A 57,671-nucleotide genomic window follows, 5' to 3' on the forward strand; every position below is an offset into this window, starting at 1 on the left:
AAAATTCCCCATGCTTCGTCCCCTTCCAGCTATTGCTCGTCATAATACGGTTTTACAGTCGCATCCGTGTACACGGAGCCCATTTCGAATACCGTCAAACGGTCGACAACCAGACTGCTGTCTCCGAAAATTTCCAGTCCCGTTGCCATTTCCAAAGTTGGGAATATTCTGCTGGTAATGCTTACGGAATCATTGCCATACACCTCCAGCAAGGAGCGATCCAAAAAGATCTTCAGTTTGACGGTGTCATTCTCCACCGATAACGGCGCTTGCTGCACGCCCAAACCGGTTTTGTCCAGGCTCGAGTTCAAGCGGTCAACCTTGAGCCGATTGTCAGCGGTATCATAATAGACTGAAGTGTATTCCACATCGTCAGGCGCTTGTCTTACCTTGATGCCGGCCGGATTTCCGCCGTTGTTGTGGAATTCCAGATAAATCTCCAGCAAGTCGCCTTTGATGTCTTTCAGTTTGGCATTGGTTTCATCCACTGTGACGTTGGACAGTTCCAGCAAGGTGTTCCTTCTGGCGTTCTTCACCTCTTCGATTGGAGACACCTGCAATTGTCCCAAATCATTTAAATATAGCGATACGGGCAGCCCTGTCGTATGTGCCCATCCCGCATAATATTCTTCCCATGAGCCCCGGGATCCTTGAGCAATCGTAAAGAGAATGGATCGTCCCGTCTTGGGATCAACAAACCCGCTCGGACCGGTGAAGAAGCCGTCTCCGTAATCGATCAGACGAGGCTCCTCGTGCTCGGGAACAAATCGTTTCGATGCTTCGTCGAATTGGCCTAGCCAATAATAGACTTCTACATCAGCACCGGATCCATGGGGACTGACGATGAAAATGTCTTTCTTGATTGACCCATCGGCCGATTGCACAGGGAGCAGGAGGGGCAGCTCCCAATGCTCGCCAAGAAACTTGAATTTATCGCGATTGCTTTCAAATACGTTTCCGTGATATTCCCAATTTTCCAGATCGGATGAGGAATATATAGAGGCCGTTCCCCCATTGTTGTTGTTCGTGCCGGTACCGACGAGCATGTACCAAACATCCTTTTCGTTGTCCTTCCATACGAACGGGTCCCTGAATTCGCCGAAATCGCCTTGTCCTTCTTTCTGAACGACGATCGGCTGCGGGTGGGATTTCCACTCCACTAAATACGGATCTTGAAGATCGACCGGTCGAACCAATCCTACTCTCTGATTCGGTTTTTCGCTGTCGTTGCCCGCGGTAATGAACAAGACCGGTTTCCCATCGCGGTCGAGCGTTGCGCTCCCCGTCCAGACCCCGTCTGGCGCCAGCTCACCGGCCTCCGGGGAAACTGCTTCTTTCACGTTTTCCCATCGGATCATGTCATCGCTGACCCAATGTCCCCAATGGATCTGATGCCAGAAGGGGCCGAATGGATTGTGCTGATAGAACAAATGATATTTGCCGTTGTAATAAACCGGGGCATGCGGCTCGTTCATCCAAAATCCCGGCGGAATGGCATGAAACTGAGGGCGATAACGGTCTCCGTCATAAATGGCGGGATCGATTCGGATCTCATCATAAGCGATATGCGGAACCGCATTTCCGCTTGTTTGGACATAATGTTCATAAGACTGCTTCACTTCTGCCTTGGTCAAGGCTTTGTCATATATTTTCAGTTCGTCCATCATGCCGTTAAACATGTTGGCGTCGAATACGCCGGCCACTTTGAAATTGTTACTGTGCTTGCCGATGGACAACTTATCGTCGCTTTTATTAATAGGCTTGCCTTTGTATTCTTCAAACACTTCTTCGTTGACTTTCTCGCCGTTCAAGTAAAGCGTCGCTTTGCCTTCCGTGGAATCAAACGTCGCGACGACATATGACCATTTGAACTTTGGCAGCGGATGTCCGTTGTCCCAAATTTCCACATTGCCAGCCAACAGCGAATCTCCCAGCCCCAATTGAAGCGACCACGTCCCATGCCGGTACATTCCAAAAACGAAGCCTTCTTTTTTCTCCTTGCTCCCTTGACTGACGAATGCGGAAAGAAGTTGTTGATCTCCCCATTCGAAAGCTCGCGGCGCCACCCATACGCCAATAGACAGTTGATCCTCAGGCGTATCGAACTTTTCCTTTTCAATAAAAGTGGAATATCCGTCGAAAAGCAATGAACCGCCGTTGATTCCGATCTTCTTCCATAACGGATCGGAATGTTTTTTGTACAGCAGTGGTTGATTTCTCTCATTAAACACGTAGTTGACGTGCTGCTTTTCTTCGCTGACAAGGTCAACAATATTCTCGCCGGTCTGTTCGTTAAAATTCCAGTATCCGGTCAATCCCTTTTCATCCGATTCGGACGTGCACGCTGCCATTCCAAGGACCAAGATGCTTAATGCCAAAAACAAGCCGTATTGCCCAAATCGTATTTTTTTCACCCACTGTCTATCCTCTCTACTTGGTTTAAATGGAGAGCCGCTTGTCGCTGGCTCTCCATTTAGATCAGCCAGATTTACTTCAACTGGTTTGTAGCTTCGATTGAATCCGCAGGAGCCGCATCAAGCTTTGTATTAAAGGAGTCGAAAGTCATAAAACCCCAATCGGACGACGCCTGATCGACGATTTCAATATACAAGTTCTTGCCGAGATGCTTAGAGAGATCCGCATGGTACTGAACCATGTTGGCTAGTCTCATGCCTTGATCGACATTCGGAAAGTTAACGTCTGCAAACTCGGAGTTGCCATACCGGGCGACCTCATTCTTGCTGTCCGCATCGATGATCGAGATGTACATCGTGGAAGAATCTTTGCCTCCGCCTAGCTTGAAGCTGATGTTTCCGGAGCCGCCAAGTTCGAAGGTTGTCGACGTGAGCTTGCCTTTGCCGCCTTCATTAAACAAACCGAAAAGGTATTTTCCATCTTTGTTATACGGAATTTTTTCGGCCCACCAGGTTTCGTCCACCGTTACGCCCGCATGTTCGAAAGCGTCTCCTTCGATAGTCCAGCCGCACAGGTTGCCTTCTTCAAATCCGCCGTTGGCGATCTCATTAGGAGAAGGAGCTGCTGCCTGAGCGCAGTCGTACGATCTTGCCTTGTCTTTCTTCTCGCCAGCCGCTTGCGGTTCCGCTACGCCGTCCACGTAATACGTACGGATATCGTCCAGATTGATAAATCCGAAGTCGCCGTCGTCGTCCCCATCGACCACCATCAAGTACATCTCTTTGCCCAAGTACTTGGACAGGTCCAACGTGTACTCCGCATAGTTGTTCGTAAAGCCTAGTCCGGCTTCATATTTGGATACGTCCGCAATTCCAGGATCGACAAACTCGGTGTTCGACTGCTTGGCAATCATTTCGTCGTTCTCGGCCAAATGGACGGCAACGAATGTTGTGTCGATGTCCCGAGCGGCGCCGATCTTCATCGAAATCTTTCCGTCGCCGCACATTGTGAAGGTTGAGGATTTTAATTTGCCCGTTTTCGTTTCTTTAATCGTCTCGTCGAACCCTAAACCATACAAGTGCCAATTTCCTTCATGCTTAAAAGGTATTTTCTCTTTCCAGAAGGTCGGGTTCGTCATTACGGTATCATCGATAAAGGCATCTCCTTCCACAATTGTCCAACCAGTCAAGTCACCCGTCTCAAATCCTCCATTAACGGGCTGCGCATTCTCGGGCGTGCAAGCCGATATGTCTGCAGGCGCAGTCGCTTCGGGATTGTTGGATGCGGTGCCGGCACTTTCAGCGTTCTCCTCATTGCTTTGACAAGCGGCCAACGAAACGGCTAATACAAGCACGCACAGAACAGATACAATTTTCTTCAAGAATACACACTTCCTTCGGTTGAATTTTTGCAAACAAGTTCACGAGATCGAAACACGGTCAAGCGATTGGGTAGAAGCCTGCCTACTTTCGCCGTATGCTGCCCCGTTCTTTATGGATTACTTAATCCCCGCGGTACTAAACCCTTCCACGATGTATTTCTGTGCCAGGGCATAGACAACGATTAGGGGAATCGTTGCTAAGGTGAGAGCGGCCATAATCTGTCCGGTTTCGATCATCGGCTGCTGCGCTAACGAATTTAATGCGGCTTGTATCGGATAAAGCGGCCAGTCGCCGTTTCCGCTCGGAGCAGGGAGTACCATAATCGGCCATATATAATCATTCCAGACGCCGATAAAATTCAAGGTGGCAATGGTGGCAATAATCGGCTTGGAAGTGGCCAGAATAATATGATAATAGACCTGCAATTTGCTGGCGCCATCCATAATCGCCGCTTCCTCCAGCTCTCTCGGAACGCTTACGAACGATTGCCGGAAGAGGAATATATTGAATACGCTGACCAGAGGCGGGATCAGTACCGCAAAGATCGTGCCAGTCAAGCCCAAGCGGTGTACAATCGTATATAGCGGAATGATCGTCGTTTCAATGGGTACAACAATGAGAAAGACAATCAGCCCGAGCAGAAAGCTTTTCCCGGGAAAATGGAATTTCGCAAGCGCGTACCCCGCCATGGAAGAAACGATGATGTTGCCGATCACGATGAATGCGGAATAGAAAGAGCTGTTCAACATAAAACGCCAAATCTTGTAATCAGTTAATAAAATCGCATAGTTTCGAAGGAAAACCGAGCCATCCGTCATATTGGGAATGAAACTCGATATTTTCCCCGTCTCGCTGTAGATCAGAACATCCGGTTTGGTCGAGGCCGCCAGCATCCACACCGTCGGAAACAGGAACAGAACGGCGAGAACGGACATAAACAGATAGATAAATAACAGCCTGAAGCCTTTGTTGTTCACGGTCATTCCTTTCATCCGTCTAATCCACCTCTCTCAGTACATACCGCTGTACCAGTGTCATGGAACCGATCAGTACGGTCACGAGCAGAGCAATGGCGCTGGCGTATCCGACCATTTTAAACACGTAGCCCTCGGTATAAATAAGGTAAGACAGAGTCACAGTGAACTCTTTGTAGCCGGTCAGAATCATCGGTTGTATCATCAGCCTGGACGCCGCGATGAAGGTTGTAATCAGGATAAACAGCGTAATCGGCTTCAAACCCGGCATGGTGATGTTCAGGAAGCTTTTCCACCGATTGGCTCCGTCCAATTGAGCCGCTTCGTACAAATCTCTGGAAATATTTTTGAGGCCCGCAAGAAAGATGATCATTTGCATACCTGCGCCCTGCCATGCCGAGAGGAGGATAATCAGGTTCATCGCTTGATCCGGGTCGGTAAAGAAGCCTTGCACCGGAATCCCCATTTTCACCAGCAAGCCGTTTATTAAGCCCTTCTCGTCCGGCCTCAACATGTATAACCACAGGAATGACGTGACCGCCAATGACATAACGACAGGACTGAAAAAAGCAACTTTAAAAAAATTCCCACCTTTACGCGGCTTATTGACCAACAACGCCAAACCGAGAGCAACAGCAATTTGCAAAGGCACGCAAAACAGCATGAAGTATAAAGTATTCTTCAGCGCATGGTAGAAATCGCCTTGGCCGCCCAAATCTTTAGTCAGCGACGAAAAGTTGTCCAGGCCGAGATAATGGATATTGTTCGGTTCGAGCAAATAATAATCGGTAAAGCCGTACCAAAGCGACAATACGATCGGTTGAATGACAAACAGGATAATCAGAACCAGCGCCGGAGCCATAAAGATATAGCCGGCCAAGGAATGGCCCCACTTAAATTTGAATTCGCCCGACTTTCGAATATCCCATAAGATGCATACAGCCAGGATCAGTATAAAAACCGCAATTAAACCGAGCGTGAATGTATTCATATCGAGCTCCTTTCCAGCTACCTCTTGTGTCTCTCCAACTTGACTTCCAGTTGTTTCGTAAGCTGGTCCAGCGTTTCGCCGACATCTTTGCCGTTGACGATCCGATCGATGGCCTGCTGGAAAGAAAATGTAAGCTCAGGGTACGCGAAAACATTCGGTCTCGGATGCCCGCCTGCGATCAACTGGTCCATAAACAATTTGTCTGGTCCCTCTTTGTACTTCGAAACCTCAGCATAGGCCGAAGTTTTTGCCGGAAGCAGTCCCGTGGCATTAGTAACCATGATCGTCGACTCTTTGTTCGTCATCCATTCCGCAAGCTTCGCCGCTTCTTCCGGATGCTTGGTCGATTCGCTTACTCCGAACGCCCAGCTGCCCGTCGGTACGTGGAGCTTACCGGATTCGCCGACTGGATATGGAAGCACGCCCCAGTGAGGAACCGTGTCGACATAGCTGTATTTCATCAGCGGAATCGTCCAGGCCGAGCTTAAGGACATTGGGTATATGCCCACTTCGAACGCATTGTCTTCAGGAACCGCGGCGGAAAGTCCTTCATTGATCATAGATTGAATGAAGGTGAAGCCTTTGGCCGTTTTTTCGCTATTGAAATATCCTTGGACTTCAATGCCGTCCTCGGAAATCAATTCTCCTCCGTTGGTCCAGATGAAAGGCGCAAGTCCGAATGTCACCCATTCGTCTTGCGAACCGAGGTGCAGGTCGATGGCCGGTTTATTGAATTTATTTTTCAAAGTGGTTGCGATTTGTTTGAACTCATCCTGCGTCCAAGGGTCCTCAACGGTGATTCCGAGGTCCTGATCGCACGACTCGAAGCTTTTGCAGAGACCTGCTTGGACAAACATGTCCTTGTTATAGAACACGGCAACCGTCGATTCCTGTATAGCCAAACTGTACAATTTCCCTTCGTACGTTCCTTGCTGCAAGGCTGTAGTAAGGAAGTCATTCCTGGATTCCTCAGACAGACGATCCGACAGATCGAGCAAGATGCCGGATTTAGCGTAAGCTCCCGTATTGGGACCGTCCAGGGTTAGCACATCGGGCAGCGAACTCGTCGTTAACGCTGCGTTGACTTTGTCCTCATATCCCGTTCCGCCGCCTCCACGAGCAATGTATTGAACTTCAACTTCGATTTTTCCGACATTGGCGTCGTTAAACGCCTTCGCTCTCGTTTTGTAAGCTTTTCCTTCCAACGTGTCTTCGGAGATGTGAACCCACATGGACAGTTTGACGGGTCCTTCGCTCTCTTGGGAGCCTTCGCTATTTTCGGAAGGCCCTCCGCTGCATGCAGCAAGCATCCATACCATACAAACAAGCACTGCCCCAATCCACCCTTTGTTCACCATAATCCCTCCCGTAAAAAATATCGTTCAATAATTGAAACGTTTCCAACTCATCACACTACATTCTCTCGTATGAATATATTCTCATAATAGAAACGTTTCCAATTTGCCGCATAACATTCTCGTAAATGAAACGTTTCCGACTCCCCCGCATAACATTCTCGTAAATGAAACGTTTCCAATTCAGTCCGCGATAACACGTACATCCATGAAACGCTTCGATCTTAAAGCAATTAACGATCCTGTGACGATGATTTCTGTTTGTGAAGCGTTTCCAAAATCATTATGGAAAGGCTGACAACTCATGTTGTTTCGCCTTGCCAGTACTCGACAGCAATTATAAAATCTTCATGTTCGACCGACTCGCCTTCAATCTTTTTGAGAAGAAGCCGGACAGCCTTTCTAGCCATTTGTTCAACTGGCTGACGAATGGTTGATAATACGGGATGGAAGTACTCATGGTCCTGAATACCGTCGTAACCGATGACCTTTACATCTTCCGGGACGCGAAGTCCGCTTCTTTTCGCAATCTCGATATATTTGGCTGCAAGCATATCGGTGATGGCAAAAACGCCATTCACTTCCGGATACTTCTTCAGGAACCGCTTTATAAAAGCGATATCATCTGCGATCGGATCGGGCTCTTCGTATACGACGTACCGAATTCCCATCGCTTCTGCTTCATGAATAAATCCTTTTTTTCGATTCCTTGTTTCCGAATTGATGGAAGTCGCGCCTCCAATAAACGCAACGTTATTGGCGCCTGCTTTGACAAGCTCTTTTAACGCGATTCTACCGCCCTCAAAATTGTCGGAAGTTACGCAAGTAATTTGTTTGGAAAAGTGACGATCGATGCTGACGATCGGAATATCTGTATTCACATATTCCTCAATGTCGTTGTAAGTGATGCCAATTATTCCCGCAACTTTGTTTTGTTTCAGCATTTCCAAATAATACAGCTCTTTTTCCGGTTTGCCTCCACTATTGCATAGCAGCAGCTGATACCCGTTTCGGTCAAGCTCATCTTCAATATGATATGCAAGCTCCGAAAAGAATTGGTTGAAGATGCTGGGCAGCAACAATGAAACGAGATAGGAACGCTGCATTTTGAAATTTCTTGCGACTTGATTCGGCACATAATTTAGTTCTCGAATCGCTTCGATTACTTTGTTTCTTGTTACGGGTTTGACTGAGCCTATGTTATTGATAACTCTGGATACTGTTCCAACCCCCACCCCTGCCAAGTTTGCAACATCCTTAATGCTATGCAACTAAATACCCCCAGTTAAAACGTTTTCATCCTTCAGACTCATCATAGCAATGTTTTGGAAACGTTTCAACTATTTTTTCGTTGCTTTTACGCATTGATAATTCGTTCAAACTGATCTGACGCTTTCGTCCACGGAAGAATATGAATCTTTTCGGGGAACCGAAGCGGATTCCCGCATACAGCCATTTTGTAACCGGAATCCAACTCATACATTCGAAAACACCAAGTATCCATTTCCGTTCCAGCATTAAGTTTTATATCCTTGCCCTCGAGAAAAAAAGAAAACGAATGGAGAGCAATAGAAAGTCCTTTACCTACAGCCTTAATATAACTCTCTTTTAGCGTCCAAAAATCGTAAAAACATGACAATCTCTGATTCACAGGCTGTTTATACATATGCTCAATTTCCAACCTGGAGAAAAATCGATTTGCGATTGCGAGATCGAATGGTCTTATTCTTTCAATATCAATACCTACCGGAGAAATGTCGAAGCAAGCAACGACCCAATCACTGGAATGAGAGATATTGAAATGATAATTTGGATAACCTAACAAAGCAGGTTTGGAGTACTCGTTCCGAACAATCTTCACTTGATGATGAGAAATATTCCAATGATCAAAGGCAACTATTCGTACAAGCACTTCGCCAAATAATGATCGTATGAAATCATCTTTGAACCGGTATCTTTGCAGTTTATTTCGCAATTCTTCACTTACATGCCGACTTAAATATTGGCAAAGAAGAAAATCGGCATTTTCAATATTTATCGCATAGATTTCCAAGTAATCGCCCCCCTCCTCGCTTATACCCGTGAGTCACCTATCTTGCCCATCGATGATCGTCAATCTGGTGACAAATCAACTCAACCACTTGCCCCACATCGGTATGTATGAAAAAGTGGTTTCCTTGAAATTCGTTTACATGGCATTTCCTTTTCGTATAATGTTTCCATTCTTCCGCTTCATGTCGCGAATATCGATCTTGAGCTCCATATAACACGGTAATATCGCAATCCAGTTTTTCTCGCATGGCGGATTCATAGGTTTCCACCAGCCGGTAATCCGCTCGAAGAATGGGCAGGAACATCATCGACAAATCCTTATTCTCAAATATGTCGGGGGATGTCCCGCCTAATTGCAAGATATGCTCTTGAAATTCCTTATCCGGCATCAAATGAACGTTTTTGTTGTCCCTGAGATGCGGCGCTTTGCATCCGGATAAAAAAACATGAGCGGGAGACCGATTCGTTACTGAGAAGATCCGGAGGGAAGCCTCGTAGGCAAACAAGGCTCCCATGCTATGTCCGAATATGGCAAATGGCGTTTCGTCCAGATGTTCGGCAATCTGCCGAACCAAATCATCCGTCCCATCACCCGTCAAGCTTTTATAAAATGGATCAGCCAACCGAATTCCGCGGCCGGCCATTTCGATAGGGATCACTTCGACCCATGGCGGCATCCGTATTCTCCAAGAGGAGTAGTTCATGGCAGAACCGCCGGCATAAGGCAAGCAAAACAATTTAAACCGATTCATTCTGACCTCCATTTTCATCTAACCTTAATTTGATTGGATTGGATTGGAGCGTATGGCTGCTGCCAATCCGGCGATCGTCGTAACCGAAAGCACGTTTTCATCCTCGGGCATCAGATTTCGCTTCTCCAAAGCCACCTTCATATAGATCAGCTTCAAAGAATTGCCGCCAAGTTCGAAAAAATCATCGTATATACTCACGCGCGGAAGCTCCAATATCTCCTTCCATATTTCCTCCAACTGCGCTTCCATTTCATTGCGAGGGGCTACATATTCGTTATCGGAGCTTCTTTGCATGGTTTCCGGAAGCGGAAGCGCTTTGCGGTCGACTTTCCCGTTTGTCGTGACCGGAATGCCTTCCATCTCCACAAAGTAGGACGGCACCATATAATCAGGCAAATAGCGAAGCAGTTCGCTTCTCATTTGCGCGGCAGGTACATGAACAAGGCTCACAACATAGGCGCACAATGCTTTATAACCCGACTGTTCTTCGATAGGAATGACGACCGCGGATTGAATATTCGGCAGGCTCAACATGAATGCTTCAATTTCTCCAGGCTCCACGCGGTAGCCTCTGATTTTCACCTGAAAATCTGTTCTGCCGATATATTCGACTTCGCCGTTTTCCTTCCACCTCGTCAAATCACCGGTACGGTACATGATTGCTCCCGGAATGAACGGGTTTTCGACGAACCGCTCGAGCGTTAAATCCGGACGATGCAAGTAGCCTCTTGCGAGACCTGCCCCCGAAATATACAATTCCCCTGCGACTCCGATCGGAACAGGCATAAGCGCTTCGTTTAAAATGTAGTTTTGGTTCTTATGCATCGGTTTGCCGATCGGCACATTTTTTCCGGCAGGCTTTTGCGAGCCAAAAATATGCATATTCGAACAAATAGTCGTTTCCGTAGGTCCATATCCGTTGATGATTCTCATCTCGGGATTCAACTGCAAGTAACGTTCCAACGTCCAATCTTTGATCGATTCGACGCCGACCAGCAGTTTATCTAATTTCACCCTTTGGCGCTCAGGTTCAAGCAAATCGCAAATTTCATTCAACAACGTCGGCGGTAGATAAGCGAAACTGATGGATTCTTCGATTATAAGATTTGCCAGCGTATTTATATCTGTCAGCTTCGGCATCGGATATAGAACAAGCACAGATCCGAATATTAGCGGTAAAAACAGCTCGCAAACGCTCACATCGAATGAAATGCTCGTCAAACTGAGACAGCGGTCTTCATAGCCAAATTGGCCTCCGAAGTGTTCTCGAATCGAATATGCGAAATGGTGAAACGACTGATGCTCGACCATGACTCCCTTCGGCTGTCCGGTTGATCCGGAAGTATAAATAACGTACATCAAATCGTCCGCATCATTGATGTTGCCTGGATTCGATATCTGCTCATTCGCCGCAACCGAACCCGTTAACAAGATCGTTTCTCCTTCAAAAGAAACCGTCTCGCTCCATTCCTCTTGCATGCACACGACCTTCGTGCCGCTATCCTTCAACATATATTGGATTCGTTCCAAGGGAAGCTGAGGATCAATCGGCAAATAAGCTCCGCCAGCCTTTAGTATCGCCATTATGCCGATGATCAGCTCAGGAGATCGTTCCGCGACAATCCCAACCGCCGAATCCGGGCCAACCCCTTTAACGCGAAGCAAGTGCGCAAACTGATTCGCTCTTTCGTTCAGCTCACGGTATGTGAAAAGTTGGTCTTTCCACACGAATGCCGTCCGATCCGGCGCCTGATCCGCCTGTTCTTCGAACAGGCAATGAATGGGGCGAGGCGGGAATGTCCAGCTTTCGTTTCTATTAAAATCGTTGACGATCAGCCGTACATCGTCTTCCGTAAGCATTTGAATATGGCCGATCGGCGTTTCCGGCCGGAACGCGACCTCTTGTAAAATTTTGAAATAATGCCGCATCATTCGTTGAACCGTTTCTTCCTTGAATAGCTTGGCGCAATATTCGACGACAAACCGCAAACCATTTTCCGTCACGTACGTTTGAATCATCAGATCGAATTTTGCMGTTTTATTTTCAATGGGGTACGGCGCGCAGGATAGCTGATCCAGAGAAAATGCCGGGATGTCGATATTTTGCAAAATAAACATCGTATCAAACAGCGGATTTCTGCTCTTGTCTTGTAAGCTTAAAGAATGGACTAAATCTTCGAACGGATAGTCCTGATGGCGATAAGCAAGGATGGCATTCTCTTTCACCTCGTCCATGAATTGCAGGAATGATTTCTCCTTCGCAGGAAAATTACGAAGCGCCAGCGTATTGACGAACATTCCGACCAACGATTCCAGGTCATGGTGCGGTCTTCCGGAAACAGGCGAGCCTACGACGATATCATCTTGTCCCGTATACCGATGAAGCAATACATTGTACGCCGCAAGAAGAACCATGAACAGCGTCGTTTCCTTTTCCTTTGCAAGCTGTTTGATTCGGGATACGGTCTCTTCGTCCAATGCGACTTCAAACGTTTTTCCTTCCGCGCTCTTAACGGCCGGTCTGGAGAAATCAGTCGGCAATTGCAGGACGGGTACTTCGCCGCGAAACGCATTCAACCAGTAGTCTCTCTGCACTTCCATGAACGGTGAACGGGCCATCTCGTGCTGCCATACAGCGTAATCTTTATACTGAAGCGCCGGAGCAGGCAACGCTTGACCATGATACAATTCCATGAATTCCCGTATGAGAATTCCCATCGACGTTCCGTCGGAAATGAGATGATGTTTATCCACGAGCAGGACATGTTTTTGTTCGGAAATACGCAGCAGCAGCAACCGAATGAGGGAATCCTTAGCCAAATCGAACGGACGTATAAAACGATGAATATAGTCCGGCACGTCCGATTCGGCAGATTCGACGGTTTCCATGGAAAGCTCCTGGCGGTCAGCAAAGCTTTGAACCGGTTCGTCGCCATCCAGATAGAATGAGGCGCGGAATATTTCATGCCTGTCCAGTAAAGCTTGAAATGTGTTTTTCAACCGCTCCGGGTCAAGCGGGCCTTCAAGCAGCAACGCTTGAGGCAAATGATACGCCGTCGATGCCGGTTCAAATTGCTGAAGGATATACAACCGTTTCTGCGCGGACGACAGAGGGTATCGTTCCCGCTTTTTGGCTGCTCGCGGCTCTGGAAAGTACAAGGAATCGTCCGCTTTGTCTTCGGTCGCGATCGCCGCAGCGATCTCGCGGATGGTCGGAAACTGGAATATAGCCGTTGGATCCCAGCGAGTTTGAAAAGATTCATTGAGACGGTTCGTCACCCATAAAGCAAGAATCGAATCTCCGCCCAACTCAAAAAAATGATCGTCGACGCCGATTTGGCGAACGCCAAGCACATCGCTCCAAATCGCCGCAATCGTACGATCGGCAGCGGAATAATCATCCTCATGTTCTTTGCCCGATAGAACGACCGCCTGCGGCGCTTTTACACCAGGCGCCGCCAATGCAGGAGACGAATTAATGGCGCCGTGATTCATATCGACCCAACATCGCGTTCGCTTAAACGGATATGTAGGCAAGCTTGCTTTGTATCGATTTTCGTCGCTGTAAAATGACTCCCACTCGATGTCCGCGCCTTCAACGTAACGCCGGCATACGCCTGCTTTGTCGTCTCTCATCTGCTCCAGATCAGCAGCCTGAAGTTCACCAGCATTGCCGGCGATGCCGAAATAGACGTGTTCGCTTTCCGCTTCCAAGCCGATCTCGGAAATCCGCTTCAATTTCGTCCATAAATCGTCCGTATCGCGAACGAGCATGGCAAGCCTGTAGGAAAGATGGGCTCGTCCCGTTGCCACCGTATAACATATATCCTTAATGGACAACGATTTTAAGCGGTCCACTTGTTCCATATAGGAATAGATCCAGCCCAGCAATGTCTCATGGCTTTGGGCCGACAGGACAAACACCGCTGCTTCGTTCTCGACGCGATGCGGCGAAGCTTCGCAGAGCGGCGCTTCTTCCAGGACAACATGACAATTCGTCCCGCTCATGCCGAAAGAGCTGATTCCGCATCTTCTTGGCGCGTTTCCGACTGGTTCTAGCGTCTTATTCCGGTCGTTGACATATACCGGAGAATCGACAAAGTCGATTTTACGATTCGGCCGTTCGAAATGAACGATCGGAGGAATCGCTCGATGCTTCATTATGAGAGCCGTTTTAACAAGCCCAGCGATTCCTGCCGCATGGTCGAGATGGCCGATATTCGTTTTTAAAGTACCGACGGCGCAAAATTGTCGGCGGTCCGTGTACCTGCGAAACGCGTTCTGCAACGCTTCGATTTCGATCGGATCGCCGAGTTTGGTTCCGGTGCCGTGCGCTTCGACATATCCGACAGTCTCAGGGTTGATTCCGGCATCCTCCCACGCCTTGCAGATGACGTCGGTTTGCGCACCGACATCCGGTGCCGTCAAGCCACTGGAATGTCCGTCCTGATTGACCGCGCTCCCTTTGATGACCGCGTAAATATGGTCCCCGTCTCTTTTGGCGGCATATAGCGGTTTTAATAGTACTGTGCCCACCCCTTCTCCGGCACCTGTCCCATCCGAACGATCATCGAACGATCTTGCTCTTGCGTCAGACGATTCGATCCCGATACGTATATCCTTATGAAACGGCAGTATATTCACTTTCGCGCTGCCTGCAATCGCCATTTCGCATTCCCGGTTTCTTAAGGCCCGAACGGCCATATGAACAGCGACGAGCGAAGACGAGCAAGCCGTATCCACAGTCAATGCCTGGCCTTTGAGGTCGAGCAAATAGGCGAGCCGTCCCGCCATCATGGATGAAAGATTGCCCGTAATCGCCAGTGACATGACATCCGGCTCGAAACGATCGATCAAACGTTTGTAATCGTGAAAAGCATCACCGTTATAGCCGACAAATACGCCCGTGCGCGTGCCTCTGATTTTTTCGCCGCCATATCCCGCATCCTCGATGGCCTTCCAGCTGTTCTCCAGAAACAGGCGCTGATTCGGATTCATCAAGCTTGCTTCTTTCGGTGAAATGCGAAAGAACGAATAATCGAATTTGTCGATCTCCTGAAAAAACGAGCCTTCGTGATAACGCGTCAAATCGTCGTCCAGTCCGGAAATGGCCAAATACGGCTTTACATCCTCCAAGCGGCCGTCCGGAAAAGGCCCTACCTGATCGAAGCCGCGTTGCAGGTTTTCCCAGAATCGATCCATATTTTCAGCGCCAGGAGCTTGAATCGCCATACCGATAATGGCGATTTCGTTAACCGAAACGTCCTCGATCGCGTAGCTTTGGCTGATTTCCTCGTCGTCCAGACGCAGGTTCTTAAAATCCATCACTGATTTCCACGCTCCCGGATTCAAACTGCTTTTGAGAAGGCACGCGATCTTTCCAAAGCAGGTACATGAGATAAATAATCATTACGGAACAAAGCAAAATGACGATCACGAGTGTTGTGCCAAACGACGGATTGATCCGATAGATGGCGAAATACGTCGAGAACAACACAAACTCGGAAAGGATCGTCGACCAAACCGACCCCGTCCAAATATAAATAAGGCAAAGAATAACCGCACCGAGCATGCCGTAGGCGGACAAAGCCGGATTCCAGTCGAAAAATAGCCCGCCGTAAATAATGCCGAGAACAAAAATCGATAGATAAGTCGGAAGCACCTTCTGCATCTGATTAAAAATCAATCCTCGGAAAAAGATTTCCTTGTAGAACGAGTGGACAATCCAGAAAACAATGAAAAAAGCGACGTTTCGTCCGAGCAAAAATTCAAAAGCCTCGTTGAATTGCGGAAAATGCTCCTGTATATAAGGTATGCGTACAAGACACATCATCCAAATGCCCATGAGAATGGACAAAACGACGATTATGCCGGTCGTTTTGGCATTCATGGGAACCAATCGGCTCATTTTGAAAATGCTTTTTTTATAAAACAGTTTGAAAATCACGAAATAAAGCAAGAGTCCAATCAAATCATGCGCGATAATCGCGACGCGGAAGTTGATTTGCTCAATCGCCTGCATCGATTCGCGACCGACAACCCAAAGGTCCCATAATTTAAACATTGTTTGAATGGAGATCAAGTAAAGACCGATGATCCATACCAAATTTCCAAGCATGACCGCAACCTTTTTCATACCGGCACCTCTGTTCTTGTGATTTGTACCCGCTTGTCAGAACGGTACAGGATGGCAAGTACGGAAATAATGCCCGCAATGCTGAGCAAAGCAATTGTGATCAGCACGATATCGTTCCATTTGGCAATCATGTCGTACGTGCCAAGTTTTCGAAGGGTAAAAATGAGCGAATTCACGATAGCCGCCGTGTAGATCGTAGCCCATATAGACTGCAGCCGGTTATAAATCAACGTATACATGATGGCCAGGAAGAAAGCGGTGCACGAAATCGGCAGGCTGGGTTGGAAATACGCGTATATAAGCGCATGGATGATCATCGCTGCAACCAAAGGCATTCCGGTACGCCGCAATTCGTTCAAGATTAACCCGCGGAATAAAGTTTCTTCAAAAAGAACGCCAAAGACGACAGCGCCGATCAGCGTGATGGCAAAAGAGTCGCCCATAAATATTTCCACATATTCATTTAAAGCAGGGAAGTTCGATTTCAAAAACGAAATTTGGATCAGACTGACGAAGAACACCGCGCATAATATTCCGGTCACGGTGAGCCAACCGACAGCCGCACGCGATATCGGCTGGAATCGGCACATGCGGAAAAGCCCCTCGGACTTAAAAAACAATCGTTTGAACCAAAATACGCCGAGCAGCAGCACATAAGACGTGGTCAAAACGGTAATCATCCACATTGGTCCGTTACGATCCAACATGTCTTTGTACGCGTCGAATTTGATATAAACCCGGTCATGAATGATCATTGCGGCATAAAATGTCGCTAAATATACGACAATATTCAAAACTAAACGAATCCATTTCAAGGTGAACATCCTTTCCGATATGTGGTTATCATTTCGATGTAGTTAGCATTTCAATGTACTTAGCATTTCGATGTACTTAATTCTCTTTTGTAGCAGAAGCTTGCAACTCTCCGTATTCCTCGGTCATCCATTTGCAGATAGCCGCGTAGCGGCCTGCAAGCATTTTTGCCTTATCCCGCTTCAATCTGTTTCCGCAGCTTTCCCATACGATCCCGTATTGGCCGTTTTCTTTGAACCCGTGAACAACGGCGTCATAAGCTGATGCAATTTCCAAACCGACGCCTCCCCCTTTATAGAAATCGAGCAACACGAATAGCTGATTTCCTTTATCCGAATCGCCAAACTTTTTCGCATGAGCCAAGGGGTATACGTCTTCATGGTCCCGGCCTAAATCATGATTTGTCTCATGAAACAAGGCATCAAATCCGGAGAGCCGGCTTGGTTCCGCAACAATCTGCTTTCCGCTGTGCGGTGAAGCGTCCCGAACGTGCAAAACAAGATTAGAAGCTCCCCCTGTTGCATGCTGGAATAACAGGAACCATGCGGATGCGAAGAAGGTTTCCGGGGATATTCCCCGGATCGCCATCCACTGGTCGATCGCTTGGCAGACTCGGCGATCCAACACGATGCGATAGGAAAACGGAGGTTGCAACTCGTCTCGGCTTTTGAAGTAATCCGCCGGCATAAGGATGCCTTTTAACGCAACAGCATCATCCTTGCCCTCCCTCTCCGCCAGAAGCTCTGCCAATCCGGCTACGGTCGGTCTGGAGAACAAGTCCGTAACCTTGAACACCCCGGGGAATTGTTCTTCCAGCATGGCATGCATGCGGATCAGCAACAGCGAATTGCCGCCGATTTCAAAGAAATGATCCTGCCTGCTGATACGTTCAAGCTGCAGCAGTTCCCGCCAAATCGTCACGATTCCCGCTTCCATTTCGTTTTTAGGAGCCGAATAGGCCGTAATGGCTTCTAAGTTCGCCGTCAATCCGGTTAACACTTTGCGGTCAACCTTGCCGTTGGTCGTTAACGGGATGCGCTCTACCGTCGTAAAGGACGAAGGAATCATATAATCCGGCAACGTCCGAGACAAAAACGCGCGAATCTCGGCAACGGACAGTTCACCGCTTGCGACGAAATAAGCGCAAAGCCGTTCATCTCCCGCTTGCGTCGTATTGATCAGCACAACCGCATCGGCAATTCGCTCGTGCCGCAGCAATACCGCTTCAATTTCACCCAGTTCGATGCGGAAGCCGCGCAGCTTAACTTGATGATCCAGCCGCCCCATATATTCAAGCGTTCCATCCGGCAGCCAACGAGCAAGATCGCCTGAACGATACAACCGGGTTCTCGGCAGGAATGGATTCGATACAAACTTATCCGCCGTCAATTCCGCCCGGTTCAAGTACCCGCGAGCTACGCCTTCTCCGCCCACGTACAATTCGCCGGGGACGCCGACAGGAGACAACATAAAGTTAGTATCCATGATGTAACAGCTTAAGGTCGGGATCGGCCGGCCAATGTTGCTGACATTCTCCTGAATCTCTCGATCCGTTATTTCTTTGTACGTTACATGCACCGTCGTCTCCGTGATGCCGTACATGTTGACTAACCTCGTATCCGGATATTTGCCGTGAAACGTCTTTAACATCGCCGGCTTCAACGCTTCGCCACCAAAGATCACGACCTTCAACCGCAGGTCCGCCGCGCCCTTCTCCATGTCGAAATGAATTAGATTGTAAAAGGCCGACGGCGTTTGGTTTAATACGGTGACGTTTTCTTCAACGAGCAGCTGCAAAAACCGCTGCGGGTTTTGCGCCGTTTGCTTGGGCACCACAACCAGCTTCCCCCCGAATAACAAGGCTCCATACATTTCCCATACCGAGAAGTCGAAGCAGTAGGAATGGAACATCGTCCATACGTCGTCTTTGGTAAAATCAAAAAGCGGCTTATCGTGAATGAGCAGCCGTACGACGTTGCGATGCTCAATCATTACGCCTTTCGGTTTGCCTGTCGTGCCGGACGTATAGATGATATAAGCCAAGTCGCCTGGATTGTTCACGCAAGACAAGTTCTCGCATTGCTGTACGGAAAATTCCGAAATGTCGATCCATTCGGCAGCGAGCGAATCCCCGAGAATGTTCGTATCAGGCGAATGTGTCAGTACAAAGCGGGCTTCACAGTCAGAAAGCATATATTGAATCCGGTCGGCCGGATAAGCCGGATCGATCGGAACGTAACAGCCTCCAGCTTTGAGAATCGCCAGCATACCCACGATCATATCGATAGAGCGTTCGGTAAGAATGGCCACCCTTTCGTTCGGAACGACTCCTTTGCTGCGGAGCCTTTCCGCGACCCGATTTGCCTTGTTGTTTAGCTCGGCATAGGTGAGCCGTTCCGCTTCGCATACGACCGCCGACCGATCGGGCGTTTTTGCCGCTTGTTCTTCGAAAATTTGCTGTATCGTCAGGTGTTGCGGATAAGCGCATGCCGTATCGTTGAACTGATGAAGCGCGCCCCTCTCTTCATTCGTTAGCATTTCAATGGCGCCAAGCTGAATTTGCGGGTTTTCGGCCACCGCCAACGCAATCGATCGAATATGACCGACAAACCGGCGAACGGTTTCTTCCCTGAACAGCTGCGTGCTGTATTCGAGGTGGCCGTTCAATCCGTCTCCGGTTTCGGTCAACTCGAGAACAAGATCGAATTTTGACGTCGAATGTTCGAATGCCAGCGGCTTCATCGCGCATTGGTCGATGGTAAGTTCCGGGATCTCCATATTTTGCAGCACCAGCAGCGCTTCAAAGAGCGGATTGCGGCTGATGTCCCGTGGCAGCTGCAGCTTGCTCATTAGTTCCTCGAACGGATAATCCTGATTTTCCAAAGCCTTGACGGTATTTTCACTCAATTCCTGCAAAAAATAGCTAAACGTTTTCTCGGCGGACGGATAATTTCTGAGCGGCAGCGTGTTGACGAACATTCCGATAAGATTGTGCAAATCGGCGTGCGGTCTTCCGGAAACCGGCGATCCGACGACGATATCGTCTTGACCGGAATAGCGAGACAAGAAAATCGTAAATACGGCCAGCAAAACCATAAATAACGTTGCATCGGACTCGGCCGCCAAAGATTTAAACCGTTCCGTCTCCGCCGCGCTGAAAGTAAACGCAACCCTTGCTCCTTCGTACCGTTTCAACGCAGGCCGCTTGAAATCCGTTGACATATTCAACAAAGGAACTTCGTCCGCAAAAGTTTCAAGCCAATATTTTTGCTGCTCAAGCAGAAGCTCGGAAGCCAAAAAGGATTGCTGCCACATCGTGAAGTCTTTATATTGCACCTTTAATGCTGGAAGTTCTTTTCCCTCGTAGAGATCGGCGAATTCCTGCACAAGAACGCTCATCGAGACCCCGTCGGAAATCATATGATGTATATCGAACAAGATTAGAAACTGTTCGCCGGTCAGCTTCATGATTCCCGTGCGCAACAGGGGGGCCTGGCCTAAATTAAACGTTTGCGTAAACGTTTTTATTACATCGAACAGAGATGCTTCATTGCCAACCAACCGCTCTAGCTGAAATGGAACTTGCGGATGAATGATTTGCATGGGCATTCCGTCGACAAGCTCGAAAGAAGTACGCAAACTTTCATGCCGCCCTATAAGAGTCTGAATCGCCCGTTCCAGCCGTATTTCGTCAAGCAACCCCTCGCAAACGAAAGCAGCCGGCAAATGATAGGCCGTTCCGATGCCTTCGAAGCGATGCAGAACATAAAGCCTGTTTTGCGCTGCGGACAACGGGTACGATTTGCGGACTTCCGCTGCAGTAATCGGTGCATGGACACTCTTCTGTGCAACGCTTAAGATTGCCGCGAGTTTTTCAATCGTCGGGTTGCTGAAAATATGACGCAAAGACAACTCGACTTGCATCTCTTTGTGCAGCCTATGGAGCAACTGCATGGCTTTTAGCGAGTGTCCGCCAATTTCAAAGAAATGATCATGTCTTCCAACTTGCTCAAGGCCAAGCACATCTTGCCAAATTACCGCAAGCTTCGCTTCCCATTCGTTTTGGGGAGCAACGTATTCCGTAATATCGTCCAATCTGACTTCCAGTTGCGCCAATGCTTTGCGATCCGCTTTCCCGCTAGAATTTATCGGGATATTATCGACTTGCACATAAAACGAAGGGATCATGTATTCCGGCAATGTTACTGCCAAATGGGATCGAATTTCCGCAATCGAAACGTCGCTTGTCGCGGCGAAATAGGCATACAGTAAATACTCGTTCCCAGACGAACCTTTCCCCATTACGACCGCTTCGCGAATGCCATCGTGGCTCATAAGGGCGGCCTCGATCTCTCCGAGTTCAATCCGGTAGCCGCGGATTTTCACTTGATGATCGAGCCGACCTAAATATTCCAACTGCCCGTCTTCCCGCCACCTCGCTAAATCGCCTGTCCGGTACATGCGATTCCCTTCCGGTTCGAACGGACACGGCACGAACTTCTCCGCTGTTAAATCCAGTCGGTTCAAATAACCGCGCGCCAGCCCGATTCCGGCGATACACAGCTCGCCCGGCAAACCGATCGGCTGCAACCGGTCGCCCGGGCCTACGACATACATACGGATATTGTCGATCGGCTTGCCGATCGGTACGGAATCCAATTCCCCGGACCATGGACAATCGAAGGAAGTCACATCGATAGCCGCTTCTGTTGGTCCGTACAAATTAATCAGCCGAACGCAAATGTGATCCGCAATTACCTGGTTAAATCGGCCGACTTCCCTTGACGGCAACGCCTCTCCGCTGGCGAATACCCGCTTCAGCGAGGTGAGCCTGTCTACCTGACAGGGCCGGTTCTCCGCTTCGTCCAGAAACAACCGCAGCATCGACGGCACAAAATGCATCGTCGTTACGCCGTAGCGTTCTACCGCTTCCGCAATTGCAGCCGGGTCTTTCTCCTCCCTCGGTCCCAGCATTACAACTGCGGCTCCTGCGATAGTCCACCACAGCAGCTCCCACACCGACACGTCGAACGTATACGGCGTTTTTTGCAATATGCGGTCCTTCACCGTTAACGGGTAGCGGCGCTGCATCCAATGGAGACGATTCACCGCCGCTTCATGTTCAATCATGACGCCTTTCGGCCGACCGGTCGATCCGGACGTATAAATGACATACGCCAGATGATGCGAACTCGCGATCGGCTCCAGATTGCCGCCATCTCCAACATATAAAAGTTCATCATCCAGACAAACTGTTTTACCGGCATACACTAACTGGTTAGCGAGATCGGCGAATCGACGCTGAGTAAGCAGAAGACCCGCCCCGCTATCTTCCAGCATATAGCGAATCCGTTCTTGCGGAACATGCGGATCAATAGGCAAATATGCACCGCCCGCCTTAAGTACGGCCATGATCGCAACGACCAAATCGATCGATCGTTCCGCCATCAAAGCGACAATCGTATCGGCTTTGATGCCTCCAATTTCCCGAAGCCATAAGGCTAGTCGGTTGGCTCTGGCGTTCAGTTCCCCATAGGTTATGTGCCGATCGCTGCAATATACCGCCGGACGACTCGGATCGCGCTCCGTTTGCCGTTCGAACAACTCGTGCAACATAACGCCCGCCGGATACTCGGCCTCCGTAGCATTCCAATCGACGAGCAGCTGCCGCTCCCGTTCGCTCGTCATCTCGAATGTGGACAGCATTTGGTCARGAGCGGCAATAGTTGAACGGAGCAGTTCCGTATAATGATTTGACATCCGCTCCATTGAACTCTTCTCGAACAAATTCGTATTGAATTCCCAGACGCCCCGGAGCAAGCCATGGCAGTTCATATAAACATCCAGTTTAAAATCAAGCTTCGCCGTTCCGGTATGGACCTCGTTCTGAATAAGCCGCAATCCCGAGATTTCAATGGCAATATCTGCATCGAACTCGTTATGTACAATGAGCATCGTATCGAATAAACGGCTGTGCGCCGAAGTTCTGTGCATCGCGGTGTCCGCAACAATCCGCTCTAGCGGATAGTCTTGATGTGCATAAAGATCCGTCAAATGCTGATGAACTCGGCCTGCAAACTTACGGAAAGATTCATCTGTGCACACTGCCATCCGTACGGGTAGAAAATGATTGAACATTCCTACTATCGTCGCCATTTCTGATCGGGTACGGCCCGATGTCAATGTTCCGGACACCAAATCGTTTTGTCCGGTATATCGATGGAGAAGCAGAAAGTATACGGCGAACAATACAGCATTGACCGTCATTTTGTTGGATCGGGCGAATTGGTCGATTGCCGCCGCAAGATCCGCCGGCAGTTGGAATTGAACCGTGTCGCCGCAGAACGTTCGTTTCTCCGGTCTACTGCGGTCCATCGGCATACGGAGGCCTGGCAATTCGGCGGCCAGTTGGTTCCGCCAGAACATTTTGGAATGCTCCTCCGCTTGCGCAACCCCAGTGCCGGCCATCCATACCGCCGCATCTTTGAGCTGTAGAGGCTGCTGCTGCAGCGGTTGTCCGCCGTAGAGGGCAAGCCATTGTTCCAGCAGAATGCGAATTGAAATACCGTCTACGATTGCATGATGCGCGTCAAATAACAAGTACTGTCTGTTGTCGTGACATCGAACCAAACCTGCGCGAAATAACGGAACAGAATTCAACTGAAACGGCCGCACGAATCGACGTACAATGGATGCGATTGTTTCTGCCGATTCCTCGATTTCCATCCGAACCGGGATATTCGCTTGGACGGTCTGAATCATGTCTCCGGCCTTCCAATCGATCGACGTCCGCAGCGCTTCATGGCGCAAGACAAGCTTCTGCAAAGCTTGCTCCAGCTTCTTAGCATCAACGTCCCCTTCGATGAGAAAAACGACCGGGACATTGTAGCTGACTCCAACTCCTTCTTGCTGCTCTTCTAAATAGACGTTTCGTTGGCCGCCAGTCAATGGAAAATGCTTGCCTTCGCGGATCGGCCGAATCTGCGGTATGACGCCGGATGACCGACCTGCCGACTGTTCAATCAAAAATGCCAATCCAGCAAAGGTCGGATTTAGAAAAAAGTCGGAAAGCGAGACCTCTGTCTGGAACTCAATATAAATATTCGCGAGCAGAGTCGCCGCTTTCATCGAATGGCCGCCGGACTCGAAAAAATGGCTTTCCCTGCTGTTCACCCGAACTTTAAGCGCGTCTTCCCATATCGGAATCATTCGTTTTTCGATTTCACTGTACGGAGACATGGGTTCGACATCTGCCACGCCCGCTTCCGCTATTTGCTGCTTATCCAACGCTTCTTCAATTTGTGCAATACTTTTGTCAAACTCTCCCGCTGTAAATTGTTGTACCAGCAAATACCTTTGAACTTTTCCACTGGTCGTTTTAGGTATGGTCCTGACGGGAATAACGTAGGATATTTCCATCCCCATCCTAACATTCATTTTTTTCTTCAATTCTCGTATGAGCGGCACGACATTCTGCCATTTACCCCGATAGGTAACAAAAAAAGCGATCTCATCCGTCTGCTTTTCCAAGTTGAATACACCGCAAGCGGCAACCTTTCCGAGTTCGACGGCGCACTCCTCCGCAGCAATTCGTTCTAAATCATGCGGATAAACATTTTGTCCATTTATAATGATGAGATCTTTTTTTCGACCGGTTATAATGAGACGCTCGTTGCGAAGAAATCCCAGATCGCCAGTATCGAGCCATCCGTCAGCATCTATCGTCGATTGTGTCGCTTGGATGTTATTGTAATATCCCGAGGTTACATGAGGTCCGCGGATTTGAATGCTACCGATCGCGCGTTCAATCAGCTTCCGGCCGTCCTCGCCAATAATTCTCACTTCGCAATCGGCAACTGGAAAACCAACGTCAACAAATTCGATCGCGTCCGCCGCTTCATTCGCAACCGCTTCACGCATCTCCCCGCTCGAATGGAGCGAATTCCGTTCTAGTGCAATCGATTGCAACGGTTCGTGCACTGGAGGGAACGTGACGGCCAGAGTCGCTTCGGCCATTCCATAGACCGGAAACATCGCGTTCTGATTCAGACCGTATTCCTTCATTTTCTTGCTAAATTCCCGACAAAGTTGCGCTGAAATCGGTTCGGCTCCGTTAAAGATGAGTCTTACACACGACAGATCGAGCGTTTCGGCCAAAGCTTCGTCGAAATGGCGTAATAGATGATGGTAGCCGAAATTGGGAGATGCTAGCGTCGTGATCCGGTGTTCATGCGTCTTGGCCAGCCAAAGCATTGGATTCATTATGAATAAGGAGGTACTCATGATGTATTGCTTCATGCCTGCGAGGAGCGGTGTGAGATGGAAACCGATTAATCCCATATCATGTGTAAGAGGCATCCAGCTTATCGAACTGTCGTTTGAAGTGGCACCGCTATTGTGTACAATGGCTCTCATATTCGTCAATATATTACGATGGGTTAAGACAACGCCTTTCGGATTGCCGGTAGATCCGGATGAGAATTGAATGAAAGCCATATCCGTCTCACGAGCGTTACAGGGGATACCCTCGTCACCAGACGTCCAATCCAGCTCTTCCGTCGTTACACTGTACCTTTTCCAGGTTTCGTATAAGCTGCTGAACTCATTCGACTTGGCATAATCCAGAAGACTGAGCAAATTTTGATTCGACGTAATGATCACAGGCGATTCCAAAGTGTTCCAAATTTTAGCCATTTTCAGCCGTTGATCCTCGCCTTGACCTGCGGAAACCGGAACAGCAATAAATCCGCCTAACAAACATGCCCAGAAACATTCAATAAATCGTTGATTATCTTCCGTTTGAATAATCACTTTTTGACCCGGCTCAAAGCCTTTTCTTTGAAGCATGTACAATATAGATAACGAACGTTGGCGCAGCAGGCTATAATCTACATGATGCTCTTCATTGCGCGAAATAAAAGTGATGCCTTCGGTGAAACTCGTCTGCATCATGACATTTATCAAAGTATTGCTGCAATTCATGAACGCCCTCCTACTCTCTTCAAATCCGCTAACCGATCCTTTATTTCTTCTGTTTCTACTTCTTTAGCGTCAAAGATGTTCAACAAACATGAAAGTGCCGTCTCGTATTCATCTTCCGACGGTTTTTCTCCGTTCTGCTCCAATCGTGCAAGGATCTTTTCAATCTCGCGATAAGGCGCAACTACGTTTTGCCGGTAACCCTCGTTATTTATTCTCGAATTTCGGTTTTTCGTGCTGACTGCATGGGCCAAGCACTTCTCAAAATAGGACAAGCGGCTTTTTCGAATCAACATCTGCAAATCTACTTCTTGATCAGCACTGTAAGCTAAGACGGAAGGATGTTCTTGCCGAAAAAGCGAAGTTAGCACGCTGCTAGGACCAAGTTCGACCGTCGTGCTTACAGGTAATTGAACGATAGTATTCAAGCATGCAGCCCATTGAACGGGACTCGACATTTGTTTTACTAGCTTTTCCGCAATTTCATCGGCTTGCCTATGCGGTTCGCCGTCCAAGTTGGACAATACTAGGAATTTCGGATTTCTAAATGTAAAGCATGTCAAAAATTCACGAAATTTTTCTGCGGCATCTTGCATGTACGGGCTATGGAAAGGAGCGCTAACCCTTAATGGAACCATTTTCGCTCCTAAATCAGAAAGCGTCTCCGATACCGCTTCTACTCCGAGCCGATAACCGGAGATGACGGCCTGTCGTTCTGAATTCGTATTGGACACAACAACCATTCCGGCACCCTTGGACTCGATTGACCATTTTTGACAAACCTTTTCCACCATTTCCACCGATAATCCGATCACTGCAGCCATTTTCCCTTCCATTTTGTTCCCCACCTGCTGCATGAACTTTCCGCGCATTTGCACCATTTTAAGTGCATCGGCAAACGTCATCGATTCTGCACAAGTCAAAGCCGTAATCTCGCCCAGACTATGACCGGCTGCAATTGCGGGTTTCATTCCGACTTCTCTCACATACATGACATATGCCGCGTAACTAATGGTGAGAATAGACGGTTGCGTATTCTCGGTTATAGCAAGCTCTTCATTCGTCCCCTTTTCACATCGTTTTTTCATATCGATTCCCAGAATATCGCTTGCCTCCTCATACACCTCGTTCAGGTAAGGAAACTGCTCTGTCCACTGTTTTCCCATTCCGGTATATTGAGATCCTTGTCCGGGAAAAAGCAAAGCCACTGGATTCACGTCATTCATCCTCATTTCTGTAAATATAAGATATACGTTTTAATGTATCAGGGTTATAGAAGCTAGAAAGATATAAGGATTGGGAGGCAACGTGATCGATGATATTTCTTTTTGTTTATCAATGACAATTTTCGGAATGGATAGTCCGGCGAGATAAGGAACTTTATTTCCCTGAATATTCCTTCGATAAGGGAAAATGATACCGATTTCCTCGTTTGGAAATAAATCATTAGTAAAAAATAAACGCCCCCAATCGGAGATTCGAAAAAGCTGTTCATCCGTCTCCCCGTCGCTATAAGAAATCGTGACAAAATCGGTGTGATCGCCGAATGTACTCATTCCCAAAAAAGCAATTTCATCGCAAAGAGCGTTAATGGGAACCGTTTGTCCTTCACAGGAGACCATGTCGAAGTGATTAGTCGTATGGCAGGGCAATTGAAACTGAATTCCACGATACGTTTGAACCACCCCCGACGGGAGCAGCTCGCCAGGAATGCTGTCTCCGGAATGATCCAACGAACCGTCGATTTGATGCTCCGACCACGAGATTCCTTTCACGTTGTAGAACGAATCAATATCAACGATTGAATTCCGCTTGTTATCCATTTGGGTTGTCAAATTAATGCCTCCTACGCAAGCAGATATTTTTCAAGCATAATTGCACATTCATATTCTGCCTCGATGGCTTTCTCCAATTGCCGGATTACCGTCTCGCGGCAATACGAATTGTTGAAAACGGTTTTGGTTAGGATGTTTCGAAAAGCGGTAAAATGAGAGACGGCTTTCATGAATTGTCGGACCAATCCAGACGGAATCGACTGATACAACGGAGAGGTTTCATGCTGTTGCAAATAATGCAAGAACTCGATGTAGGATACTTTCAACCGAATAATATCTTTGAATTGAACGAACCAAAGCATTGCATAAGCGTTTGAAGGCGTCGAAGCTTGTGCCAGATGTTCTTTGAATGTGATGAGTCCTTTTAAACCGCTGGAGTAGTTCAGAGTCGTTGCTCCGATGATTTTGTCTCGGGTGATTTGTAACTGGCGAAGTAACACACTGTCTTGGATGGTTTTCACTGGAGGTGAAATAGCAAATGCGGATGCACCGGGTCTTTCAAACGATTGCTTAATGATCTGTACGGGAACATATCCTTGGTGATGAATGCTCCAAACGAACATTTGTGGATTCAATTCATCATAGTTTTGTACAGCGAACATGTGATAATCGTTTCGGCTCGTTTGGTAGCCATAGCACCATGGAAGATAGAAAGATTCACCGGAAATAAGTAAGTGTTTATGCTGAGGTAGCTTTTCTAAGAGGCGATTAAAGTCTTTTTCTTGGAGTAAGGTGAGGTTCATTCCAAATAATTCGTGAGCATTCCAAAGGATGGGAGTATTCATATTCTGGGATTCATATGCTGATATTTGCTCTACGGAATGATAATAAAAATTCCAGTTATCGGAAAATATCCATTGGAACGGCTTATCGTACGCTTGTAGAATCGTGCATGCCAGCGCGGTGGCGCAATTCTCGCCAGCCCAAGTAGCATAATGCAAATCGGGAGGTTCTCTCAATAATGTCTCTTGCTTAAGTATCATTCGTCATATCCTCTCATAATGGAATAGACGTCTGAAGGAAGTGAAGTTCGAATTCGGTTATTCTTGAAGTATAAACTCCCCATTCAGACTTAACTGATGTTGGCTCTAGTGCGCAAAGACGAATTAGCGATCCCGAGCTCCTAAAACTCAGATTTTAACATTGATTATTAAGGAAGAAGGGGGTACGGCGGCCAATAAAGCTCCTATCGACTATACCTTCCCCCTGGGCTTCATTTATTTATTAAATCATACTTCAAGGTTGAATCCGCCTAGATAGCATTCAGCGGATAATAGATGAATGAGTTCAACAACACATCTCCGCCTTTGCTGTAAAGAGCTACTCCATTGCTTGACGAATCTGGGAAGATAAGATCGGTTAGCACAACCCGACCGTCATTCGCAAACACTTCGACAGAACATTGGTCAATGAATATACGCAATTTCAACTGTTTTCCATCAGTTTCTACCTTAGCTCCGTGTTTGCATGGAAACAACTCATGGAAGCTTGACTCCCCTGAACGGGTGCGGTCAATGTACAGAAAGCCTGAATCCGCCTCAAATCCGATTACCGTCTCTTCACGATCGGATTGGCAGACCTTCAGTCCGAACTCCCCCACGTCGCTCCACTCGAATTCCACTTCAATTTCGTAGGCGTTTCCGCTTAAACCGTCCAGCAAGCGATCACCTGATAGCACGGTACCGGAAAGGTTGGTTGCCGGCTGGCCGCGTAACCCGGTTAGTTCCTCAACAGGCTCTGAGATCAAACGAATGCCTTCCGAAGTTTTTGTCAAAGATAGGGAACGCGGAATTGTCATCGCGCTGCGCCATCCCGTGGTTGGTGTATGGTTCGCATATTTCCAGTTGCTCATCCAGCCAATAAGAATACGACGTCCATCCTCTTCACGCACGTCGGACCAAGAGACTCCGGCATAATTGTCGCGTCCATAGTCCATCCAGAGTACTTCTTCCGGCTCCAGATCGCTTGTGAACGTAACCCCATCGAATTGACCGATAAAATATTGAGTGCGTGATCCTTCCGAGAATTCCGTATTATCGCCAATACTTACTATCAACACCCATTTTTTATTCTCGCATTCACCGTCGACCGGCAGTTCAAACAGATCCGGGCATTCCCATACTCCCGCATGTGAACCCATTTGGGCTCCGAACTCACTGGCAAACGTCCACTCCTTTAAATTCGGGGATGTGTAAATACGGACATGATCATCAGCTGCTAACACCAACACCCAGCGATTTGTCGCAGCATTCCAGAACACCTTCGGATCTCGGAAATCGATTAATTCGGTCTCGACCAAAACCGGGTTCCCCTCGTACATCGTCCACGTCCGGCCTTTATCCGTGCTGTATGCAAGACTTTGACGCTGTCTCGGCCTCTCGGTGATTGTTTTTCCGTCGATAACGTAAGCGCCCTTCTCATAGATGGTATTCGGGTAGGTATCTGAATGCGTAAATACGGCGACAAGACCAGCGTTGCCTCCAAAGAAACCACTTGTATCGTTCCAATCAACGACAGCACTGCCGGAAAATATCATTCCGTTGTGATCTGGAGCGATCGCAATCGGAAAATGATCCCAGTTAACCAAATCCTTACTAACAGCATGTCCCCAGTGCATCGGTCCCCACTCATTTTTGTGAGGATAATATTGATAGAACAAATGATACTCACCTTCATAATAAACAAGTCCATTCGGATCATTCAGCCATCCCGACGGAGGACTATAGTGAAATAGTGGACGGTATTTTTCATGATTAGACTCTGAACTTGCCTTCATAATAAACGCTTCTACATCCGATAATGATGGCATCGAGAGAATTGCGCCTTTTCTTGTCGTGACAAGGGCTCCAACTGCGTTTGCAAATCGAGCCATAGACTTGAGATTGTCTTCATTTAAACGATCTATCTGACAGTCTCTTTCCAACAACTGATATAGGAAGCCTCCCAAAAATGCATCCCCAGCACCTGTCGTATCTACGACATCCGCTGGAAAACCTGGAACGGACACCGCGATATCTCCTTTTCTCACGAAACAGCCTTTTTCCGCTAGCGTGACGAGTATAATACGGACTCCGTATTGGAGGAATATTTGCTGGGAGCCTCTAGCCAGATCGTTTGTTCCGGTTATAAATTCAAGTTCTTCTTCCGAAATTTTCAGAACGTCCGCGAAAGTTAATCCAATCAGAATCTTCTCCTTGGCGTGCTCAAGGTTGTTCCATAACGGGATACGCAAATTCGGATCGAACGAGACTATCTTTCCATTCGCTTTAGCGATCATAGCCGCCTTAATTGTCGCGACGGACGCAAGCTCGTCCGTCATGGATATGGAGCCAAAATGAAAAATCTTTGACTTTTCCACAATCGCATAATTGACTTCTGAAGCGCTAAGAAGCATATCAGCACCCGGATTCCGAACGAAGCTGAACGTACGGTCTCCTCTTTCGTCCAAGTGAACAAAGGCCAAAGTCGTGCTCGCATCATCCGTACTGACAACGCCTTTAATATTAATGCTACAAGATTCTAGTGTCTCTTTCAAAAAGTTGCCAAACTGGTCATTGCCTACTTTTCCGATGAATGCCGTTTTTTTGTCCCATCTTGACAATGCAGCAAGTACGTTGGCAGGCGCTCCGCCTGGATTCTGCTCGAACCTTGCGATGTTATCCCCCGTTGAATCTACTGGAGTAAAATCTATTAATACTTCCCCAAGTGACGTGACATCAAACATTTCTCTCCCACCTACTCCTCTTGTTCTCTCTTGGATGACTTATTATTTCATTGATCATGAAAAACCGGTTTCATACTCCATATTCGGAGCGATTTGATTTGAATATCCTCATCTGAGAAAAGTCGGATTCCATCGGCATCTATGCGGGAAGGATAAGTCCTGGTTGTTAGGCTTTTCAATCCGTTCGCATATGTTTCGATCAATGAACGGTCGACAAAAACTCGCAAGGATAGTGCCTCTCCCCGCAAATCAAGCTCGCCTTCTTGAATGCCGGTCGTCCGCTCATTAGAGTCTAGTGTAGCGCGGCTGCGGTCTACACCGAGTTTCTTATTAAATTTATCGTAATATAATTTCGTTTCCTCTTCACCCTCTAGTGATCGTCGTACGGACACACCATAACGGTTTGCGTGCCCAGCATTGAAAGAAATGTCTATTTCCAGCATAGTGCCATGTATATCTTGCAAGCGACGATTTGCTTCTTCCATCGACACATCAGACAGTTGTAGCAGAAGAGAATCGCGTAATTGCTCCATTTCGCAGATTGGCTCCACTCCAAGTCGACCGTCTTCCCGTAAGCTTAATGAAACTGGCATCCCCGCGTCATGTGCCCATCCGCTGTCGTATTCCAGCTCATGCGTCCGTTCTCCCTGGGCTATCGTGAACAGTAACGATCTTCCCGTAACCGGATCGACCATGCCGCTCGGTCCTGAGAAGTGATAGTCATCGACATCAAGTTGCTGCGGATCTTCACTGTCCGGAATGAATCGTAAGTTTTCATTATCATACGTTCCTATCCAATAGTGTACGACCATCTTCGCACCGACTCCCCACGGGCTGAATACAAAGATGTGCTTGCCCGTTTCTTGTCCGTCACGTTTCAACGGCAGCAGTACCGGCAGTTCCCACCCCGTTCCCAAATGTGGGTACTTCGTATAATCGCTTAAGAAGAATTCTCCTTTGTAATCCCATGTCTCCAAGTTTTCTGAAACATAGACGAATGCCGTTCCGCCCCGTTCGACAATACCGCCGCCGACCAGCATAATCCAGCGCCCATCTTCCTTCCATACGAACGGATCTCGAAACATCCCAGGCAGCACTCCGTCGTCTGTCGGTTGGGTAACAAGCGGAATCTGTCTCTTCTTCCACCGAATCAATTCCGGATCGCCGTCTTCCAAAAACGTACTCCTTGCTAACGCCACACATTGATCGGGATATCTGGTTAAATTCCCTGCCGTATAAAATAACGCAGGTATTCCATTTTCGTCCAGTGCAGCGCTGCCCGACCATATACCGTCCGAATCAATACCAGGTTCGGGGGCAAGTGCTGATGGTAAGTCCCTCCATCGAACCAAATCCTCGCTCACCCAATGACCCCAATGGATCGCTCCCCAGAATGGACCTCTCGGATTTGCTTGATAGAACAAATGATAACGTCCATTAAAATAAATTGGAGCATGAGGCTCGTTCATCCAATGCCCAGGAGGATTCAGATGAAATTGGGGCCGATGTCGATCCTGCTTGAAGCGCTCGCGTGGTATCATCAGATCTTGGATCGAAATTTCAGGCAGTTTTCCTCCATAAGGTTCCAGAGCTTCCCGAAAAATTTCGCATATTTCTTCCCCGCTCAAACTCCTGGAATGGATTTGGACCTCATCCATAAGTCCGTCGAAATGATTCTTTATGAAAGGCTCTGCCAAAACAACTTCCTCGTTATGGCGCCCAATGAGCAAATCCGTCTCGCAAGGTGAAATGTTCGCTGTTACGGATGCTTTATGGCTAGCCGCTTCTTCCCCATTTAGATAAAGCTTCAACATGCCGTTTCCTTTATCGTATACGGCAACCACGAAAGACCACCGATTTTTCGGAATGGGCTTGTCGTGGCACCAAACTTCGACCCATTCGTTGTCAATACCTAGCTGCAAGGACCATGAACCGTGTTGGTACAGCCCAAATAGGTAACCCTGAGCTTGTTCTCTGTTATGCTGATTCACGATAGCGCACAGCCTATGCTCATTATCGAGATCATAAGTTCTTGGCGCAATCCACGCGGTGATCGTCAAACCGTCGGTTGGTTTCTCTACATCGGCAGACGAACGGCGAATATACGTGGAATACCCATCAAACGACAAGGCAGTTCCAGATATCCCCTGATGCCACACAGGATGCTGCGGCGGCCCAAACCTTCCTTTTTCAAGAGCATTTTCAATCTTGTCTTCTTTACTTGAAGCCGCGTCTCTTGTCAGGTTTCCACTGCCTTCATCAAATGACCAGCTAGCGATGAAAGATCGATTTCGTTGATTCGAGTATTGCATCTTTCCACTCCCATCCTATTTCCATTCTCTTTGAGGAAACAAGCCGGAACTGTTGTGCGTTCCGGCCTGATTTCGAGCTTATATCAGATTATTTCTGTGCAGCAACATAACGGTCGTAACCGGATTGGTGGGCTTTAAGCAATTCTTCAATGCCCATCTTTTTCAAAGTTGCTTGGAATTCTTCCCATTCCTTTTCTACACCGCCGCTGAGCAGCCATTTAGCGCGCATTTTGTTGATGTAGGCGGAAATATCCGGTTTCAGACGATCAATGACTTCCAATTCCTCTGGATTGAAGAAGAGATTAGGGAATTTTTCGCTTTGCATTTGCGGAACGTAATATTTGACGCTGTCATCAATACGTCCTTGAGCGCGCGGTTCAATATAAGCAACTTTATCTTCCATTTCGGATAGAAGAAGACCGATACCATTGGTTACCGCCGTTTTTTGCTTGAGCTCCCCCGGATTCTCTACCGCCTTCTGAATTAGCTTCCCGCTGGCGTCTTTGTCAAACCAAACGTCGATAGGTCCAAAACGAGCTTGGGCAGACATTGTCGGCTCATAGAAGGAATCCAGCCATGCCGCCGTAATTTCCGGGGATTTGTTGTCTTTTGTGATGGCTGCGCCATCGCGGCCAAGACCGCCGCCGCTGTTCCATTTGACGACCATGTCTTTGAACGGAGGCACAATGACCCAATGTTCGCTTCTTTCAGGACCGACAACATCGTTTTTGTCCCACCAGATCATAGCGCCGATCGTCTCGTCTTCCGTTTTTCCTCTAGCAAAATACGTATCATAATCGTGCGTAAAGGCATCCAAGTCAACTAAGCCTTGTTTGAACCAATTGTTCAGATAAGATACCGCTTGTTTGAAGCCTTCTTGCTGAGCGGAGATAGAGACTTTCCCGTTATCCACGTTAAGGTGATCGATATAAGTCGGGTTGTTCGGGCGATGTGTCTTGTCCGGCACGCCGAATGCTCCGAACAGAACGCCGATGTCGCCTGTCCAGAAATTATCGATATACGTTAGCGGAATTTCGTCTGCCTTTCCGTTACCGTTTGGATCTTGCTTTTTGAATGCTTGCAGTACTGTCGTAAACTCGTCAATCGTCGTCGGCATCTGAAGTTTCAACTTGTCGAGCCAATCTTTATTGATGTACAGGAAGTCCGGATTCGCGCCGATCTCTTCCTGTCCGGAGCCGATTTCCTCACCGATTGGCAGGGAGTAGATATTGCCGTCAGGAGCCATGATCGACGCTTTGATATCCGGCCTGCTATCTAGGATTGATTTCAGATTCGGCATATTTTTTTCGATCAAGTCGTTCAGAGGAATGAGGGTGCCTTCTTGGCCATATCTAACCAGCTCGGTATCCGAGAAACGACCGCTAAAGAAGAAGTCAGGGAGACTGCCGCTCGCAAGCAGCAAATTGCGTTTCTCGATAAAGTCGTTGTCTACGGTCGTCTCCCATTCGATGTGAACGTTCGTATTTTTTTCAAGCTCTTGGAGAAGTGGCTGCTCGTTGAAGTCGCTTGGAGCAAGCACAGGGCGGTGCGCGGACGCCTTCAAAGTGATTTTTTCTTTTAGCGGGAATTGGCTACCGTTTGACGTTTCGGATGCCGGTGCGCTTGCAGACGGTTCGGTATTTGTACTTGCCGTAGGTGATTCATTGTTACCACTGTTGCCGCTGCATGCTGATAGAACCATTGTTGCGCTTACGATGACTGCCAATGTAATGGACGACTTTCTTTTCATTTGTACAGAAACCTCCCTTTAATTGCTTGCATATCAGTAAGAACTGGCCCTGCTATTGGTCCACGGTTTCCTCCGAGGCACGAATCACCTCCTTATTTAATTTACGGTGTGGATTCGCTCTTAGCCTTTAACAGACCCGATGAACACCCCTTGTACAAAATAACGTTGCAAGAACGGGTAAAGAATTAAAAGCGGGAGCGCTGCGACAATAATAACGCCGTATTTGATTAATCCAACAATCCTTTGCTGCTCGACTGCCGACTGAATGTCCGACAACAGGTTACCCGTAGGCTGGTTTTGAATCAGTATATTTCTCAAAATCAATTGCAACGGATACGCCGCTTCGTCTTTCAGATAAATCAAAGCGTCGAAAAATCCATTCCACTGCTTTACGATCGCAAACAGGGCAAGAACGGCAATGATCGGCTTTGATAACGGCAATACAAAGCTCCAGATATATCGCATATTCGTACATCCGTCCATACTCGCCGATTCTCTTATTTCTTCAGGAAGACCTTGGAAAAAAGTTCTCGCAATAATGATGACGAAGGCATCGAGTGCGGGAAGTAGAACTACCGGCCAAATGGTATCCATTAAATGCATGTTCCGCATAAGCAAATAGGTTGGGATCAGTCCACCGTTAAAAAACAATGTGACCGCAAAAAAGATCATGAATGCGTTTCGGCCATAAAAATCTTTTCGTGACAAAGGGTAGGCCGCCATGATGGCAAGCGATGTACCGATGAACGCCGAAAGTACTGCGTAAAGAAGCGAATTTCGATACCCAAGCCAGATCGCTCCATCATTGAAAATCCGCTGATAGCCTTCGAATGTGATTCCGTGCGGTATCAACCACACATCACCAGTGCCGACAAGATTCGGATCACTGAAAGATGCGATCAGAATAAAATAAAGCGGATACAAGATCATAAGCATAAATCCGATGAGTAGTGTATAGTTGACGACATCGAAGAGCACGTCTCCGGTCGTTTTTCTTTTTATGCTAATCATTTTCTACTCTCTCCTCTTCTAGAACAAGCCGTTTCCACTCATTTTTTTAACTGTCCTGTTAACAATAAACAGTAGAACCAAATTAATGACAGCATTAAACAATCCAATCGCCGCTGAGAAACTATATTGCGCCCTCTGAATTCCAATTTTGTACACATACGTAGGAATGATTTCTGAAGCATCTACGTTAATATCCGTTTGCATTAGAAACGCTTTTTCGAAACCTATGTTCATCAAATTTCCCACAGCAAGAATAAACAATACCGCGATGGTTGGCATTAGACCGGGAAGATCAATATGCAGAACCCTTTTCCATTTGTTAGCTCCGTCTACGACTGCCGCTTCGTGTAGATGGGGATCAATTGCAGCTAGAGCGGCCAAATAGATAATGGATGAAAAACCAGTCGTCTGCCATACTTCGGTAAACACGTAGATTGGCCTGAACCATTCCGAATCTGCCATGAACATAACCGGCTCTCCGCCGAACGCCTTGATAATATGGTTAACGAGACCACTGTTTGGGGAGAGGAATACGAACACCATGCCAACTAAAACGACGGTAGAGATAAAATAAGGGGCATAGATGGACGTTTGCATGAATTTTTTAAATCTTTGATGTTTGACTTGATTCAACATCAGAGCAATGATTATCGGAATCGGGAATGCAATAACAAGCAGGAGTACGCTTAAGTAAACGGTATTAGTAAGAACTTGCTCGAAATTGTAAGAATTGAAGAACCTTACAAAATGATCGAAACCCACCCAAGGACTGTCCCATATCCCTTTAGCGGCCGAGAAATCTTTGAATGCGATTTGGACCCCGTACATGGGCAAATAGCGAAAAATGATAAAATAAGACACGGGAAGCAACATTAACAAATATAATTCCCAGTTAACCAGAATTCGTTTCATACGCATTGCCAATTCCTCCTATTACTTATAACAAAAACGTTTACGTAAACGTTTTTATTTCGCGGTAAAAAAAGTGCTAGCTTATCTTGCTAATCAAGCTAGCACGACTCTCTCATAATTAAAGTTGTCGGTAATCGGTATTCATTACTTTGTTGCTCAGCTGGATTTTCTATTCTTTGTATCATCACTTCTGCCGCTTTCACGCCTATTTCAAAAGACGGCTGACGGATAACCGATAGCGGCGGCATCGTAATCTTCGTCCAATCATAGTCGTCAAATCCGATTACAGCAAGCTCATCCGGAATTTTAATCTTAAGCTCTTGCAAGCAAGCAACGACTCCCATGGTCAATACATTATTAGCGACGAACAGCGCCGTGATGTCGGAGGAAGCAAGAAGTTCCTTCGCGCAATTATAACCGCTCTCAAAGTTTGCCGGCACTTCTCTTACAATCGACTGATCGAATTCAATACCGCGATCTGATAACGCTTTCTTATAACCTTCCATTCGTTCATTGCTCGTGGAAATTCCTAATGAACCCGTTATAAGACCTATTTTCCTGTGCCCTTTATCGAGCAGCGTTTGAACCGCATTATGCGATCCCCCGAAACCGTCCGCCAGCACGAAATCGCCGTGGTAGCCCACAGGCCTGCGGTCGATAAAGACAACCGGATAACGAGAATTTACCGTATCGTCCAAATAACCCACATCATCCGCGATGGAAGCAATGATCAGCCCATCGATGAGTTTTGAATTAAACAACTTGATCTGCTCTATCTCTTCTTCCAGCTCTTCCGTCGAGTTGTTGCTGAGCAACACCTGGTAACCGTACCGTCTTAATGTCTTCTGAATTCCTTGCGCGACAGTCATAAAGAAAAAATTCGAGGTGTCCGAAGGAAGAACAGGAACAATTAGGCCGATCGTATTAGACTTCTGGCTCCTTAAGCTTTGAGCGACTGCATTAATACGGAAATCCAGTTGTTTCATAGCGTCGTACACTTTCGCCTTTGTTTTTTCGGAAACGTACCTGGTATTGTTAACCACGTGAGAGACTGTTGCAATAGATACTCCTGCTGCCTCGGCTACTTCTTTAATCCCAACTTTCACTCGTTTCCCCCACCTATAAAATCGTTTACGTAATCGTTTTTATGAGCTAATTATATGCGCTTTCATTTATTCTGTCAACATTAGTTCCTACATATTGTTATTCTTCTGTGCTAATGTCATCCCATAACTATTAAAGCGACCACACCGCAAGCCTAGGGCCGTGTTGAACGCCTCTGGTGACGCTTCAGGATCGTCTGGTCATTGAAGCCTGCTTGGCATCATCAGGATGAAAGAAGCAAATGAGGCACTCTGCCGTCTTATTGAGAAGCATAACAAACAATTTGCGATAGCTCTGCGTTCGGACCATTTGGCTAAGAAAAAGCGAGTTATGCGCCCCAACGCAAACCCGCCGAAAATCAACCTATACATTTATGCAGATTAAAGAAAGGAGCCAAGCATGAACTTGGCTCCTTCCTTTAAATTAATCGCCCGCTATCTTCGATATTTATAGAGCAGGTACATTAACATCATCCACGTTCAGATGTCCCCACCCCCCCGTTGCGTTGTCAACAATCTTGATGTAACAGTCCGTTCCGATCCATGCGGAAACATCCCAGTGAACTCGGTTATAAGCCTCGTTGTCCGCGCCTGTTGCTTTGAACAATTCCGCACCGTCGGCCTCACGCACAAGTGCTACATACAGATTGCTTATATTATTTCCTCCGCCAATCAGGAAATCGATTTGTCCGGTTCCGCCCAAAGCAAACGTTTCTGACTTAAGCACACCGACTTGACTATCTCCTCCTTCCTTGAAGCCCCAGAGGTGATAAGTGCCGCTTTGTCCGAATGGTCCTCCCCAGCCCCAATCCAATGCGGAGCTTATATCCGCAGCACTGAACGCATTTCCGCTCACTATTGTCCATCCTGTCAGATTCCCGCTTTCGAAATCGTGATTGGTCAAACTACCGACTTGCGGTACCGCTTCAGTAGTTACATTTAAACTGTTGCTCGACACGGACAGATTGCCTGCAGCATCTTTGGCTTTCACTGTATAGATGTAAGCGGTGCTTGCCGTCAACACGGTGTCCGTATAACTTGTTGTTGAAGCTGTTCCCACTTCTGTTCCATTGCGATACACCACATAGCTTTGCACCCCTGCATTGTCAGTAGATGCAGACCAGGTTAATGCTACGGTAGAGTGGGTCTTCGATGATGAAGTTAGCTGGGAAGGCGCAGTTGGGGCTTGGGTGTCTGCACCTCCTGCAGCAACAGGCACGTTGACATCATCCACATTTAGATGTCCCCAGCCACCAGTTGCATTGTCAACAATTTTAATATAACAATCTATCCCTATCCTTGCAGAAGCATCCCATTGAACTCGGCTATATGCCTCGTTGTCCGAACCGGTGGCTTTGAACAATTCTACACCGTCGGATGCACGAACTAGCGCTACATACAGATTGTTAATATTATTCCCGCCGCCAATAAGGAAATCAATCTTGCCGTTTCCGCCTAAAGTAAATGTTTCTGACTTAAGCACTCCTATCTGACTATCTCCTCCGTCCTTAAAGCCCCAGAGGTGGTACGTCCCACTCTGTCCGAATGGTCCTCCCCAGCCCCAATCCGGTGCGGAACTTATATCCGCAGTACTGAACGCGTTGCCGCTCGCTATTGTCCATCCTGTCAGATTCCCGCTTTCGAAATCATGATTGGTCAAACTGCCGACTTGCAAGGCCGCTTCTGTGGTTACATTTAAACTATTGCTCGACACGGACAGATTGCCTGCAGCATCTTTGGCTTTCACTGTATAGATGTAAGCGGTGCTTGCTGTCAGCCCTGTATCCGTATAACTTGCAGTTAAAGTAGTCCCAACCTCTGTTCCATTACGGTACACCACGTAGCTCTGCACACCCACATTATCTGTCGAAGCTGACCAGGATAGCGTTACTGTAGAACTCGTCTTCGATGGTGAAGTTAGCTGGGTTGGCGTTGTCGGTGCTTGGGTATCTCCTTCTCCTACAGCAACAGGCACATTGACATCATCCACATTAAGATGCCCCCAGCCGCCTGTTGCACTGTCAACAATTTTAATATAACAATCTATCCCGATAAATGCAGAAGCATCCCATCGAACTCGGCTATACGCCTCGTCGTCCGCACCGGTAGCTTTGAACAATTCTGCACCGTCGGATGCACGTACTAGCGCTACATGCAGATTGTTAATATTATTCCCGCCGCCAATAAGAAAATCAATCTTGCCGTATCCACCTAAAGTAAACGTTTCCGATTTAAGGACCCCAACTTGGCTATCTTCTCCATCATTGAATCCCCAGAGGTGGTACTCCCCACTCTGTCCGAATGGTCCTCCCCAGCCCCAATCCGGTGCGGAACTTATATCCGCGGCACTGAATGCATCGCCGCTCACTATTGTCCATCCTGTCAGATCACCACTCTCAAAATCATGATTAAGCAAGCTGCTTGTTGGTGGCGCAACGTCTGTAGTAATGGCGAGTTCATCACTCTCCAAAGAGAAGTTCCCAGATGTATCAATTGACTTTATAGAGTAGGTATATGATGTCGCTTCATTTAAACCCTCATCGGTAAAGCTAGTTGCAGTCGTAGTAGCTATCTTATTCCCATCTCTTAGAATGTCGTAGCCCATTACTTCTTTGTTATCCGTAGAAGCCGTCCAGGAAAGCGATACTTCGTAAGCTGTTTTACCGGTCACTGCAAGATCCGTTGGAGCTGTAGGAGCTTCCGTATCGATACTCCCCGGTTCAATAGGTACAATAAATTCATCTACGTTAATATGCCCCCAACTATCCGTACGCTCATCTACAATTTTTATATACATTTCAGTCCCAATATAATTGGTTGCGTCCCAATATCGTTTCGTATAGCTCTCTGTCACTCCTTTTACGCTTTGCCAGTTCCAGTACGTGCCTGGTCCGCTTGATCGGAATAACTCTTTATGATCAGAAGCCCTAACAAACGAAACATAAAGCTTATCAATATCTGAACCGCCGCCCGCTAAGAAGCTGATTTGCCCATTACCGCCCAACGTAAAGCTATTGGATTTAAGAACACCTGTTGCTGCATCTCCGTTCATTAGTCCGAATAAATGATAGGTTCCTTCATGATTGAACGGCTGGTTATCTTGGAATGTGGATTGATTAGTAATAGATAAATTTGAGAAAGCTCCGCCGCTCTCCACGTTCCAGCCTGCTAGATTCCCTGTCTCAAAATCCCCATTTAACAGGTTCACTGAAACAGTAGGTTCAGATACTGTAACTGCGCTGGAAGCTGTCTTTGACCCATTTCTTGTCGTGGCTGTTATAGTTGCGCTGCCTGGTGCAATACCAGTGACGACACCGTTCACCACGGTTGCAACATTTGGATGACTTGAACTCCAGATTACATTCTTATTGGTCGCATTTTGAGGCATTACGATTGGAGTTATTGACTTTTTACCACCGACACTCACTTGTAGATTTGCAGGATCAATATTGATACCGCTTACAGGAACCGGTGTATATGCAGAATTCATCGCCCATACCTTGAGGGATTTAACAACGACTGAACCGGCGTTCGCATTAGCCCAAAGTTGCAATCCTTTTGCGTCATTTCTCGTGCTATAAGTACGTGTAGTTATTGACTTAAGATCATTTAGATAAGACTCGACCATTGACTTATCCAAATAGATATGAAGTTTGACATTCTCACTCCCAATGTCTACATTTCCTTTCTGAATACCCTTGTTTACGCCCGCTACCGTCTTTGTTCGGTCCACACCATATTCATCCGTACTGTGATTGTAATAAATCAATGTTTCTTCTTCGCTATTGGGAGATTTTCTTACTTTCATTCCGACACCATCTGCGGATCCACGATTCAACTCTATTTCGATTTCTAATGTATCGCTTGATATAGAATTCAACAGTGTATTCGCGCTTGATAATGATGTATCAGATGTTATATTAATAAGTTGTTGTCCCCTTAATGATTGAAGCTCAGAAATGGGTTTAATTCCTAGTCTTCCGTCCGATCTGAGACTCAATTCTACAGGTAATCCAGCATTATGCGCCCAACCTGAGTCAAATTCCTCCTGCGAGCCTCTTTCACCTTGTGCAATCGTGAACAGAATATTTCTCCCTGTTACCGGATCCGCAAACCCACTAGGACCAGTGAATTTAAAATCTCCGAAATCCATTAATTGGGGTTCTTGATGATCAGGTGTGAATTTAGCTGTAGTTTTGTTCCAAACTCCAATCCAATAGAATACTTCGACATTCGCTCCGGAGCCTACTGGGCTAATAGCGAGCACATGTTTACCATTTCCAAGAGGCAATAGCACAGGAAGTTCCCATACTCCCCCTAAGTAAGGATAATTTGTATTTTGATAGAGTGGTCCTCTGTAGCTCCAGTCCATTAAATTCGAATCCGTAGTGGAGTATACTGCTACAGTTCCTCCCTGCCCCTCAACCCCAGTCCCTACTAACATAAACCAAGTGTCTCCGTCTTTGAATACATATGGATCACGGAATTCACCTGCTTTGCCTTGACCTGGCTGCTGAGCAACCGCTAGTTTACTCTCCTTAACCCATTTCGTTAAATCATTATCTCCATCTGTCATGACTGTGCTGCGGGCAACGCCAACATTTTGATTACTTTGAATATATGGTCTAGCGTCATTCCCCGCAGTGAAAAACAATGTCGGGTTGCCTTGATCGTCAATAACGGCAGTTCCTGTCCAATCACCATCCGGATCCACTTGGAAAAGCTCAGGTGCAATGGCTGGAGGAAGATCACGCCAATGTACCATATCGTCGCTTACCCAGTGTCCCCAATGCATATTATGCCAGTAAGGACCATGCTGATTGTTTTGGTAGAATAAATGATACTGCCCATTATAATACAAAGGTGCATGCGGTTCATTCATCCAGTGTCCAGGTGCTATCGCATGATATGTTGGCCGATGCTTGTCACCATCATAGACGCTACGATCAAAGGTAAGATTTGGTGTGGGAATATTCCCGCCTAGTTGATTGATCCAGTTCAGATAAGAACTTTGTGCGTCAGACTCACTATAGGAGCCGTTTGTGATCTTAACTTCATCGATTAAACCATTGAACATATTTAGCGGAAATACAGCAAGTTGAGTACTTTGATTGTTCTTGCCTATCAAGAGCGGATTATTAGAGTGTGAAATCGAAGAGTTTGATGGGATCGTTCTTGATGCAACTTCCTTACCATTAAGAAAAAGCTTCATATTTCCATTTATACCATCTACAGTCGCAGAAATATGCGACCATTCGAATTTTGGAAGAGGCTCGTAGGACCATAATTCATACCAGTTGCCATTCGCACCTACTTGAAATGTCCAACTACCATGGCGGAACACCCCAAGCAGGAAGCCTTGTTTAGCAGATTTATCATGCTGATTAACAATTGCAGAAACTACTCCATTATCTCCCCATTCATAGGCTCTGGGAGCAATCCAGGCTTCGATGGACATTGCTTGCGAAGGTGTTGAAATCGGGTTGTTAGTTACCCAATTTGAGTAGCCATCAAATAACAAAGCGCTGTTCGAAATGCCATCGCTTCTCCAAATTGGATCTGTAGAGGGTTTATACTTTGCATTATTGTGAATGTAGTTTATGGAGTTATTCGAACCGCTTATAGCTTCCTTTGTGATGTTACCTGCACCTTCATCAAATTTCCATTGTGAAATAATTGATGCGGCAGCTTCAACCTGTTGCTCAGGTAACATCGGTTGAATCATGAGACTCAGCATAGAACAAATCAGTACAATTAAAAATCTCCTTCTCAATTTCACTTATGTTCCTCCTCGTATTAGCCCAAGCCTCTCGGCATTCGCCGAGGCAGTTGGGACAGGTCTTTCCCACGCACCATCTAACATTTGCTTCCTCCTACACTGTAGGAGTTTTTTTCATTCACTCCTCCATATTTCATTCCGGGAAAGTGACTACTTGTAACCATTACTTAACCATACCGTTCCCCCGTCAGCTCGGCTGCATTGCAGAGAGTCAATCACCTCACTTCATAACGTAAACGTTTACGTAAACGTTTAATTGAAACCGTTTGAGTAAGCGCTTCCATTATATTATTATTAATTCTTTATTTTTTGTCAATACGTCAAAAGGTTCACGACAGTGAATTTTCTAGAATAGAAAAGCTTGTCATCCATTCTGGCCAAGCTCCCTAGATATTTCTCTGGCAGATCTTATAAGTTTGTTGATAATACTCTGCCGCGTATGCTCATTTATTCGCTGAACAGGCCCCATAATCGTGATGGCTGCAACGACACTGTTCATGTAATTTCTAATGGGTGCTGAAAAGCAGATCAGCCCTTCCAAATACTCGGATTCACAGCAACTAAAATGTAATTTCCGAATTTCCATCAGCTGCTTCTGCAGCACTTCCTTATCCGTAATCGTTTTTGCAGTATAAGATGTAAATCCTTTCTTCACCAGCTTATGGAGCCTTTCTTTCTCATAATACGCCAGCAACAGCTTGCCAGCGCTCGTGCAATGCGCAGGGCTGCGATATCCCACAAGAGGCAATATACACTCCTGATGCCGACATTCAATTTGTTCAATATAAACGATCTCATCCTCCAGTACAGAGATTAATACAGCTTCTCCCGTTGACTTCGCCAATTCCCTTATGATAGGCTGCGCAGCGTGATTAATCTCCAATTGACTCGTGACCACGCTGTTCAATTTCAGTATCTGCAGTCCCAGGCTGTATTTTTGGGTGGTTGGTTCCTTTAGCACATACCCCTCGCTTGCAAGCGTGCTTAACAATCGACTTACAGCGCTTTTGCTGATCCCCAGCTCATCAGCCAGTTCGCTAACGCCTTTCGTCGGCTTCTCTACCGTAAAGCTGTTCATGATACGTAGCGCATTGGCCACAGAGGAAAGCAAATACGGCTGTTGATCTGGCTTCTCTATCATAATAGAACCCTTCTTTACAATTTTCTTAGCGTTCTCTACAAACAAATAAAACTTTAATAAGTGTACCCAGCAGACTTGCCGGAATAGAAAAAAAAAAGAGTGGTTGTTGCATATAGCAGAACAACACGCTTGAGAATACCTCCTCTCTTTAATAATCTTGATGTAATGGATAAAGATAGTTTCATCATCTTCTATCACTAAATCAATGCCCTCGGAGTGGCGTGTAAAGGATCGTGCACATTATGGTATCCCCTCAGTTTTTAAGTTCAATACTCGTCTCTACCTTTTTTCTACAGCTTGGTATTTGGGTAAGAAACATTGCTATTTTGCTTTACGTTGTAGAGCATACCGGTGGGGATGGCTTTGCCGTTTCCATGATTTCGGTTGCTGAATTTTTACCTATCTTCATCTTTTCTTTTATTGGAGGAACGTTTGCTGATCGATGGAATCCTAAAAAAACAATGGTATGGTGCGATATACTCAGTGCCATTTCCATTTTGTTTATTCTTCTTGCGCTGACATACGGAACCTGGAAGGCTATTTTTTTCGCCACCATTGTTTCCTCTATTATGTCTCAGTTTTCACAGCCTTCTGCTATGAAGCTATTTAAACAGAATGTAAAGGAAGAGATGATGCAGAGCAGCATGTCTCTGTTCCAGACCGTGTTGGCCATCTTTATGATGATGGGGCCTGTGCTCGGGACGTTTGTTTATCAGCAATTCGGGATTCATATCTCAATTGGTATCATGAGCATTTCTTTCTTGCTCTCAGCGATCGCACTAACCTTCATTCCTTCAGATGGCACGCCTAAAAAAACAATGGATAATCATGTGATGGCGGAAATGAAAGCTGGGCTCAAATATGTGCTTTCCAATCGTTTATTAACACTGCTCGGAATTTCTTTTCTTATCGCCGGACTTGGTGTTGGATTGGTTGTACCCATGGGAATCTTTATCGTCACTGAGCAATTAAGCCTACCCGAATCCTACTATCAATGGATCGCTACTTCTAAAGGAATCGGCATGATTTTAGGAGGCGTGCTATCTGTCATAGCAAGCAAACGCGTGGGTCCACTGTATTTATTAACGACTGGTTTTTTGGTGAATGCCGTTTGCCTCATGACAGCCGGATTATCTTCGCACTTCTGGTTGACATTTTCAGCGGAATTTTTCATTGGATTTGTTACTCCTGCCTTTCAGGTAGCCATTCAAACCCTCATCCTCAGAAATACGGATGAAGCGTTTGTAGGCAGAGTAAATGGCATGCTGACTCCGCTATTCATTGGAGCCATGGTTTTGACGATGAGCTTCTCCGGCTTGCTGAAGGATATGTTCTCGGTAACAGTTATGTATGAGTTAGCTGCTGTTTTCTTTATAATCAGCACCGTGATCACCAAGTCCATGTATAGAATTCTCCCTAGAAAGTCTACTACTGCCGCACATGAAACGCAAGAAGCGTAAGCTCTATGCATCAATGGTTTATTTTTAACTGGCCTAGCCGATAGAATCGTTCCAATACTATGGAACGTTTCCATCGGCATTTTTTCTTTAGAAAAGTATTTTTGAAAGTTTTGTGGTTCAAAACCACAATAAGCGGTTGACGAAATCACGCAAGAGTAACGAGGATAAAATGAAAACATCTGCAAGTCCCTGTATTGTTGTTATTTCATAAATCGGTCCAGTACATACTTGTGCCCCGGGCAATGGCGATTCTGAAAAGCCACCATCGTCTGATAAATCCGCCAGCCAATACCCTGTCAGAAAAGAGCAAAACCCAACTAGACGTTCTACTGAACTTTCCCCCGCTGTTACGCAGTGTTTGGGAATGGAAAGAAGCCTTTTCTTGTTGGTACGACTTTTCGCCAAACGTCCGTGCAGCCAGTCTTGGCTTTAACCGTTGGTGTCAGCAAGGGGAGTTGATTGACCATGATACGGTGCGAAGCACCTTAAAAACGATGCGGAATTAGGAAGATGAAATCGTGAATTACCATCGTTGCCGTTGGAGCAATACAACAAAAAAGTCCAACTCGATTCCTTCATCATAGGTTCGTTTAATTTCCAATTATATATAATGATTGTAAAACCAAGGAATTGCTTTTTCTTTAGTAGAAACTACAGCAAACAGATGAGAGTAATGAGAGTCTGCTGTAATAGGAGGATACTTAATAGGTAGATCGATGTTGGACAAAATTCATAGCCATTCGAAATCACCCGCCTTTCATTTTGGTTGAATACCATAATTTTCTCATTTCCTCACTGCTTTCTAAAAGTTCACTAAGCGTCCCCTGAGCTTCCAACTTCCCGTCTTTCAAAAAAATAATTTGATCTGCCTGCATGAAACATTCTTTTTTATGGGAAGCCACAATGCAGGTTAAGTTGTTATTTTTCCGGATTCGTTCCCAAAGCTTTTTTTCGGTTTCTCCATCCAAGGCGCTGGATATATCATCCATCACGAATAATTCCGTATTCTTACTGAACATTCGGGCAACGGCAGTCCGCTGCTGCTGTCCGCCGGACAAGTTCGTACCCGATAGTCCGATAAAGGTGTTTAACCCAGCAGGCATATCGGCAACGTCATCACCCAAGACTGATAAAAACAACGCTTTGTTAAGCTGCTCCGGCGATAGATCCTGACCTAACTTGATGTTTTGTTCAAGTGTTTCACCGAATAAAACAGGTACCTGCGGAGTATAAGCGCATCTAGGCGGCGAGAAAAATGCTTCCATATGCGTTATGTCTTCATCATTCCATCTAATCTGGCCGTCTTGAAGCGGCAAATGACCAAGCAATGCCCGAAGCAAGGTGGTTTTTCCAAAGCCAATTCTGCCAGTAATGACTGTAAAGCTGCCTCTTTTAACCGAGAAACTGATATTGTATACACCATTTGTCGAGTTTGGATATAGACTGGTTAGATCATGCAGGGTCAAAGACTCCAATTCGGCAAAATGACCAGGACTTCCATCGGACTCAATCGACGGATCTTCTTTTAAAGATAAAGGTGCATGTTGTACTAGATCATGTTTCCTCGAAGGCATGAATAAATCACTCATTCTTCGGAATGAAATCCCTGTCTGTCGATAATGGGACAGAAAGCTTCCGAAGATCTGTGTGAATTCCGTAATATAATGTAAATAATAAATAAACAACGCGAAATCACCGACGGTGAAACTTCCTGTTTTCATCTCACCGACCGACAGAATAAGGATCAGACCGGTTCCGATAGATACCGTATTATTGAAAATAGAGTTAAGAATTTGTGTCAACAGCTTATCTTTTATATCCAGCGATTTGCGGACTGTATTTAGGTTGTCAAACCGTTCAATTACGCGTTTCTCTGCACCGAAGATTTTAATGATTTGAGACATCTCCGCGATCTCCCCAATCACCGTGGCTACGTTCGAGGCGGCAGTACGATTTGCCGACCGGTATTGCTCCAATCGCCTGTTGGCGAGATTAGTAATGACAACGATCAATATTAGCGGAATAAAAACCAGACATGTGATCTTGCCATTTATCGAAAACAGAACAACGAATGACACTGCGGCAAACACAAATTTTCCAATGACGTCCAACGTCCAGCTTATCGCGTTTTCGGCTTGATCGGAATCATCACGCATATTAACTATGACCTCGCCGGATGACGTGTTCCCCTTATATCCCACCAGTAAATGATAAAAAATATTTCGACGTATCAATGCATTAATGGAGAAACGATGCAGCACATCCGTCAAAGATCCAAAAATAATTAGCACGACTCTGGAGATGGCTATTGTAAGCAGCATGGCAATCAGAATTGTCAAATAGGAAATATCAAGTCGGCCTGCGGTAATGCTGTTGAAAAAATCTCGGGTAACCAAACCAGTAAAAAGTGGCGCCAGATGAATAAGCATCCAGATGATGCCATTCACTATATAAAGCCATGGACGATAGCGTATCAATTGCCACATGTATTGAAATGTATTCACTCGTTTACGACCTCGCCATCGATAGTTTCTAGTTGGGACAACCTGTAAAATCGGGTAGACCGGCAGGACGCTAACTGTTCCCTTTGACCATGTTCCATTATCCGACCATTCTCAATTATCATGATTTCATCTGTCCGCTGAATGGTCGACAATTTATGAGCAATGATAATAGCCGTTCTGCCGGCTAGCAATTTGTCAATCGCATGTTCAATCATGGCTTCGGTATCCTTATCCAGACGGGACGAGGCTTCATCCAGAATCACGAGTCCTGGTTCCAGTAATAAAACCCGTAGCAAGGCAATCAATTGGGCTTCACCTGCCGAAACCCCAATTCCGTTTCCTAGTAAAAGAGTATCCAGTCCATTAGACAATCCAGTAAACCACCGGTTCAGTGCAAGCTCTGCTATGGCCTTCATTATCTTCTCATCTGAAATATCCGGGTTAAATAAAGTAATGTTATCCCGTAAGGAAGAATGAGTGAGTTTGACTTCCTGGGTAATAAACCCGATGTTTCTTCTGATCTCACGCGGATCGTAACAGCTAGCTTCGATCCCGTTTAGTAGAATGTTGCCTGCAGACGGTTTATATAATTGCAGGAGTAAACGGGCTAAGCTTGACTTTCCGCTTCCTGTCCGCCCAAGAAGCCCCAATTTTCTCCCTGACTCCAGACGGAAGTTGATTCCATTCAGCACCGTAATTCCCTCTTCGTACCGCAAGATGACATCTTTGAATTCCACTTCTATGGCTCCGGAATCCAGTCTCATGTTTTTTGACTGTGCAGGCGCAGGTTCGATAGAAAACAAGCCAATCACCCGCTTGATACTTGCATGCGCTTTTTGAAAGTCAATTAATTGCTCCCTAATTTTTTCGATGGGATCAATGAGCAAATCCATAAATTGGAGAGTCAAAAATAGTGTTCCAATCGTGATCGCTTTGTTCAGGTACAAATAACCCCCAACGCTAAAAACCATGGCACTTCCGATGGAAAACACGAAAATGGTAGTCATCCACATTGCATAACTGAATAGCTGAGCTTTCCTTAAAACGGGGAACCACTTACGTAGGAAATTGTGAAATATTTGCATGACGTATATTATTCCGCCGTTAGAGCGGATATCTTCGCGACCCTTGAAGCGTTCGTTTAAAAAACCTATAAATTCGGCGTTGATCTCCCTCTCCTTTACCCAAAAAGGCTCGGCAATATATCGAATTTTCTCAAGAAACAACAGTGCTATGAATGCAAACAACGTTAATGTGGCTCCGATTCGCCAATCCTCTATATAGAGTAGAGTGAGAACACCTGCAATGATCGAAAGGTTACCTAGAAGTTTAACGAAAAAATGGGAAAAGAAGTTTTGCAGCGTGTTGACATCCCCATCGATTCGCTGAATGATCTCTCCTGACGAGAAGGCATTCTGCTTCGAGGTATCCATGAACAGATAGTGGGCCGCCATATCTTTCCGAATCGCGTTGGTGGCTCGCCAGCCGATTTTTTCGCCTAAGTACGTGAGGACGGTCGACAGCATCTGCCCGGACACGGCTACGGCCGTGTACATAATTGCTATTGTAATAAGATTTTTCTCGTTACCTCCTTCGGCAGCGCTGTCGATGAATGTTCGGAGCAGATAGGGATTGAATAATTGGAGAGCGATAATGCTATACAGGATAATCAGCATTAAGAGAAGCGGTCCTAACAGCGGGTAAAAATAACGTTTTAATAAATTCCAGTATAACTTTCGATTGATAGCAGATGATCTTTTATTCATTTAACAGCTCCCGGAAAAATAGTAAACGTTTACGTAATTGGCCGTACATAGTTGTGAAAAATAAGTTCGCCCCTTCTTGTTACCACGTTCTCCCCATAAGCCCTAAATAGGATATTACGTATACATGGCCTGCTTTGCCATTGAATATAAAATCTGATGCAAGCACACAAAAAGCCAACCAGAAATTACTAGTTGGCCGAAGAATCGGAGAAACTTTTCCGGACTCATTTTGAAAATTAACCCTTGGTTGTCTCAACCTTCACCTGCTTGAATTGAGCATTCCCTTGACTAACGAACAATCCGAGCTTGCCTCGTTCGATATCATACATTCTGGCGCTCATTGCAACTTCCTCATTGATATAGATCTCGCAAATCGACCCATCTATAAAGATCTCAAGCTTGTGATCCTGGTCAGGCAATAGTTCGATCGGACGCTCTAATTCAACCTCATATGGGAATGTTTTACCTCCATCTTCGCTTTGCATGATTGGTCCACGAAACGTAACTCTATTACGCTGCGGCTCAAGCGTGATATAGTAAGCAAAATCCAGTCCCCTCTCAGCACGCAGCATGATCCCGGTCCCCTGCGTAAGAGCCGAAAACCGAATTGCCATCGACACTTTACATCGATCAGGCAAATTCTCTTGCGATAAGCTGCCGGCAAACGCATATGGAGATTCGCATGTGTACTCTAATGACGACGACTGCCAGGTTCCCGTAATCCATTCCAGTTGCAGCGGTTGCTCGACTGCGAAAGCCTCATTCACAGAATCCGGAACCTTGACCGCGAGAGTACCGTCCGAACGCTGGATGATCTCATGGACTACCAGATTTCCGCCCCAATCCCAAGTATCATAATCTTTACCGATGTACTTCGGAGGATTCCACCCGAACAAATCATCATCCTTCGTCGGATTCCAGCCGAACAAATACCGCTTCTGCCCGTCGGAAACCGACTTCGCCGCATAGTAAGCGCGACCATCGAATGTGTCGACCTTTGGCGTAATCCATGGACCATTCGCCGAGCGGCTCATACGGTAGAAAGTCGCGAATCGGTCCGTGTAGTTAGAGTACACGAGATACCACCATTCTCCCATCCGAAACATTTCCGGGCATTCGTGGGCACCGACATGGATATTCGGCGCATAAAGCGGTTCACGATACGACCACTTATTCAAGTCCGGCGAAGTGAGCAAGGCTACACATCCCTTGCGATTCGAAGGTCCCTTGGCCATCGCGGAAAGAAGCATCCAATATTGCCCCTCTTCATCGTTCCAAAATACAAAGGGGTCCCTCCAATCAGAGAGCTCGTAAACCACGTTGTCGGCGGAAAAAGTATTCTCTGGAATCGGCGTCCAATTCATGAGATCCGTTCCGGTCGCATGGCAGACCAGTTGCTTTCCTTCCGGAAAAATACAGTAGAACAAGTGATAGGTAGGCCCAACCTTTAGAACATGCCCCGTTCCTCCGAGTATGTTAATAGCCCCATGCTCTCTGTAATTGCAGAAATCGTCCGTACTGATCAAATGCCAACCCTTATCCAGACCTTCCCTGTAATTCTCTCTCCATCCATGAAGATAAAACAACTTAAACTCTTGATCTTCATAATAGGGGATCACGTCTCCGATCCATGCATTTTCTGGACGATAGAAAAATTCCTTCATAGCTGCACCCTCCCGTAAAGATTCAGAATCGCATCACCAGAAATAGATTTAAACGTTTACGTAAACGTTTAAATACCTCTCACTTCTACTTTACTTAATATAGAGGCGCCATGTCAATTAATTATTACAATCATGTTCCAAGCGGCATGTTAAGCAAAGCGAAACAGATAATTGAGAATATTTGACCCAAAATTAACTAAGCAGATCTCCTTCCTAAATGCCCATCTCCAGTTTGATGAACCTCTCAACGAACCCATGGGATGTAGCGGTCATCCGCTAAGAGCTACATGAGCTTGTTTCTCACCTTTCGACAGTTCGAGCGGCCTCAGACTAGGTGTTAGTGCGTAAGATTATTCCTCAATACTTACTCTCCTAACACATTCATCGTAATCAGGACTTTTTAATACAATCAGCTTAATTTTATCCCCTGCTAGAAGTTTAATTTGGACTGTTCCTTCATTTAAAAAGGTAAAATCTTTAATGATCCTGCCACTTTTAGTTTCAAAATGATCAAAAAACTGTTCCATCTGGTAAGTATAATCAACATGGTCTACGGAAAATTTAATTGTATATATCTCTGTCTCATCGACTGTTTCCACCTGGACCGCATCCACCTTGACTGCATATTGATCGGTTGCACTTTTACGCAATCCGACAATGTCGCCTAGATGATATGTCTGATTTCGCTGCTCCATAGTTAAATTTGAAATTTCAACCAATTCTAAATACTTTTCCTCATTGATATAGTATCCACCCTTATACTTAATAATAAAATCTCTGTTTTCGAATCCCGTTTGATATATCGTGATATTGTCAGCATCCAAAAATGCAATTTGGCTTTCCCACGGCATGTAACGTAGAGATCCGTTAGTATTATCGATGGCTACATTTAATGAAATAAATCCAGGAGGTACCTCCTTTGAAACCTCTTTGGCACCGTCCCTTTCACAGGCGGTTAAACAAATGATTATTAATACGATAATTCCAATCCATAAATAAAAATGTTTATTGCACATAGTACCCCTCCTCGTATAATCATACTCCCAATGGGAACATATTTTAAGAGCAATTTACATGGAGCCGCGGCATGAGAAGTACCCAAACTATACACAACAACGACAGCCTCAAGAAAGAACTCCTCCTTATTCCCATCTTTGATACTTTCCGGTACTCCACGCATTTAAAACCATTCTGATGTCTATTTCTTGAACACCGGTACCGAAGTGATTATAAATGCTCGTTACATCAGTGCTGTTTTTTGAACTATATGCATCACCAACTCCAAGTGTATGACCAAATTCATGAGCGGATACCCACATAAAGTCACTGGACGAATATAGATCACCATTTCCTCTGGAATCTCCATAGTACATTGTTATCTTTCCTGGATTGGCTGTTGACCATCCCCCTGACATGTTTGAAATTCCTAATTTGTCTTTAAATGAAACTTTAATACCGCCTGCGTAATAATCTGCGTAGGTCGAGACATTATATTCTCCAAACGTGCCACTCCAGTTCGTTTCAACTCCTTTAATAAATGCACTTGAATATGTTATTCCCCAATTGGCATCAGCGGTTTCAGAATTAGGCATTCTCGTATAAGCGGATTCGCCTCTATAACTAAAGTTTGCTCTAATAGATACATTGTTGGTAACTGAATCTTGATAAACAACAAGTTTTTCGTAACCTCCTCCAAATGCATTTACGAATAAAGAATCATCAACGTAAATACTACCTTTTCTGTTATTATTCGCGGTTGATTTAACAGATAACTTCATACCCTGCCAAGTGACAGTAGCATATCCGGTGCTCTGATTCCATGAAACCGTTGAGCCTTCGTATGTCGAAGCGTAGTTTCGCAGACTAACTTCTACATGTCCCGATGGATCTATAAAGTTAAGAGGATTATTATGCACATACGTATAAAGATTTTGACTTAAAGGATTCCCCAATGCCCCCTCATACGTATCCTAGTTAATAAAACGGAACTTAGAACAAAAGAGGTGGCAACTGGAATGTCAATCCAATTACCACCAATTATATCATCCTGCTTGCTGTATCGGTAAGGTCGGCATCACGTAAACGGATTTGTTTTTCATCATTGCATAAATGATATTTACCAGTTTACGCATAATGCAAACAATTGCTTGCTGCTTTGTTTTACCTTCTGCTAGCCTTTGCTCATAATATGCATGAAAATGTGGATTCCTTGGCTCTTTCTTGGTACGTGTAACGGCTATTTGTCGGATGGCAAGGTTTTTGAAAATGTCATGCAATTCTCGGTTACCTTGCTTGCTCTTGTAATTCCTCGACTTATTCCCAGAACCTACGGTCACAGGTGCGATTCCTGCAAATCTAGCAAGCTTGTCTGCTGATGAAAAGCGGTGAATATCTCCTATTTCAGCAACAAGTTCTGCCGCTGTCACTAATTCAATGCCTGTCATGGATTCAAGCTGAAAACCAAGCTGATTCATCAAGTCCTCAATATCGACTTCAATACTTCCTATCTCCTTCTTCAGAAAGCCAATGGTTTTCACCTGACTCTTCACAACAGAATCTCTTGAATCCTGAAAATCCCTATACGTATCACCGTCAGCAGCAATCAACGATAAGATTTGATTAGCCTTCTTATTAGAAAGTCCATTGTTGCTATAACTGCGTAGAAAAATAGCAAGTTCATCCTCGAATACATCTTTTAGCTTCTGTGGAGAAGGATAGGACTCCCAAAAGGCAAGTGCCGTTTTGCCATCAACTTCTGAGAAGAACTTCTTATAGCTTGGATACGGATAGCTAATCTGTTGATGTAATTTCTTCACTGTTCCAGACAAACTATTTGCTAGCCATTTCCTTTGCGTTATAAGCTGGCTAATTGCCCAGTATAGATCAATTGGCTTTGCGTCAGGCAAATTGTGCAATTCATCACGCAAGACTCTTGCAACACATTCTGCATCCCAACTGTCAGACTTCTCGACCGTCACATGGCTCTTTCTTCTAGCGTTAGATAACTTAGGATTAACCTCTTTTACCCAGCATTGCTGTTCTATTAGATAAACAGCTAACCCTCTGCCGTAACCACCTATATCTTCCAAGCCATAGACAACGGATAACTTCTTTTTTGTATGCTTCTTCACTTCCTTAACAAGCAAAGAAAATGCGGATGGCTTGTTGTCAAACTTAATTTCTCCCAGCTTTTTGTTCCAGCAATCAGTAATGACGGCTGTATGATGCTGTTTATGGAGGTCTACACCCACATAAATAAGATTTTGCTGCTCAATCATTTTTGTTCGCCCCTTTTTGTAATTGTTATTTGAATCGTTACTAATAAGTTTGATTTACATTTCATACAAGATTTATTACTACGTAGATACTTGCTCTGTATGAATCCAGCCCATTAGTAACCACTCAATGAGCGGCTAGAACATCAACGATAAGATAAGGTTGCATCCTCAGTTCGAGCGGTCAGAGCCGCAAAGACACGTTAGCAATCTCTTATTCACCTTAATTGTATTCCTTGACTAAATAATAGCTTGATGCAACCCATCTGCTTCAATCTGACCGTAACGATATTTTCCTTGATAAAATGATTTACGGTCTAGAATGCGTTTTACCTGTACCTTGGTAAATGACTTTCCTTGCTCCGTAGTGAACCCTTCTTCATTCAATTGCTCAGCTAATGCGGATAGTGACCAAGCTTGAAACTGTGCTTTTAATTGAAATAATCTCTTTACAATTGCTGCTTGCTTCTCGTCAATAACTATTTTCTTCGAACCACGTTTTCCCTTATAACCAAAAGGAATGCCACCTCCTGCAAACTTGCCTTCGGATGCTTTCTTATTTCTCCCACGCCCTAGCTTCATCGTAATCTCTAGGCGTTGATAAGCATCCAACAATTCCATCAAACCATTGATTAAAAAGTCTGATGGGTCTTTCTTAAATATGCTGTATGTGGGCTGTTCGATGCTCTGAATATCAATGCTATGCCGTTTTAATTCACGATGTACAAGCACTTTGACAATGTCACTTCTCCATAACCTGCTTGTGTTTAGAACGACCACATAATTAACCTTATTATTAGATATAAATGTCATCATATCCTGAAAGCCTTCACGTTCGACTTCTAAGGCTTCTTCATCTACCTTTGCTCCGCTAATGCCTTCGTCCGTAAAGACGTGAACGAGATGCCATCCTTGGCGGTCACAATAGGCTTGAATCTCGTCCTGCTGGTAAGACAAGCTATAACCATCCTTCGCTTGCCCTTGTGTGCTTACCCGAACATAGCCTATTACATTCATCATTAATCCTCCATCGTTACGGAAATTGTAATTAGTGTAACGCCTAACAGTTCCATTAGGTTATTATATACCCTTTAAGCGTGACATTCAATGATTTTCCAGACAGGTTCGTGGTATAATCTCTCTATATTTCCCTGTTGGAACGATGGAGGATAGCATGAAAATAAAAATTCGACTTAAAGATATATTAGACGAGCGTGGAATGTCACAAAGACAACTCGCCCGACAAATGAATTTACGTCCAAGTACGATTAATCATCTCTGCTCGGATAAGGTTGATCGGGTCTATATCCGAACGCTAGAATCGATATGTGAAGCCCTTGATATAAAAATTCATGAACTCATTGTTGAAGAACAAGAATAAGCTATCGTATCGCTTTCTAATTTTAGCTTGTCTCCGTCGCTGGATGTGCTATGCCCATTTTCACAAGCCTGAATAAAAGTATTGATCTAAACCACCCCCCGATGGTAAGTTATCGTCTTCCCATTAGTTACTCGGCATCGGGGATTGCTTTTTCTTTATTTTCAAGTAGAATTAGGACTAAGTTATTTTTATTTCATCCAGCATA

Annotated in this window: 33 protein-coding genes and 2 pseudogenes (1 of these 35 only partly in view); 4 read left to right on the top strand and 31 right to left on the bottom strand. The window is 46.0% G+C overall.

The window, feature by feature from the left end:
- The 22 genes from AB4Z29_RS27370 to AB4Z29_RS27475 all read right to left on the bottom strand — a co-directional run.
- On the bottom strand, positions 1 to 12 hold the beginning of the coding sequence (locus AB4Z29_RS27370; protein WP_441946142.1) for a glycoside hydrolase family 32 protein. 1,530 nt of this gene lie to the left of the window's left edge; the window shows 12 of its 1,542 coding nt (coding positions 1-12); the start codon lies at positions 10 to 12; the stop codon falls past the left edge of the window.
- A gap of 17 nt (positions 13 to 29) precedes the next feature.
- A complete protein-coding gene (locus AB4Z29_RS27375; protein WP_441946143.1) occupies positions 30 to 2,414 on the bottom strand; it encodes a GH32 C-terminal domain-containing protein in 2,385 nt (794 codons plus the stop codon).
- Positions 2,415 to 2,488: 74 nt separating this feature from the next.
- Positions 2,489 to 3,796 carry a hypothetical protein gene (locus AB4Z29_RS27380; protein ID WP_441946144.1) on the bottom strand — a complete coding sequence of 436 codons (1,308 nt, stop codon included), beginning with the start codon at positions 3,794 to 3,796 and terminating at the stop codon, positions 2,489 to 2,491.
- A 117-nt stretch (positions 3,797 to 3,913) separates the two neighbouring features.
- Positions 3,914 to 4,789 (bottom strand): carbohydrate ABC transporter permease, encoded by an 876-nt coding sequence (locus AB4Z29_RS27385; RefSeq protein ID WP_441946145.1) that lies wholly within the window; start codon positions 4,787 to 4,789, stop codon positions 3,914 to 3,916.
- 4 nt (positions 4,790 to 4,793) lie between these two features.
- Positions 4,794 to 5,762: a carbohydrate ABC transporter permease gene (locus AB4Z29_RS27390; RefSeq protein ID WP_441946146.1), complete on the bottom strand. Its 969-nt coding sequence runs from the start codon at positions 5,760 to 5,762 to the stop codon at positions 4,794 to 4,796.
- A 17-nt stretch (positions 5,763 to 5,779) separates the two neighbouring features.
- Positions 5,780 to 7,120 (bottom strand): ABC transporter substrate-binding protein, encoded by a 1,341-nt coding sequence (locus AB4Z29_RS27395; RefSeq protein ID WP_441946147.1) that lies wholly within the window; start codon positions 7,118 to 7,120, stop codon positions 5,780 to 5,782.
- Positions 7,121 to 7,419: 299 nt separating this feature from the next.
- Positions 7,420 to 8,388 (bottom strand): LacI family DNA-binding transcriptional regulator, encoded by a 969-nt coding sequence (locus AB4Z29_RS27400; protein WP_441946148.1) that lies wholly within the window; start codon positions 8,386 to 8,388, stop codon positions 7,420 to 7,422.
- An 86-nt stretch (positions 8,389 to 8,474) separates the two neighbouring features.
- Positions 8,475 to 9,170: a 4'-phosphopantetheinyl transferase family protein gene (locus AB4Z29_RS27405; RefSeq protein ID WP_441946149.1), complete on the bottom strand. Its 696-nt coding sequence runs from the start codon at positions 9,168 to 9,170 to the stop codon at positions 8,475 to 8,477.
- A 37-nt stretch (positions 9,171 to 9,207) separates the two neighbouring features.
- The gene (locus AB4Z29_RS27410) at positions 9,208 to 9,921 is read right to left on the bottom strand and encodes a thioesterase II family protein (protein WP_441946150.1); all 714 of its coding nucleotides are present in this window, start codon (positions 9,919 to 9,921) and stop codon (positions 9,208 to 9,210) included.
- A 24-nt stretch (positions 9,922 to 9,945) separates the two neighbouring features.
- Positions 9,946 to 15,246 (bottom strand): amino acid adenylation domain-containing protein, encoded by a 5,301-nt coding sequence (locus AB4Z29_RS27415; RefSeq protein WP_441946178.1) that lies wholly within the window; start codon positions 15,244 to 15,246, stop codon positions 9,946 to 9,948.
- Complete coding sequence (locus AB4Z29_RS27420; RefSeq protein ID WP_441946151.1) at positions 15,236 to 16,057, bottom strand: CPBP family intramembrane glutamic endopeptidase; 822 nt, start codon at positions 16,055 to 16,057, stop codon at positions 15,236 to 15,238. The genes AB4Z29_RS27415 and AB4Z29_RS27420 overlap by 11 nt, the downstream gene beginning before the upstream one ends.
- Complete coding sequence (locus AB4Z29_RS27425) at positions 16,054 to 16,872, bottom strand: CPBP family intramembrane glutamic endopeptidase (RefSeq protein WP_441946152.1); 819 nt, start codon at positions 16,870 to 16,872, stop codon at positions 16,054 to 16,056. Before AB4Z29_RS27425 ends, AB4Z29_RS27420 begins: the two co-directional genes overlap by 4 nt.
- A gap of 76 nt (positions 16,873 to 16,948) precedes the next feature.
- Positions 16,949 to 25,852 (bottom strand): amino acid adenylation domain-containing protein, encoded by an 8,904-nt coding sequence (locus AB4Z29_RS27430; RefSeq protein WP_441946153.1) that lies wholly within the window; start codon positions 25,850 to 25,852, stop codon positions 16,949 to 16,951.
- Entirely contained in the window at positions 25,849 to 27,066 is a 1,218-nt protein-coding gene (gene fabD / locus AB4Z29_RS27435; RefSeq protein WP_441946154.1) for an ACP S-malonyltransferase, read from the bottom strand. The genes AB4Z29_RS27430 and fabD overlap by 4 nt, the downstream gene beginning before the upstream one ends.
- A gap of 39 nt (positions 27,067 to 27,105) precedes the next feature.
- A complete protein-coding gene (locus tag AB4Z29_RS27440; RefSeq protein ID WP_441946155.1) occupies positions 27,106 to 27,684 on the bottom strand; it encodes a hypothetical protein in 579 nt (192 codons plus the stop codon).
- An 11-nt stretch (positions 27,685 to 27,695) separates the two neighbouring features.
- The gene (locus AB4Z29_RS27445) at positions 27,696 to 28,667 is read right to left on the bottom strand and encodes a hypothetical protein (protein WP_441946156.1); all 972 of its coding nucleotides are present in this window, start codon (positions 28,665 to 28,667) and stop codon (positions 27,696 to 27,698) included.
- Between the two features lie 269 nt (positions 28,668 to 28,936).
- Positions 28,937 to 31,408 carry a PfkB family carbohydrate kinase gene (locus AB4Z29_RS27450; RefSeq protein WP_441946157.1) on the bottom strand — a complete coding sequence of 824 codons (2,472 nt, stop codon included), beginning with the start codon at positions 31,406 to 31,408 and terminating at the stop codon, positions 28,937 to 28,939.
- 47 nt (positions 31,409 to 31,455) lie between these two features.
- The gene (locus tag AB4Z29_RS27455; RefSeq protein WP_441946158.1) at positions 31,456 to 33,720 is read right to left on the bottom strand and encodes a GH32 C-terminal domain-containing protein; all 2,265 of its coding nucleotides are present in this window, start codon (positions 33,718 to 33,720) and stop codon (positions 31,456 to 31,458) included.
- Between the two features lie 88 nt (positions 33,721 to 33,808).
- The gene (locus AB4Z29_RS27460) at positions 33,809 to 35,470 is read right to left on the bottom strand and encodes an extracellular solute-binding protein (protein WP_441946159.1); all 1,662 of its coding nucleotides are present in this window, start codon (positions 35,468 to 35,470) and stop codon (positions 33,809 to 33,811) included.
- Positions 35,471 to 35,590: 120 nt separating this feature from the next.
- On the bottom strand, positions 35,591 to 36,481 hold the full coding sequence (locus tag AB4Z29_RS27465; RefSeq protein ID WP_441946160.1) for a carbohydrate ABC transporter permease: 891 nt from the start codon (positions 36,479 to 36,481) through the stop codon (positions 35,591 to 35,593).
- Between the two features lie 18 nt (positions 36,482 to 36,499).
- The gene (locus AB4Z29_RS27470; protein WP_441946161.1) at positions 36,500 to 37,399 is read right to left on the bottom strand and encodes an ABC transporter permease; all 900 of its coding nucleotides are present in this window, start codon (positions 37,397 to 37,399) and stop codon (positions 36,500 to 36,502) included.
- Positions 37,400 to 37,491: 92 nt separating this feature from the next.
- Complete coding sequence (locus AB4Z29_RS27475) at positions 37,492 to 38,499, bottom strand: LacI family DNA-binding transcriptional regulator (RefSeq protein ID WP_441946162.1); 1,008 nt, start codon at positions 38,497 to 38,499, stop codon at positions 37,492 to 37,494.
- A gap of 129 nt (positions 38,500 to 38,628) precedes the next feature.
- Here AB4Z29_RS27475 and AB4Z29_RS27480 point away from each other — a divergent pair.
- Positions 38,629 to 38,812, top strand: a pseudogene (locus AB4Z29_RS27480) (ISNCY family transposase); the annotation flags it as partial.
- Positions 38,813 to 38,944: 132 nt separating this feature from the next.
- Here AB4Z29_RS27480 and AB4Z29_RS27485 read toward each other — a convergent pair.
- Positions 38,945 to 44,233: a GH32 C-terminal domain-containing protein gene (locus AB4Z29_RS27485; RefSeq protein WP_441946179.1), complete on the bottom strand. Its 5,289-nt coding sequence runs from the start codon at positions 44,231 to 44,233 to the stop codon at positions 38,945 to 38,947.
- Between the two features lie 406 nt (positions 44,234 to 44,639).
- Complete coding sequence (locus tag AB4Z29_RS27490; protein ID WP_441946163.1) at positions 44,640 to 45,416, bottom strand: IclR family transcriptional regulator; 777 nt, start codon at positions 45,414 to 45,416, stop codon at positions 44,640 to 44,642.
- 242 nt (positions 45,417 to 45,658) lie between these two features.
- On the opposite strand from AB4Z29_RS27490, the gene AB4Z29_RS27495 reads away from it, so the two are divergent.
- Positions 45,659 to 46,876 (top strand): MFS transporter, encoded by a 1,218-nt coding sequence (locus AB4Z29_RS27495; protein ID WP_441946180.1) that lies wholly within the window; start codon positions 45,659 to 45,661, stop codon positions 46,874 to 46,876.
- A gap of 209 nt (positions 46,877 to 47,085) precedes the next feature.
- Positions 47,086 to 47,379 (top strand): annotated as a pseudogene (locus tag AB4Z29_RS27500) (transposase); the annotation flags it as partial.
- 243 nt (positions 47,380 to 47,622) lie between these two features.
- On the opposite strand, the gene AB4Z29_RS27505 reads toward AB4Z29_RS27500, so the two are convergent.
- The 7 genes from AB4Z29_RS27505 to AB4Z29_RS27535 all read right to left on the bottom strand — a co-directional run bounded on the left by AB4Z29_RS27505 (position 47,623) and on the right by AB4Z29_RS27535 (position 57,102).
- Positions 47,623 to 49,380: an ABC transporter ATP-binding protein gene (locus AB4Z29_RS27505; RefSeq protein WP_441946164.1), complete on the bottom strand. Its 1,758-nt coding sequence runs from the start codon at positions 49,378 to 49,380 to the stop codon at positions 47,623 to 47,625.
- Positions 49,377 to 51,146 carry an ABC transporter ATP-binding protein gene (locus AB4Z29_RS27510; RefSeq protein WP_441946165.1) on the bottom strand — a complete coding sequence of 590 codons (1,770 nt, stop codon included), beginning with the start codon at positions 51,144 to 51,146 and terminating at the stop codon, positions 49,377 to 49,379. Before AB4Z29_RS27510 ends, AB4Z29_RS27505 begins: the two co-directional genes overlap by 4 nt.
- Positions 51,147 to 51,382: 236 nt before the next feature.
- Positions 51,383 to 52,810: a GH32 C-terminal domain-containing protein gene (locus AB4Z29_RS27515; protein ID WP_441946166.1), complete on the bottom strand. Its 1,428-nt coding sequence runs from the start codon at positions 52,808 to 52,810 to the stop codon at positions 51,383 to 51,385.
- Positions 52,811 to 53,160: 350 nt separating this feature from the next.
- On the bottom strand, positions 53,161 to 53,826 hold the full coding sequence (locus AB4Z29_RS27520) for a hypothetical protein (RefSeq protein ID WP_441946167.1): 666 nt from the start codon (positions 53,824 to 53,826) through the stop codon (positions 53,161 to 53,163).
- A 126-nt stretch (positions 53,827 to 53,952) separates the two neighbouring features.
- A complete protein-coding gene (locus AB4Z29_RS27525; protein WP_441946168.1) occupies positions 53,953 to 54,762 on the bottom strand; it encodes a hypothetical protein in 810 nt (269 codons plus the stop codon).
- Positions 54,763 to 54,852: 90 nt separating this feature from the next.
- Positions 54,853 to 56,088 (bottom strand): IS110 family transposase, encoded by a 1,236-nt coding sequence (locus AB4Z29_RS27530; RefSeq protein ID WP_441946169.1) that lies wholly within the window; start codon positions 56,086 to 56,088, stop codon positions 54,853 to 54,855.
- Between the two features lie 237 nt (positions 56,089 to 56,325).
- Positions 56,326 to 57,102, bottom strand: a complete 777-nt coding sequence (locus tag AB4Z29_RS27535; protein WP_441946181.1) for a recombinase family protein — start codon at positions 57,100 to 57,102, stop codon at positions 56,326 to 56,328.
- Positions 57,103 to 57,259: 157 nt separating this feature from the next.
- On the opposite strand from AB4Z29_RS27535, the gene AB4Z29_RS27540 reads away from it, so the two are divergent.
- Positions 57,260 to 57,466 carry a helix-turn-helix domain-containing protein gene (locus AB4Z29_RS27540; RefSeq protein ID WP_441946170.1) on the top strand — a complete coding sequence of 69 codons (207 nt, stop codon included), beginning with the start codon at positions 57,260 to 57,262 and terminating at the stop codon, positions 57,464 to 57,466.
- The last annotated feature ends 205 nt before the right edge of the window (positions 57,467 to 57,671 follow it).

The sequence above is a fragment of the Paenibacillus sp. 2TAB23 genome, assembly GCF_052115165.1.
Taxonomy (GTDB): domain Bacteria; phylum Bacillota; class Bacilli; order Paenibacillales; family Paenibacillaceae; genus Pristimantibacillus.

Bases quoted from the DNA above. Each gene is read 5' to 3' on its own strand.
- AB4Z29_RS27385 (WP_441946145.1), bottom strand. From the start codon at position 4,789: ATGAAAGGAATGACCGTGAACAACAAAGGCTTCAGGCTGTTATTTATC.
- AB4Z29_RS27460 (WP_441946159.1), bottom strand. From the start codon at position 35,470: ATGAAAAGAAAGTCGTCCATTACATTGGCAGTCATCGTAAGCGCAACA.
- AB4Z29_RS27455 (WP_441946158.1), bottom strand. From the start codon at position 33,720: ATGCAATACTCGAATCAACGAAATCGATCTTTCATCGCTAGCTGGTCA.
- AB4Z29_RS27495 (WP_441946180.1), top strand. From the start codon at position 45,659: ATGGTATCCCCTCAGTTTTTAAGTTCAATACTCGTCTCTACCTTTTTT.
- AB4Z29_RS27530 (WP_441946169.1), bottom strand. From the start codon at position 56,088: ATGATTGAGCAGCAAAATCTTATTTATGTGGGTGTAGACCTCCATAAA.
- AB4Z29_RS27450 (WP_441946157.1), bottom strand. From the start codon at position 31,408: ATGTTTGATGTCACGTCACTTGGGGAAGTATTAATAGATTTTACTCCA.
- AB4Z29_RS27540 (WP_441946170.1), top strand. From the start codon at position 57,260: ATGAAAATAAAAATTCGACTTAAAGATATATTAGACGAGCGTGGAATG.
- AB4Z29_RS27485 (WP_441946179.1), bottom strand. From the start codon at position 44,233: ATGCTGAGTCTCATGATTCAACCGATGTTACCTGAGCAACAGGTTGAA.
- AB4Z29_RS27420 (WP_441946151.1), bottom strand. From the start codon at position 16,057: ATGAAAAAGGTTGCGGTCATGCTTGGAAATTTGGTATGGATCATCGGT.
- AB4Z29_RS27510 (WP_441946165.1), bottom strand. From the start codon at position 51,146: ATGAATAAAAGATCATCTGCTATCAATCGAAAGTTATACTGGAATTTA.
- AB4Z29_RS27445 (WP_441946156.1), bottom strand. From the start codon at position 28,667: ATGATACTTAAGCAAGAGACATTATTGAGAGAACCTCCCGATTTGCAT.
- AB4Z29_RS27465 (WP_441946160.1), bottom strand. From the start codon at position 36,481: ATGATTAGCATAAAAAGAAAAACGACCGGAGACGTGCTCTTCGATGTC.
- AB4Z29_RS27490 (WP_441946163.1), bottom strand. From the start codon at position 45,416: ATGATAGAGAAGCCAGATCAACAGCCGTATTTGCTTTCCTCTGTGGCC.
- AB4Z29_RS27520 (WP_441946167.1), bottom strand. From the start codon at position 53,826: ATGTGCAATAAACATTTTTATTTATGGATTGGAATTATCGTATTAATA.
- AB4Z29_RS27515 (WP_441946166.1), bottom strand. From the start codon at position 52,810: ATGAAGGAATTTTTCTATCGTCCAGAAAATGCATGGATCGGAGACGTG.
- AB4Z29_RS27410 (WP_441946150.1), bottom strand. From the start codon at position 9,921: ATGAATCGGTTTAAATTGTTTTGCTTGCCTTATGCCGGCGGTTCTGCC.
- AB4Z29_RS27535 (WP_441946181.1), bottom strand. From the start codon at position 57,102: ATGAATGTAATAGGCTATGTTCGGGTAAGCACACAAGGGCAAGCGAAG.
- AB4Z29_RS27470 (WP_441946161.1), bottom strand. From the start codon at position 37,399: ATGCGTATGAAACGAATTCTGGTTAACTGGGAATTATATTTGTTAATG.
- AB4Z29_RS27395 (WP_441946147.1), bottom strand. From the start codon at position 7,120: ATGGTGAACAAAGGGTGGATTGGGGCAGTGCTTGTTTGTATGGTATGG.
- AB4Z29_RS27390 (WP_441946146.1), bottom strand. From the start codon at position 5,762: ATGAATACATTCACGCTCGGTTTAATTGCGGTTTTTATACTGATCCTG.